General features: G+C 61.4%; 59 protein-coding genes, 1 tRNA gene and 1 pseudogene (2 of these 61 only partly in view). 12 read left to right on the top strand and 49 right to left on the bottom strand.

Annotated features, from left to right (window positions below; all coding sequences use genetic code 11):
• The 7 genes from AB8A38_RS12195 to AB8A38_RS12225 form a co-directional block, all read right to left on the bottom strand.
• Positions 1–394: the start of a branched-chain amino acid ABC transporter permease gene (locus AB8A38_RS12195; RefSeq protein ID WP_439086158.1), read on the bottom strand. The gene continues 557 nt to the left of window position 1, outside the view; 394 of the gene's 951 nt are visible here — the first part of the coding sequence; it begins with the start codon at positions 392–394; its stop codon lies off the left edge, out of view.
• Positions 394–1,260 (bottom strand): branched-chain amino acid ABC transporter permease, encoded by an 867-nt coding sequence (locus tag AB8A38_RS12200; protein ID WP_439057503.1) that lies wholly within the window; start codon positions 1,258–1,260, stop codon positions 394–396. Before AB8A38_RS12200 ends, AB8A38_RS12195 begins: the two co-directional genes overlap by 1 nt.
• A 64-nt stretch (positions 1,261–1,324) precedes the next feature.
• Positions 1,325–2,521: an amino acid ABC transporter substrate-binding protein gene (locus AB8A38_RS12205; protein ID WP_439086159.1), complete on the bottom strand. Its 1,197-nt coding sequence runs from the start codon at positions 2,519–2,521 to the stop codon at positions 1,325–1,327.
• A gap of 246 nt (positions 2,522–2,767) precedes the next feature.
• Entirely contained in the window at positions 2,768–4,030 is a 1,263-nt protein-coding gene (locus tag AB8A38_RS12210) for a YeeE/YedE family protein (RefSeq protein WP_439086160.1), read from the bottom strand.
• Positions 4,027–4,950: a sulfurtransferase gene (locus tag AB8A38_RS12215; RefSeq protein ID WP_439088509.1), complete on the bottom strand. Its 924-nt coding sequence runs from the start codon at positions 4,948–4,950 to the stop codon at positions 4,027–4,029. Before AB8A38_RS12215 ends, AB8A38_RS12210 begins: the two co-directional genes overlap by 4 nt.
• Positions 4,951–5,262: 312 nt before the next feature.
• Positions 5,263–6,579, bottom strand: a complete 1,317-nt coding sequence (locus AB8A38_RS12220) for a hypothetical protein (RefSeq protein WP_439062461.1) — start codon at positions 6,577–6,579, stop codon at positions 5,263–5,265.
• Between the two features lie 12 nt (positions 6,580–6,591).
• Positions 6,592–6,921, bottom strand: coding sequence for a YdhR family protein (locus tag AB8A38_RS12225; RefSeq protein WP_439086161.1), 330 nt, complete (start codon positions 6,919–6,921; stop codon positions 6,592–6,594).
• Positions 6,922–7,268: 347 nt separating this feature from the next.
• Here AB8A38_RS12225 and AB8A38_RS12230 point away from each other — a divergent pair, with 347 nt between their 5' ends.
• Complete coding sequence (locus tag AB8A38_RS12230; RefSeq protein ID WP_439062459.1) at positions 7,269–8,069, top strand: MetQ/NlpA family ABC transporter substrate-binding protein; 801 nt, start codon at positions 7,269–7,271, stop codon at positions 8,067–8,069.
• A gap of 63 nt (positions 8,070–8,132) precedes the next feature.
• Complete coding sequence (locus AB8A38_RS12235; RefSeq protein ID WP_439062458.1) at positions 8,133–9,500, top strand: LLM class flavin-dependent oxidoreductase; 1,368 nt, start codon at positions 8,133–8,135, stop codon at positions 9,498–9,500.
• A 74-nt stretch (positions 9,501–9,574) separates the two neighbouring features.
• Here AB8A38_RS12235 and AB8A38_RS12240 read toward each other — a convergent pair.
• The 7 genes and pseudogenes from AB8A38_RS12240 to AB8A38_RS12270 all read right to left on the bottom strand — a co-directional run bounded on the left by AB8A38_RS12240 (position 9,575) and on the right by AB8A38_RS12270 (position 17,669).
• A pseudogene (locus AB8A38_RS12240) lies at positions 9,575–10,374 on the bottom strand (MetQ/NlpA family ABC transporter substrate-binding protein).
• 263 nt (positions 10,375–10,637) lie between these two features.
• Positions 10,638–11,618, bottom strand: a complete 981-nt coding sequence (locus AB8A38_RS12245; RefSeq protein WP_439062457.1) for an ABC transporter ATP-binding protein — start codon at positions 11,616–11,618, stop codon at positions 10,638–10,640.
• Positions 11,578–12,597, bottom strand: a complete 1,020-nt coding sequence (locus tag AB8A38_RS12250; RefSeq protein ID WP_439062456.1) for an ABC transporter ATP-binding protein — start codon at positions 12,595–12,597, stop codon at positions 11,578–11,580. Before AB8A38_RS12250 ends, AB8A38_RS12245 begins: the two co-directional genes overlap by 41 nt.
• On the bottom strand, positions 12,597–13,478 hold the full coding sequence (locus tag AB8A38_RS12255) for an ABC transporter permease (RefSeq protein WP_439086162.1): 882 nt from the start codon (positions 13,476–13,478) through the stop codon (positions 12,597–12,599). The genes AB8A38_RS12250 and AB8A38_RS12255 overlap by 1 nt, the downstream gene beginning before the upstream one ends.
• 2 nt (positions 13,479–13,480) lie before the next feature.
• Positions 13,481–14,461: an ABC transporter permease gene (locus AB8A38_RS12260; RefSeq protein ID WP_439086163.1), complete on the bottom strand. Its 981-nt coding sequence runs from the start codon at positions 14,459–14,461 to the stop codon at positions 13,481–13,483.
• 10 nt (positions 14,462–14,471) lie between these two features.
• On the bottom strand, positions 14,472–16,106 hold the full coding sequence (locus AB8A38_RS12265; RefSeq protein ID WP_439062453.1) for an ABC transporter substrate-binding protein: 1,635 nt from the start codon (positions 16,104–16,106) through the stop codon (positions 14,472–14,474).
• A gap of 15 nt (positions 16,107–16,121) precedes the next feature.
• Entirely contained in the window at positions 16,122–17,669 is a 1,548-nt protein-coding gene (locus AB8A38_RS12270; RefSeq protein ID WP_439086164.1) for an ABC transporter substrate-binding protein, read from the bottom strand.
• Between the two features lie 167 nt (positions 17,670–17,836).
• Between AB8A38_RS12270 and AB8A38_RS12275 the strand changes: the two genes are divergently transcribed.
• The 3 genes from AB8A38_RS12275 (at position 17,837) to AB8A38_RS12285 (ending at position 19,685) form a co-directional block, all read left to right on the top strand.
• Positions 17,837–18,208: a hypothetical protein gene (locus tag AB8A38_RS12275; RefSeq protein WP_439062451.1), complete on the top strand. Its 372-nt coding sequence runs from the start codon at positions 17,837–17,839 to the stop codon at positions 18,206–18,208.
• 45 nt (positions 18,209–18,253) lie between these two features.
• Entirely contained in the window at positions 18,254–18,508 is a 255-nt protein-coding gene (locus AB8A38_RS12280) for a hypothetical protein (RefSeq protein WP_439062450.1), read from the top strand.
• A gap of 286 nt (positions 18,509–18,794) precedes the next feature.
• Positions 18,795–19,685 carry an alpha/beta fold hydrolase gene (locus AB8A38_RS12285; protein WP_439086165.1) on the top strand — a complete coding sequence of 297 codons (891 nt, stop codon included), beginning with the start codon at positions 18,795–18,797 and terminating at the stop codon, positions 19,683–19,685.
• Positions 19,686–19,962: 277 nt separating this feature from the next.
• Here AB8A38_RS12285 and AB8A38_RS12290 read toward each other — a convergent pair whose 3' ends face one another.
• The 17 genes from AB8A38_RS12290 to AB8A38_RS12370 all read right to left on the bottom strand — a co-directional run bounded on the left by AB8A38_RS12290 (position 19,963) and on the right by AB8A38_RS12370 (position 33,793).
• On the bottom strand, positions 19,963–21,090 hold the full coding sequence (locus tag AB8A38_RS12290) for an LLM class flavin-dependent oxidoreductase (RefSeq protein WP_439086166.1): 1,128 nt from the start codon (positions 21,088–21,090) through the stop codon (positions 19,963–19,965).
• Positions 21,091–21,120: 30 nt separating this feature from the next.
• Positions 21,121–21,990, bottom strand: a complete 870-nt coding sequence (locus AB8A38_RS12295) for an ABC transporter substrate-binding protein (RefSeq protein WP_439062447.1) — start codon at positions 21,988–21,990, stop codon at positions 21,121–21,123.
• 174 nt (positions 21,991–22,164) lie between these two features.
• Entirely contained in the window at positions 22,165–22,875 is a 711-nt protein-coding gene (locus AB8A38_RS12300) for an ABC transporter ATP-binding protein (RefSeq protein ID WP_439062446.1), read from the bottom strand.
• Complete coding sequence (locus tag AB8A38_RS12305; protein ID WP_439062445.1) at positions 22,868–23,632, bottom strand: ABC transporter ATP-binding protein; 765 nt, start codon at positions 23,630–23,632, stop codon at positions 22,868–22,870. Before AB8A38_RS12305 ends, AB8A38_RS12300 begins: the two co-directional genes overlap by 8 nt.
• Positions 23,629–24,468, bottom strand: coding sequence for a branched-chain amino acid ABC transporter permease (locus AB8A38_RS12310; RefSeq protein ID WP_439086167.1), 840 nt, complete (start codon positions 24,466–24,468; stop codon positions 23,629–23,631). Before AB8A38_RS12310 ends, AB8A38_RS12305 begins: the two co-directional genes overlap by 4 nt.
• A complete protein-coding gene (locus AB8A38_RS12315) occupies positions 24,465–25,346 on the bottom strand; it encodes a branched-chain amino acid ABC transporter permease (RefSeq protein ID WP_439062443.1) in 882 nt (293 codons plus the stop codon). Before AB8A38_RS12315 ends, AB8A38_RS12310 begins: the two co-directional genes overlap by 4 nt.
• Before the next feature lie 7 nt (positions 25,347–25,353).
• Positions 25,354–26,511: an ABC transporter substrate-binding protein gene (locus tag AB8A38_RS12320; RefSeq protein WP_439086168.1), complete on the bottom strand. Its 1,158-nt coding sequence runs from the start codon at positions 26,509–26,511 to the stop codon at positions 25,354–25,356.
• Positions 26,512–27,100: 589 nt separating this feature from the next.
• Positions 27,101–27,625, bottom strand: a complete 525-nt coding sequence (locus AB8A38_RS12325) for a carboxymuconolactone decarboxylase family protein (RefSeq protein WP_439086169.1) — start codon at positions 27,623–27,625, stop codon at positions 27,101–27,103.
• A 15-nt stretch (positions 27,626–27,640) separates the two neighbouring features.
• Positions 27,641–28,546, bottom strand: a complete 906-nt coding sequence (locus tag AB8A38_RS12330) for a branched-chain amino acid ABC transporter permease (RefSeq protein WP_439062440.1) — start codon at positions 28,544–28,546, stop codon at positions 27,641–27,643.
• The gene (locus tag AB8A38_RS12335; protein WP_439062439.1) at positions 28,543–29,403 is read right to left on the bottom strand and encodes a branched-chain amino acid ABC transporter permease; all 861 of its coding nucleotides are present in this window, start codon (positions 29,401–29,403) and stop codon (positions 28,543–28,545) included. Before AB8A38_RS12335 ends, AB8A38_RS12330 begins: the two co-directional genes overlap by 4 nt.
• Positions 29,403–30,134: an ABC transporter ATP-binding protein gene (locus AB8A38_RS12340; protein WP_439062438.1), complete on the bottom strand. Its 732-nt coding sequence runs from the start codon at positions 30,132–30,134 to the stop codon at positions 29,403–29,405. Before AB8A38_RS12340 ends, AB8A38_RS12335 begins: the two co-directional genes overlap by 1 nt.
• Entirely contained in the window at positions 30,131–30,889 is a 759-nt protein-coding gene (locus AB8A38_RS12345) for an ABC transporter ATP-binding protein (protein WP_439062437.1), read from the bottom strand. Before AB8A38_RS12345 ends, AB8A38_RS12340 begins: the two co-directional genes overlap by 4 nt.
• 4 nt (positions 30,890–30,893) lie before the next feature.
• A complete protein-coding gene (locus AB8A38_RS12350; protein WP_439062436.1) occupies positions 30,894–32,105 on the bottom strand; it encodes an ABC transporter substrate-binding protein in 1,212 nt (403 codons plus the stop codon).
• Between the two features lie 212 nt (positions 32,106–32,317).
• A complete protein-coding gene (locus AB8A38_RS12355; protein WP_439086170.1) occupies positions 32,318–32,479 on the bottom strand; it encodes a hypothetical protein in 162 nt (53 codons plus the stop codon).
• A complete protein-coding gene (locus tag AB8A38_RS12360) occupies positions 32,476–32,922 on the bottom strand; it encodes a phosphatase PAP2 family protein (protein WP_439086171.1) in 447 nt (148 codons plus the stop codon). The genes AB8A38_RS12355 and AB8A38_RS12360 overlap by 4 nt, the downstream gene beginning before the upstream one ends.
• A gap of 341 nt (positions 32,923–33,263) precedes the next feature.
• Positions 33,264–33,338 (bottom strand) — tRNA-Glu (locus AB8A38_RS12365).
• 113 nt (positions 33,339–33,451) lie between these two features.
• Positions 33,452–33,793, bottom strand: a complete 342-nt coding sequence (locus tag AB8A38_RS12370) for a hypothetical protein (protein ID WP_439086172.1) — start codon at positions 33,791–33,793, stop codon at positions 33,452–33,454.
• Between the two features lie 67 nt (positions 33,794–33,860).
• On the opposite strand from AB8A38_RS12370, the gene AB8A38_RS12375 reads away from it, so the two are divergent.
• Positions 33,861–34,871, top strand: a complete 1,011-nt coding sequence (locus tag AB8A38_RS12375) for an RluA family pseudouridine synthase (protein WP_439086173.1) — start codon at positions 33,861–33,863, stop codon at positions 34,869–34,871.
• Positions 34,872–35,084: 213 nt separating this feature from the next.
• On the top strand, positions 35,085–35,984 hold the full coding sequence (gene rpoH, locus AB8A38_RS12380) for an RNA polymerase sigma factor RpoH (protein WP_089261507.1): 900 nt from the start codon (positions 35,085–35,087) through the stop codon (positions 35,982–35,984).
• 64 nt (positions 35,985–36,048) lie between these two features.
• Here the strand turns inward: rpoH and AB8A38_RS12385 are convergent, their stop codons facing one another.
• From AB8A38_RS12385 to ureC, 6 genes are all read right to left on the bottom strand, one after another.
• On the bottom strand, positions 36,049–37,698 hold the full coding sequence (locus AB8A38_RS12385) for a CHASE domain-containing protein (protein WP_315840988.1): 1,650 nt from the start codon (positions 37,696–37,698) through the stop codon (positions 36,049–36,051).
• 259 nt (positions 37,699–37,957) lie between these two features.
• Positions 37,958–38,587 carry an urease accessory protein UreG gene (gene ureG / locus AB8A38_RS12390; protein ID WP_439086174.1) on the bottom strand — a complete coding sequence of 210 codons (630 nt, stop codon included), beginning with the start codon at positions 38,585–38,587 and terminating at the stop codon, positions 37,958–37,960.
• 36 nt (positions 38,588–38,623) lie between these two features.
• On the bottom strand, positions 38,624–39,370 hold the full coding sequence (locus AB8A38_RS12395) for an urease accessory protein UreF (protein ID WP_439088510.1): 747 nt from the start codon (positions 39,368–39,370) through the stop codon (positions 38,624–38,626).
• Positions 39,351–40,010 carry an urease accessory protein UreE gene (locus AB8A38_RS12400; RefSeq protein ID WP_439086175.1) on the bottom strand — a complete coding sequence of 220 codons (660 nt, stop codon included), beginning with the start codon at positions 40,008–40,010 and terminating at the stop codon, positions 39,351–39,353. Before AB8A38_RS12400 ends, AB8A38_RS12395 begins: the two co-directional genes overlap by 20 nt.
• A gap of 34 nt (positions 40,011–40,044) precedes the next feature.
• The gene (locus AB8A38_RS12405; RefSeq protein ID WP_068733944.1) at positions 40,045–40,344 is read right to left on the bottom strand and encodes a putative quinol monooxygenase; all 300 of its coding nucleotides are present in this window, start codon (positions 40,342–40,344) and stop codon (positions 40,045–40,047) included.
• A 140-nt stretch (positions 40,345–40,484) separates the two neighbouring features.
• Entirely contained in the window at positions 40,485–42,197 is a 1,713-nt protein-coding gene (ureC, locus tag AB8A38_RS12410) for an urease subunit alpha (protein WP_439086176.1), read from the bottom strand.
• Between the two features lie 20 nt (positions 42,198–42,217).
• Here ureC and AB8A38_RS12415 point away from each other — a divergent pair, with 20 nt between their 5' ends.
• Both AB8A38_RS12415 and AB8A38_RS12420 read left to right on the top strand, forming a co-directional pair.
• On the top strand, positions 42,218–42,373 hold the full coding sequence (locus AB8A38_RS12415; RefSeq protein ID WP_439086177.1) for a hypothetical protein: 156 nt from the start codon (positions 42,218–42,220) through the stop codon (positions 42,371–42,373).
• 16 nt (positions 42,374–42,389) lie between these two features.
• Positions 42,390–42,719 (top strand): hypothetical protein, encoded by a 330-nt coding sequence (locus AB8A38_RS12420; protein ID WP_439086178.1) that lies wholly within the window; start codon positions 42,390–42,392, stop codon positions 42,717–42,719.
• Between the two features lie 4 nt (positions 42,720–42,723).
• Here the strand turns inward: AB8A38_RS12420 and AB8A38_RS12425 are convergent, their stop codons facing one another.
• The 8 genes from AB8A38_RS12425 to urtA all read right to left on the bottom strand — a co-directional run bounded on the left by AB8A38_RS12425 (position 42,724) and on the right by urtA (position 49,984).
• Positions 42,724–43,029 carry an urease subunit beta gene (locus tag AB8A38_RS12425; RefSeq protein WP_439086179.1) on the bottom strand — a complete coding sequence of 102 codons (306 nt, stop codon included), beginning with the start codon at positions 43,027–43,029 and terminating at the stop codon, positions 42,724–42,726.
• Positions 43,030–43,037: 8 nt separating this feature from the next.
• Positions 43,038–43,340, bottom strand: a complete 303-nt coding sequence (locus AB8A38_RS12430; protein ID WP_068733936.1) for an urease subunit gamma — start codon at positions 43,338–43,340, stop codon at positions 43,038–43,040.
• Positions 43,341–43,358: 18 nt separating this feature from the next.
• Positions 43,359–44,195 (bottom strand): urease accessory protein UreD, encoded by an 837-nt coding sequence (locus AB8A38_RS12435; protein WP_439086180.1) that lies wholly within the window; start codon positions 44,193–44,195, stop codon positions 43,359–43,361.
• A 24-nt stretch (positions 44,196–44,219) separates the two neighbouring features.
• Positions 44,220–44,915 (bottom strand): urea ABC transporter ATP-binding subunit UrtE, encoded by a 696-nt coding sequence (gene urtE, locus AB8A38_RS12440; protein WP_068733931.1) that lies wholly within the window; start codon positions 44,913–44,915, stop codon positions 44,220–44,222.
• Positions 44,916–44,918: 3 nt separating this feature from the next.
• Positions 44,919–45,767, bottom strand: a complete 849-nt coding sequence (urtD, locus tag AB8A38_RS12445; protein ID WP_439086181.1) for an urea ABC transporter ATP-binding protein UrtD — start codon at positions 45,765–45,767, stop codon at positions 44,919–44,921.
• Positions 45,767–46,939, bottom strand: a complete 1,173-nt coding sequence (urtC, locus tag AB8A38_RS12450; RefSeq protein WP_315840982.1) for an urea ABC transporter permease subunit UrtC — start codon at positions 46,937–46,939, stop codon at positions 45,767–45,769. The genes urtD and urtC overlap by 1 nt, the downstream gene beginning before the upstream one ends.
• Complete coding sequence (gene urtB / locus AB8A38_RS12455; protein ID WP_439086182.1) at positions 46,936–48,546, bottom strand: urea ABC transporter permease subunit UrtB; 1,611 nt, start codon at positions 48,544–48,546, stop codon at positions 46,936–46,938. Before urtB ends, urtC begins: the two co-directional genes overlap by 4 nt.
• 151 nt (positions 48,547–48,697) lie before the next feature.
• Positions 48,698–49,984 carry an urea ABC transporter substrate-binding protein gene (gene urtA, locus AB8A38_RS12460; protein WP_439088511.1) on the bottom strand — a complete coding sequence of 429 codons (1,287 nt, stop codon included), beginning with the start codon at positions 49,982–49,984 and terminating at the stop codon, positions 48,698–48,700.
• Positions 49,985–50,510: 526 nt separating this feature from the next.
• Here urtA and AB8A38_RS12465 point away from each other — a divergent pair.
• The 3 genes from AB8A38_RS12465 (at position 50,511) to AB8A38_RS12475 (ending at position 52,850) form a co-directional block, all read left to right on the top strand.
• On the top strand, positions 50,511–52,028 hold the full coding sequence (locus AB8A38_RS12465; protein WP_089261529.1) for a DEAD/DEAH box helicase: 1,518 nt from the start codon (positions 50,511–50,513) through the stop codon (positions 52,026–52,028).
• 24 nt (positions 52,029–52,052) lie between these two features.
• Positions 52,053–52,331, top strand: a complete 279-nt coding sequence (gene infA / locus AB8A38_RS12470; protein ID WP_068733922.1) for a translation initiation factor IF-1 — start codon at positions 52,053–52,055, stop codon at positions 52,329–52,331.
• 306 nt (positions 52,332–52,637) lie between these two features.
• Positions 52,638–52,850: a cold-shock protein gene (locus tag AB8A38_RS12475; RefSeq protein WP_011474122.1), complete on the top strand. Its 213-nt coding sequence runs from the start codon at positions 52,638–52,640 to the stop codon at positions 52,848–52,850.
• Positions 52,851–53,002: 152 nt separating this feature from the next.
• Here AB8A38_RS12475 and AB8A38_RS12480 read toward each other — a convergent pair whose 3' ends face one another.
• The 4 genes from AB8A38_RS12480 to AB8A38_RS12495 form a co-directional block, all read right to left on the bottom strand.
• Positions 53,003–53,626, bottom strand: coding sequence for a TadE/TadG family type IV pilus assembly protein (locus tag AB8A38_RS12480; RefSeq protein ID WP_315840980.1), 624 nt, complete (start codon positions 53,624–53,626; stop codon positions 53,003–53,005).
• Positions 53,627–53,643: 17 nt separating this feature from the next.
• Positions 53,644–54,192: a TadE/TadG family type IV pilus assembly protein gene (locus AB8A38_RS12485; RefSeq protein ID WP_315840979.1), complete on the bottom strand. Its 549-nt coding sequence runs from the start codon at positions 54,190–54,192 to the stop codon at positions 53,644–53,646.
• 179 nt (positions 54,193–54,371) lie between these two features.
• A complete protein-coding gene (locus AB8A38_RS12490) occupies positions 54,372–54,878 on the bottom strand; it encodes a pilus assembly protein N-terminal domain-containing protein (RefSeq protein ID WP_315840978.1) in 507 nt (168 codons plus the stop codon).
• A gap of 1,129 nt (positions 54,879–56,007) precedes the next feature.
• Positions 56,008–56,278, bottom strand: partial view of a sterol desaturase family protein gene (locus AB8A38_RS12495; protein ID WP_315840977.1) — the 3' portion only. Its footprint extends 557 nt past the window's final position; only the last 271 of its 828 coding nucleotides appear in the window; the start codon falls outside the window, past its right edge — the gene reads right to left on this strand; the stop codon is at positions 56,008–56,010.

Consider the following 56,278-nt stretch of genomic DNA (forward strand, 5'->3'; position numbering starts at 1 on the left):
CACCGGTCAGCGACGTCCAGGAATTGGTTACCTCGCGAAGCACGTCAGCAACGACGAGGCTGCCGATCGCGAAATAGTGCCCGCGCAGATGCAGGATCGCGAACCCGAGCGCGGTCGCGAAGACGGCCGTGAACACACCGGCACCGATCCAGGCGGCAACTGCCGGCACACCCGCCGACGATGCAAGGCCGCCCGCATAGGCGCCAAGCCCGAAGAAGGCTGCTGTCGCGAATGACGGATAGCCGGAGAAACCACCGACGATGTTCCAGGCGACGGCCAGCGTCACATACATCGCGACCGTAGTGGCGAGGCGCAGCACATAGTTGTCGCCAAATGCCAACAACCCAATGAACAGCACCAGCCCGGCGGCGACCAAGAATATCCTCCAGCGCATCAGTTGAACCCCTTGCGGCCCAGCAGCCCGGTGGGCCTGACCACCAGCAACACCAGCAAAAGGAGGAAGGAGATCGTCAGCGCATTCTCAGGCCCGATGAACAGCGCGCCAAAACTCTCGATCACGCCCAGCGCAAAGCCGCCCGCAACGACGCCGGGGATGCTGCCAAGACCGCCGAGCACGCAGATCACGAACGCCTTGCCGAGATATCCGCCGGAGGACACCGGCGAGATCGGAAAGATGGCAGCGAGCAGCGCGCCGGCCGATCCCGCCATGAAGGTTCCGAGCGCGAACGCGATTGCATAGGTACGCTTGACGTCGATGCCCATCAGCGACGCGGCATCACGATCCATGCGCACCGCCACGATGGCGCGGCCGAGCTGGGTGAAACGCAGCAGCAGTCCCAAGGCGACGACGAGCACCAGCCCGACCGCTGTGGCATAGACGCGGTCGATGGGGAGGATGATGTCGCCGAACTCGAAAACACCAAGCGGCGGATTGAGATTGATCTTGCGGTAATCGGCCTTGAACCCGGCCAGCATGGCATTGTCGAGAAACAGGTTGAGTCCGAAGGTCAGCACCAGCGTCATCAGCACCGGTCGTCCCATCACCGGATTGATCGCGATGCGCTGGATGACATAGCCGAGCACGAAAATGATCGCTCCCGCCAGCGGCGCGAACAGGAACGGGCTGATGCCGAACGATTGATGGGCGAAGAAAGCCAGATATCCGCCGAGCACGATCAGCGACCCATGCAGGATGTTGATGATGTTGAGTACGCCCCAGACCAGCGAAAAGCCGGCGGCGATGCAGGCATAGAGCCCACCTAAAGCCAGTCCGTTGACCAGCACCTGTATCCAGAGCATGTCGATGCCTCAATGCAGAGGCCGTGGCAGAACGCACTGCCACGGCCTCGCAAGCGTCAGAAGATCAATTTCCCGGGGTCGCCCGGAAATCGCTGGTGGCGATGTCGGCGGGATAGACCACCTGCACCTTGCCCTGCTGGATCTGATAGACTGGCGGGATGTAGGAGTTGGCGATACCCGTCGGGCCGAACGAGATCAGTGCAAAGAAGGTCTTGAAGCCGCCCTTCGCGAGTTGCTCGCGGACAGCATTGCGATCCTTCGAGCCGGCGCGTTCGACGGCCAGCTGCAGAATGACACCGACCGCCGCGCCTGACGCCTGGGTGAAATCTGGCTCGGCACCATATTTGGTCTTGAATTGCGCAACGAAATTCTGCGTCGAGCCGAACACGTCTTCGCTCTTGTAATTCAGTATCGGATGAAACCAGCTCGCGGTCGTGACATTCTCCGACAGCGGGCCCACAGCATCGATCCACTCCTTGTAGGCCGGGCCATTGATCAGCGTGTAAGCCTGCCCGCCGACCTTCAGTTCTCCGGCCTGCTTGCGGGCCAGAATGAGGTCGTTGATGTAGCCGGTCACCACCACCCAATCGGGCTTGGCGGCACGTAACTGCGTCAACGCAGAAGAATGATCCAGCGTGCCGATCGGATATTTCTCGAAGAACACGACCTCGAAGCCGCGCTTCTTGGCGCTTTTCTCGAATTCATTGGCCAACGACAACGGATAGAGATCGTTGCGCGCCAGAATCGCGATACGCTTCACGTTCGGCAGCTTCGCCTTGATGAGATCCGCGATCGGTTCGCTCAGCGTGCTGTTGTCGGTATAGAGGCCGAACAGGTTCTTGTACCCCTGATCAAACACCTCGGCCGACGACGCACTCGATGCCAGCAGAGGTACGCCCGCTTTCTCGGCCACCGCGCTCACGGCCTTTGCCGCACCGGAGCCGAACGGTGAAAACAGGAAATCGACCTTGTCGTCGGTAATCAGCTTCTCGGCGAGCTGGACCGCCTTGGGCGTCGTCGACTGATAATCGTAATAGACCAGTTCGATCTTCAGCTTCTTCTCGCCCGCCTTGATGCCGCCGGCCGCGTTGACCTTCTCCTGCCAGAGCTCATAGCCCTGCTTCAGTTTTGCGCCTTCCGGAGCCAACGCACCCGTCAGCGGAAGCGGCGCGCCAATGCGCAGGGAATCTTGCGCGCTTGCGATGCCCGCCTGCAACACAATGGCCGCCGCGGCGGCCAGCAGCGAATGTCCCAACTTCATGATCATCTCCTTATGAGTTCCGCGGCATGTCTCCGAGCGCAAATGAGATGTCAATGTGCTGCGCGGAATAAGAAATTCCTACTTTCAACAACGACCGCGCCGCTTTCGATGATCTCACGCGAGATGGAATCTCAATGGATTTCGACTACAGTTGAGTAATCATAGCATGCACGCAATGCGCTCTCACCATTTTCGAATGCCGCCGATCAGGCATCGCGGCACGCCGGTATCCGGGCTTCACCGGCATCAACCGCGCGGCAACAGGCCGAGCCGGCGACCGCTCCAGAGCGTGACCGCCATGCCGGTGAACAGCGACGCGCCGAACACCCAGCCCGACAACGCACCGGCGGTGATGCCGGAGAACAGGGTGCCGACGGTGCAGCCGAGGCCGGTCATCGCGCCACATCCCAGCAAAACGCCACCCGTAAGACCGCGCAGGACGTGGTCGATCCGCGGACGTTGCGGCTTGAACTGCCCGGCCACCAGTGCCGCGGCCAGCGATGCGGCGACCAGTCCCAGCACGAACGCGCCGTTCGGCGACAGCAGCGCGTCGCGGACGACGGCAATACAGCCGCGCAGACTATCGAGGCCTTGCAGGCGCGTGGGTACAAGTTCCAATGCGCCTGCAAGCTGCCGTGCGCGGCTGCCGAGTTCGGCCGTGACCCCGAGTGGCGCGACGCGCAGATACGACATGGTCGCGAGCACACCGATGATGGCGCCGCCAATCCATGCCGGCCAGCGATCAACAAAGATCGCGGTCACCCGGTCGCGTGCGCGCGCATGCTCGGCCGGTTTCTGCGGAGTCGATCGCGTCACGGCATAGGCGATCAGGCCGAGCACTAGGCCCGCGACCAGAAGATGCCCGGCATAGCCAAGCGTCCGCGGCAGCCACACCACCGGCGCATCTGCAACGGCGGCAAGATAGACGGTGTTCCAGCTGACAAAGCCCAGCACGAAGCCGATAATTGTGCCGATGAGTGCGAATGGCGCTGTGGGCGATCCCTCGCTGAGCCGATAGAGATGCGCGCTGACGCAGGAACCGGAAATCGCCATACCCGCGCCGAACGCGATTCCGGCAGCCACGAGCGCGAAGCTGACAGGCCCGATGAACGCATCCGGCGGCAGCCGCCCGGTGCCGGCATCCGGCAACCATGCACCGAACACCAGCGTCGTGCCGATCAGGCCGACGGCGAGCGCCACGATGAGACCCAGCACGCCCTGCGGTGCGCGATCATCGAGCCATTCGCGAAACATGCAGAAGAAGCAGAACCTCGCGCGTTGCAGCACGATGCCGAACGCCGCGCCGAACAGCAGCGAGATGGCGAGTGCCGGACTGCCCTGCCCGTGCAGCACATAGGCGGAGACGCCGATTGCCAGCACGATAGCAAGAGCGACTGTGACGGAGACCTTGCGGTCTGCAAACGCAGCAGGCGCCGGGTCGATACCCGGCGCCTGTTCGTCACGACGTGAAGACCCTGTGAGGGTTTCCACGGATGTGCCGTCGGTCACTTGCCGCTCCAGACCGTACCCGCAAGGTTGACTACGGGGACGCCGACCGAATTGCCATATTCGGTCCACGAGCCGTCATAGTTCTTGACGTCATAGCCAAGGATCTTCGAGAGCAGGAACCAGGTGTGGCTCGATCGCTCGCCGATCCGGCAATAGACGATGATCGGCTTCGATCCGTCGATGCCAGCGGAGGCATACAGCTTTTTCAGCTCATCGGCGGATTTGAAGGTGCCGTCTTCGCTGACCGCGCGGCCCCATGGCACGTTAAGCGCGCCGGGGACGTGGCCGGCCCGCACCGTCAATTCCTGCGAACCGGGCGGCGCAAAGATCTTGCCGGAATACTCATCGGCAGAGCGGATATCGACAATTGCAGCATTCTTGCTGTCGGATGCCGCGCGAATATCGGCCAGGCGCGCACGCAGCTTCTGGTTCGGCTCGGAGACCGTCAGCTTGCCCGGCTGTACCGATGCATTGCGCGTATCCAGCGGACGCTTGTCGGCTTCCCACTTCTTGCGGCCGCCATCGAGCAGCTTGACGTTCTTGACGCCATAGACATCGAACACCCAGGCACCCCAGGCCGCGAACCAGTTGTTGTTGTCACCGTAGAGAACGACGGTGGTGTCCTGATCGACGCCCAGCTTGCGCGTCAGTTCCTGGAACTTCTCCTTTGAGGCGATGTCACGGGTCACCGTATCGACGAGGTCCGTGTGCCACACCACATTCTGGGCGCCGGGGATATGGCCGCGCTCATAGATGCCCGGCTCGACGCTAACTTCGACGACGCGAACCTTCGGATCGTTCAGATTCTTCTCGAGCCATTCACCGTTGACCAGCGGGCTGCTGCCTTGCGCGAATGACGCTGTCGCCAGTGCGACGGCGCCAAGGCCCACGGCCAGCGTGGTTGCGATAATCGATTTCAGTTTCACAATCATTCTCCATCAATGGGCAGAGCACAGGGCTGAATATCAGTTGCCGAACGTCGCCCCCGGCCGACAAATTTCCCGAATGCATCTCCTCACTGCACCAGCAGCGCGTCAATTGACCGTCTGACGCAGCCAAAAATGGCCTTCTCGCAAATGTCGGAATCGCCGAATGGATCGAATGTGCGAGCTCATTCACCCGGAATGTCCTTCCAGTCGTGGCAACCTGTCGCAGGTCGCTGCAAGCGGTGACAGCGCGGACGGTTCTTCGCTGCGCTCGCAATCACGCGTACGGCGATGGAACGGTCAGAACTACTTATCGTCGGGGGTCTTATCGACGCCATGCCACACGCGCTGGTGATCGGCATGGGTCTGCAGATAGGCACCGTCCTTGTAGTGCGTATCGTAGAATCCAAGGTCGATATGGTGCGCCTGGGTATAGGCCGCGACGCCGACACTCGGCTGGGTACCGGGGAATTTTCCGTAGGTATCGTAGATGTCCTGCGCCAGCGTTCCGAGATAGCGTACGAAGGCGGGACTATAGGCATCGGTCCGGGACTTGACGCCGCCATTGTCGAGATAGGGACCCGGGCGCTGCGGATTGTGGTTGCCGCGCGGGCCGAATTTACGCTCGGCAAAGCGCTGTGCTGCCACATGCATGTCCGGCACATAAGGCGGGATCAGCGGCTCAAAGAAACCATCGAGGCCGATCGGGTTGGGCTGCACCCAGCCGTCGCGGCGATCGAAACGGAAGCCGTAACCATCGATACCCTTGGGCGCGAAAGCGCCGAGGATCGCTTGCGTGTTGATGCCTGAAAACAACCAGCCGCCGAGTCCCATTGCCTGCATCACGAGGTGGACGTTGTACGCGGCAATGGACAATTCGGCCGTCGTGCTGGTTCTGGAATTGCCCTCGATCACAGACAACGGCACCGAACGGTCGCGCCGCAATATGCCCGCGTCGATCAGGTCGGCGGGGTTACCGAGCACCCGGCCGGATTTCGGATCGGTCACAACCGCACCCTCGCCGGTTCGAATCCAGAGTTGGTTGAACGTGGATTCCACCTGATCGCTGATCGGAATGATCAGCGTGCTGCCGGGCTTGTTGGCAACCCATCGGTTATGTGAGGCGACATACGGATATTCCGGCGGAAACTCGATGCGACGATCGCTGAGCTTGATGATATGCGGCCGCAGCCATTCGGCTAGGCGTGCCAGATCATCGACGCCGGCATATTCTTGGATGGCGGACGCATCGAGGTCGCGAAACCGGGTGATATAGGCGCCGCTGTCGTCGTTGATGAGGATCTCGGAGCCGTGCGTGGCCGCGCCGCTGGGAAAGGTGCGTCCGATCGGCCTCACAGTGTAATTACAGCCTGTATCGGGCTCACCCACCTCGGTATGGGGAATACCCAGATTCCAGCCGCTGATGCCGACGCCTACGGCGATCAGCACGGCGCGCTCGATTTCGCTCAACGGCTGCGGCGGCAGCTTCGATGTATAGGCAAGAGGCCCGTCCGGAATCGACATGCCGACGCCGAAACGGCGGGAGCGTCGTCCGAACAGCGCATCGAGCAGCGGAAAATTCGCCAGACCATTCAAGGCGGCGGAACGGTCTGGCGATGTCATGTGAAACTCAGATCAGGCAGCGATGGCGGATTTCGAGAATGCCGCACGCGTGATGGCGCTGAGCTTCTCGTTGGCTTCGAAATAGGTGATGGAGATGTTGGTTCCACCACCAGCAGCCAGTCGCTCGCGCAGATTGCCCTCGCCCCACGCCTTGGCGCTGTCGAGGTCGTCGAACAGATAGATGCCGCCACGCAGCTTTTCGGTCGTGTTCGAAATCCAGACCTTCCACTGCAGGCCAGCCACGTTTTTGGCAATGTTCTCGGCCGACTCGATGCGCGCGGCGTCGGATTGCTGATCCTGCTGAGCGCTGGGCGTGTAGTTCACCTGAAGAATGATGGCCATGTCGATGATCTCCATGTTGAGAGGCAACGGAGGAATGAGATCACAACCGGCGTAGACAATGCACTCATATTGCTCGCATGCTCGGCAATATTGTTCGATGGATCGCGTATCACTTGAAGTTTTCGCCTCTTCGCCATTTGTGAGATAGAGCGGATTTAGGTGCGAAAAACTCATCCACGAACTTCGCCCGAGCGGCGCACTTATTCTCCGCCGGCCGCTTTGATCTCCGTCAGCGGGTTGCGCGCTACACTTCGTCTCTCACACGCATCAACAAACCAATATCCGTCTCGTTATTTCGGGATAGCGCTCGCCTAGACTTCGAGCGCCATCAACGAGGAGCGAGCAATATGATCAAGCCATTACTACGGATCGCACGAGCAGCGGGTCTTCTGGCTGCCCTGACCGGCGCGGCATCCGCGGATCAGCCACTCAAGATCGCGACGAGCGCCGGACCGGTCGGCCAGTTGGTCTCCTTCGCCGCATCGCTGGCCAAGGATAAGGGCCTTGACGTCAAGGTGGTGGAACTGACCGACTGGATTGTCATCAACGAGTCCGTCCAGAGCGGCGATACCGACGCGAACCTGTTTCAGCACAGCACCTATCTTGCGATTCAGAACAAGCAGCGCGGCTTCACGCTGGCTCAGGTCGATAAGGTCGGCGTCATCGCCCCGGTCGGCCTGTTCTCGAAAAAAGTGAAGAGCCTGAGCGAGATCAAGTCCGGCGACAGCGTTGCCATTCCCAATGAGCCGTTGAACGGCGCGCGTGGCCTGATCCTGCTCGAGCGCGCCGGCCTGCTCAAACTCGCGCCGGGCAAGGGCTTTGCGGTCAGCAAGTTCGATATCGTTGAGAATCCAAAAAATCTGAAAATCGTCGAACTGGACCCGGCACAGACCTACCGGTCATTGGACGATGTCACGCTCGGGCTGGTCAACATCACCTATCTGATCCCTGCTGGCGGCGATCCGAAGTCCGCGCTCATCATCGACAAGACCATCGATGACGGGCTGGTGCTGCGCTTCACGGCGCGAACGGACAAGAAGGACGATCCACGGTTGGCCGCCTTCATCAAAGTCTTCAGGTCGCCGGAGGTCAAGCGCTATATCGAGGAGAAATTGCCAGCCTTTGTTCCGGCCGGTTTCGACAGCTAGTGTTGATCCCGCGAGGCGCAACGTTTAAGTCCGCGCCTCGCTTGCCTCCCAACCAGGAATCCCATGACCACCCGCCGACCGCTTCGCTTCAATGCCTTCAACATGACCGCGCCGAGCCATAACTGGGCCGGGCTCTGGTCTCATCCGCGCGATGCATCCATCGATTACAACAATCTGGATTACTGGATCGACTACGCGCGGATCGCCGAACGCGGGTTGTTCGACGGCATCTTTCTGGCTGACGTGTTCGGTGTCTATGACGTGTTCGGTGATAGTCCAGACACAGCCGTGTCGCACGGCGTGCAATTGCCGAATGCGGACCCCACGCTTCTGGTCTCGGCCATGGCGCTGGTCACCAAGCACCTCGGCTTCGGCATCACGTCCAATATGTCGCTGGAGCATCCCTACCAATTCGCGCGGCGATTTTCGACGCTAGACCACCTGACCCGCGGCCGGATCGGCTGGAATATCGTCACCGGCTATCTCGACAGCGGGGCGCGCGGCATGGGCTTTGCGGCCGGTCGTGCCCATGACGACCGTTATGATGTCGCCGAAGACTTCCTCACGGCGGCCTACAAATTATGGGAGGGCAGCTGGGAGCAGGACGCCGTGCGTCGCGATCGTGCCACCGGCACGTTCACCGATCCAACGAAGGTTCACACCATCCGCCACGACGGCCCGCATTACCGCGTCGATGGCATTCACCTCTCCGAGCCCTCCCCGCAACGCACGCCATTGCTGTATCAGGCTGGCGCCTCGAAGCGCGGGCGCGCCTTCGCCGCCAAGCATGCTGAAGCTATCTTCCTGAACGGCCAGACCAAGCCGATCCTCGCCAAGGCCGTGCGCGACATCCGGACGGCCACAAAAGACTTTGGCCGCGATCCCTACGACATCCGGCTGTTCGCCGGTCTGACCGTGATCGTTGCGCCAACCCGCGCGGAGGCGAACGATCTTCATGCGGAATACAGCCGCTATGTCGACCAGCAAGGGCAGCTCGCGCTGCTCTCGGGCTGGACCGGCATCGATTTCTCGACCTACAGCCCGGATCAGGCGCTGCAATATGTCAAGAGCAACGCGATCCAATCGATGGTCGAGAACCTCACGCTGCGCAGCGAAACGCCGCTGCGCGTCGGCGATCTCGCCAGCCTAAGCGCGATCGGTGCGCGAGCCCCCTTCGTCGTTGGCTCGCCGCAGGACGTCGCGGACGAGCTCGCCGACTGGGCCGAGCAGACCGATATCGATGGCTTCAATCTCGTCCGTCTGGTGGCTCCGGAATCGCTCGAGGCATTCGTCGATCTCGTGATGCCGGAGTTGCAGTCACGCGGGCTGTACAAGACCGAATACGGCGCGGGGACGTTACGCGAGAAGCTGTTTCCGGGTCGAGGCGCCCTGCTTCATGGCACGCACCCCGGCGCGCAGTTTCGCCGCTGAGGGCCAGCAGGCCTGTCGCACCTGAACAAATTGTCGCGAAGCCGCCACGCTGGCGTGGCGGCTCCAGACCTCCATCACCACGACGGCAGATAAGCGCCCTTGAATCGCGTCAGGATGAACTGTTTCACCGGTTCTGAGTGATAGGCATCGACCAGCTTCGCCACCCATGGCTTGCCTTTGTCCTCTTCCCGCACGGCGATAATATTGACCCACGGACTTTCCAGCGGCTCCTTGATCAGGCTGTCGCGCACGGGATCGAGGCCAGCCTGGACGGCATAGTTGTTGTTGATCGCCGCCACATCGACATCTGCCAGCGACCGCGACAGCTGCGCAGCATCGAGCTCGACAAATTTCAGCTTTTTGGGATTCTCCGCGATATCGACGATCCCCGCGGTGACGCTGGTGGGGTCTCGCAACTTGATCACGCCATTCGCTGCCAAAATCTGCAGCGAACGCGCGCCATTGGTCGGGTCGTTGGGAATCGCAACCGTCGCACCATTTGGGACATCGGCAACGCTCTTGTACTTCTTCGCGTAGAAGCCCATCGGAGAAACCGTGGTGTAGGCAACCTTCACGAGCTTCCAGCCGGTCTTGGAGATCTGGTTCTTCAGATAAGGCTCGTGCTGAACGAATTGGCCTCAAGATCCTTGTTGGCCAGGGCCTGGTTCGGAAACACATAATCCGTGAATTCAACGACCTTGATGTCGAGCCCGCGCTCCGCGGCCACCTTCTTGACGGCGTCGAGCACTTCCGCATGTGGGCCAGCCGTGACACCCACGCGAATGGTCGTTGGCTCTTGTGCATTTGCGACAGGTAGACCTGCTGCAATAGTGGCGAACAGGAATGCGGCCACCCCGCCGGTGCGAGCGACCATGGCCAGCCGCAATACGTGAGCCGATTTCATTGACGAGTCCCTTATGTAAGTGTGCGAGATGACGATGACGGCGGCGGGCAACTTTCGCTGCGCCGCCACGCCAATGATTATGAATTTCTCCCGAGCTGACGGAATTCTTTTGTTAGCCCGGTTTGGAAGAGACTTTGCTGCGATCAAGGGAAGAGGCAGCACAAACACGGTGGCAGGCAACCGCCCAGCGCCAGGATCGCACTAACAGCACCGACGGTGGCGCGCCCGCGCATTCAAGCGAAATGACACGCCGCTACGTGGCTGTCTGCCACGGTGCGAAGGACTGGACTTTCCACAGCACATAACTCTTCTGCGCGCGGACACCTGGTATGGAAGTGGCATCCTTCTGGCGGATTATAGGCACTCGGCAGATCGCCCTGCACCATATGCCGCCGCCGACCGAGACCGCCGGTATCGATGCGCGGGATCGAGTCAAACAGCGCTCGCGTGTAGGGATGCGCGGGGCTTGACCACAATTTCTCCCGGGTCGATGTCTCCACGATACGCCCGAGATACATCACCGCGACGCGATCACTGACATATTCAACCACGGACAGGTCGTGGCTGATGAAGAGATACGCCACGCCGAGTTTGGACTGCAGATCGACCAGCAGGTTCAGGATCTGAGCCTGCACGGACACATCGAGCGCAGACACCGGTTCATCCAGGATGATTAGTCGTGGATCAAGCGCCAGCGCGCGGGCAATGCCGATCCGTTGCCGCTGTCCACCCGAGAACTGATGCGGATAACGGTCGGCGGAATCCGCGGAAAGTCCCACTTTTGAAAGCAGATCGGCGATCCGGTCACGGCGCTGCCGCCGATCGCCGATGCCATGAATCCTGAGCGGTTCACCGATCAGCATTCCGACAGTACAATGCGGATCGAGCGAGGCCAGCGGATCCTGGAATACGACCTGGATATCGCGTCTATAGGGCCGCATGCCGCTCCGTGTCAGGCGCGTCAGATCGACGCCGCCCAGCCGAACGCTGCCGCTTTGCGGCTCGACCAGCCGCGCAATCGCCCGGCCGAGCGTGGATTTCCCACAGCCGGATTCACCGACGAGACCAAGCGTTTCACCGGGCTTGATCGACAACGAGACGCCGTCAACCGCCTGCACGGTTCCGCGCGAAGAAGCAAAGCGCACGACGAGATCGTTCACCGTGAGCAGTGGCTCAATATGCGTCGCAACGAGCGGCTGCGTGTTCTGATGCACGGGCTTCCTCAATTCTCAGACAGGCTACGGCGCCATCTGCGCCAACGGGTATCAGCGGCGGCCGCGCGATCCGGCAGGCGTCGACCACAAACGAGCATCGCGCGGCAAAGCCGCATCCATGCGGCATCTCGGCCAGCGAAGGCACCATGCCCGGGATTTCGCTCAGTCGGGTACGAAGGCCGTTGACGTGATGGCGCCCCGGCCGCGCTGCGATCAATCCGCGCGTATAGGGATGCAGCGGCGACTTCAGAAGATCACGGGTAGTGCGCTCCTCGACCTTGCGGCCCGCATACATCACCAGCACGCGATCGGAATATTCCGAGACAACACCGAGATCGTGCGTGATCAACAGAATGGCGGCGCCGGACTCGCGTTTGATCTGATCCAGCAACTCCAGGATCTGCGATTGAATGGTGACGTCGAGCGCCGTGGTCGGCTCGTCGGCCACCAGCAGCGCCGGATTGCAGGCGAGAGCGATGGCGATCATGACCCGCTGTCGCATGCCGCCGGAGAGATGATGCGGATAATCGTTCACGCGGCGACGTGGATCGGAAATCCGTACCCGATCAAGCAATGAGACTGTGCGACCCCAGGCCTTCTGGTGCGAAATGTCCTCATGTGCCGTGATGGCCTCGATGATCTGCTCGCCGATGGTCAGCACCGGATTGAGCGCCGTCATCGGTTCCTGGAAGATCATCGCGATCCGGTTGCCACGCAGCCGGCGCAGCGCCTCGCCTTCAAGGCCAAGAATGTCGCGCCCCTGCAGCTTCACAGAGCGGCCCTCGATGCGGCCGGGCGCCGCCACGAGGCCGAGCAAGGCAAGAGCGGTGAGCGACTTTCCGCAGCCGGATTCGCCCACGATGGCCAGCGTCTCTCCCGCAGAGATGTCGAAGCTGAGACTGTCCACGGCGGTCAGCGCGCCGCCCTTGCGGTCGAACCTGACATTCAGCCCATCGACCGACAGCACTGGCTCGCCCATCACCGACGCTCCTGTTTCGGGTCGACGGCGTCATTGAGGCCATCCCCCAGCAGATTGAGCGCGAGCACCGCAACGACGATCGCCACCCCCGGCAGTGTTGCGATGTACCAATCCGACCGCAGCACTTCGCGCCCGGCGCCGACCATGCCACCCCAACTCACCACGTTCGGATCGCCGAGACCGAGAAACGCCAGACTGGATTCGGTCAGGATGGCCGTCGCGACCATGACCGATGCCGAGACGATGATCGGCGCCAGCGTGTTGGGCAGCAGATGGCGGAAGATAATGCGCATGTCGGACGCACCGAGCGCGATCTCCGCCTGCACCATGTCGCCGTGACGCAGTTTAAGGAATTCGGCGCGCACCAGCCGTGCCAGGCTCGGCCACGCTGTGACGCCGATCGCTCCGACGATGGTCGCGATGGAGGGCTGCAGGATGGCGACGATGGTCAGCGCGAACAGAAACGGCGGAATCGTCTGGAAGAACTCCGTCAGCCGCATCAGCGACGCATCGATCTTGCCGCCGTAATATCCTGCGAAGGCGCCGACACCGACCCCAATCACCAGTGACATGGCGGTCGCCACCGCGCCGATCAGAAGCGAGATGCGCGCACCGTGAAATATCCCCGACGCCAGATCGCGCCCCAGCATATCGGTGCCGAGCGGAAAGCTGGGATCCTGGCCGGGACGCAGGAATGGCTGACCGGCAAAATCCAGGGGATCGCCAGGGAAAATCTGATGGGCAAGCAGTGCCATGGCCACGACGAACCCAAGCAACAATACGCCCACAACCGCCGACGGCTGTCTTGCCGTCCGGAAGAACGCGTTATCCTGCGCGATGCGCGCCGGCGGGATATGCGCAACGATATCGACGAGGGCCATGGTCAGCTGAGCTCGATGCGCGGGTCGAACACAGTGTACAGGAAGTCGATCGCCGCATTGGCCAAGACCACCACGACCGAACTGCACAGCAGTATGCCGAGAAGCAGGTTGAGGTCGCGCTGAAACAGCGCTTCGAAAGCGAGCCGACCCAGCCCGGGCCACGAAAACACGGTTTCAACCAGCACAGCGCCGCCGAGCACGGCCCCGACCTGCACGCCGAGCATGGTGAGAACAGGCAGCAACGCGTTTCGTACAACATGACGATAGGCGATCCGCCCCGGACGAAGGCCCTTGGCGACGGCAGTCCTGACAAAGTCCTGCCGCTGCACGTCAATCATCGCCGCGCGCATCAACCGCGTATAAACGGCCAGAAAGAACAGCCCAAGCGTGGTTGCAGGAAGTACCAGATGTGCCGCGACATCTTTCAGATAGGCCAGGCCGATATAGCCACGCTCGATGCTGGTCATGCCGCCGACCGGTAGCCAGTCAAGCCACACCGAGAAGACCACGATCAGCATGATCCCGGTCCAGAACACGGGCGTCGCATAGAACAACAGCGCAATGGTGGAGATCACGGTATCGGTCGCCCTGCCCGCGCGGCGCGCGGCGGCGATCCCCATCGCCGAACCGACCAGCAATGCGAACGTGATCGACGTACCCATCAGCAACAGCGTTGCCGGGAGCCGCTGGGCGATCAGTTCGAGCACAGGCAAGCCCTGACGGAACGAGAAGCCGAGATTGAGCGACAGAAGGTTGCGCAAATATAGGGCGAATTGCACCGGCAGCGGTTGATCGAGCCCGAACTGCTTGCGCAGCGCGGCCAGATATTCCGGCGTTGCCGAGCCAGCCTCACCTGCCAGCACTTGTGCTGCATCACCCGGCGCTAGCCGCAGCAGGAAGAAATTGGTGATGGCAATGCCCAGCACCACGATCACGAGTTGCAGGGCTCGCCGCCCGAGAAATCTGGCCGATACAGGGATCATGCGCGAGCGTTCAATTCTGCGCCGGCGCCTGATCGAACCATGCATTCTTCAGCGAGCCATAGGACTGGTCCGCCTGCAGGACGACGTCCTTCAGGGCGGAAGAGTGCAATGTGAAGAAGCGCAGTTCGAGCAGTGGCAAAGTCGGCAGATCGCGTTGAACAATCTGCTGGAAACGATTGAAATCTTCAGTACGCTTTTTCGGATTGCCTTCGACCGCAGCGGCCTGGATCAGACCATCGACCTCGGCATTGCGGTAGCCCGACCCGTTCGTCCACGGCGTCTTGCTGCCAAGCCAGCCCGACCAGTATTCACGAACGACGCCAATTTGCGGATCGGGGAAAGCGCCGTTGTAGGAGCTCGAAATGTCGAAGTCGCGGTCGGCATAGACGCGTTTAATGAAAGCTGCGGTGTCCTGGGCGCGGATGTTGATCTCGATACCCACACGCTTCAGCGCCTGCTTCAGATATTCGCCGGTTCGCTTATAGTCGTCACCGTAAGGCAGGAAGTCATGATTAAGCGTGAACCGCACCCCATCAGGCCCGCGCTTGAAGCCGGCTTCGTCGAGCAAGGCTTCGGCCTTTTTCAGGTCGAACGGATATTTAGGCACGCTGGCATCGTGGAATGCCGTCAGTGCCGTCGGAATCGGGCTGACAGCAGGCTTGCCGTAGCCATACCAGACGACCTTGCCCAGCGCTTCCTTGTCCAGAGCAAATGCGATGGCCTGACGGACGCGGACATCCTTGAGATACTGGTTCTCGACATTGAAATCGAGATACAGCACGGGCGACAGCCAGTCATAGCCGCGTGTATCGACCTTTAGCGACGGCAGCTTGGCAAGGCGCTCGACCTCGCGGAACGACACCGGATTGAATGTCGCATATTGCACCTCACCCTTCTCGATCGCCGCTGCGCGCGCCGCCGCGTCGGGAATGATCCTGAAGATGACTTTGTCGAGATAGGGTTTTGCGGGCTCCCAGTAATCCGGATTGCGTTCCAGCAGAATGTATTCGCCCTTCTTCCACTCCTTGAAGACGAATGCCCCCGTGCCGACCGGCTTGTTGTTGTACGCATTGTTCAGGATGTCGGTACCTTCATAAAGATGCTTCGGCAGAATCGGCGCACCGACGGCGTTGAGCACGCTCAGAATTGGCAGCGACGGCTTCGACAAATGAAGGATGATCGTATTATCGTCAGGCGTATCGACCGTAGCGACGTTCTCGAATATCGCCTTGTTGCGCGGATGGATGGTCTTCCAGACATTCTCCAGGCTCCATTTCACGTCCGCGGACGAGAACGGTTTGCCATCATGCCACTTGACGCCCTTGCGCAGGTTGAAACTGATGGTGAGGCCATCCTCCGCAACTTTCCACTCCGTCGCGAGCGATGGCTGCGGCTTCAGCGCCGGGTCGTAATAGACCAGGCCATCGAAGATATTTCCCGCAACGATCTGCGTCGGCGTTGCCGTATTGAATGCTGGCGTCAGGGTGACCGGCTCCGGCTGCACGATGGCCGTCAGCGCTCCACCGCGCTTCGGACCGCCGGCTGCGCATGCCGGCGTCGCCGGCATGACCGCCACGGCAGCCAGCAGGACCGATAGTCGTGCGACCAATGATGTTTGGAAAGAGATTGCCCGAAAAAATTTCATGATGATTGCCCCAGCTCAATTCTGCTTCGGAACGTCAAACCAGAAATCGCGGAAGCTGCCATAAACCTGATCGCCGCGAATGGCCGAGGTCTTGAGATTCGCCGCCTGAACGGTGAAGAACTTTAGCTCGACCAGCGGCAGCGTCGGCAGGTCGGTCAGAACGATCTTCTGAAAGTCCTTGAACAGCGCGATGCGTTTCTCGGCGCTGGCCTCGCCCTGGACCTTCGAGATGATGTCATCGACCTCGGCATTCTTGTAGCCGGAGCCATTAGTCCAAGGGATGTTCTTGCCGACGGATGCCGACCAGTAAGCGCGGGTCACGCCGATCTGCGGATCGGAAAACGCTGCAAACCATGCGATCGAAAGATCGAAGTCACGGTCGCCATAGACCCGCTTGGTAAATGCCGCGGTATCCTGCGTCCTGATCGTGACGTCGACGCCGACACGCTTCAACGCCTGTTTGATGTATTCCGCGGTCCGCTTGAAATCGTCGCCATAGGGTATGTAGTCGATGAACAGGGAGAAGCGGGTGCCGTCCGCGTTGCGCTTGAATCCGGCCTCATCCAATAGCGCATCCGCCGATTTGACGTCGAACGCATCCTTGTCGGCGCTCGCGTCGTGAAACGCCGCAAGCGTTGAAGGAACGGGGCTGGTCGCGGGCTTGGCAAAGCCGTACCAGACCACGTTGGAAATCGCCTTGCGATCGGTTGCACGTGCCAACGCATGTCGAACGCGTGCATCCTTCAGCGGTCCACGTTCGACATTGAAATCGAGAAACAGGAACGGCGACAGCCATTCATAGCCGCTGGTTTCAATCTTGAGGCCGGGCAGCTTGCCGAGCCGTTCGGCGTCCTTGAGCGGCACCGGGCTGAGCGAGCCATACTGGATTTCGCCCTTCTCGAAGCCAGCCGATCGGGCCGCCGCATCCGGAACGACCTTGTAGATCACTTTGTCGAGATACGGCTTTCCCTTGGCCCAGTAATTCGGATTCCGTTCCAGCACGATGTACTCACCGCGCTTCCATTCCTTGAACACGAACGGCCCCGTGCCGACCGGCTTGTTGTTGTTCGGATTGTTGAGAATATCGGTGCCATCGTAAAGATGCTTCGGCAGCACTTGGGCGCCGTTGCTGTTCAGTGAACTGAGGATCGCGGGGGAAGGTTCGCTCAGCCTCAAGACGACGGTGTTGTCGTCGGGGGTATCGACCTGCTTCACCTTGGCGAAGGTCGCCTGATTGCGCGGATGGATCGTCTTCCAGACATTTTCCAAGGTCCACTTCACATCCGCCGACGTGAACGGCTTGCCGTCATGCCAGAGCACGCCCTTGCGCAGGCGAAGGGTGAGCGACAATCCATTCGCCGCAGTCTCCCAGCTCTCCGCCAGCGCCGGCTGAGGGTTTAGGCTGGTGTCGTAGTCGACAAGTCCATCAAAAATATTGCCGCTGACCGTTCCGGTCGGCGCGGCGGTGTTGATGGCGGCCGTGAGGATGACCGGCTCGGGTTGAATGATCGCCGTTAGCGTTCCGCCGGGCTGCGGCGTTTGAGCAAAGCTCACTGCTGGCATCGCCGCACCAACTGCGAAAAACAGACCGACTACTGCGCGACATGATCTATCGGCGATCAAGCGAGGGAGAGCCATCCAACGACGATCATTCTGTGGCGTAGCGGCAACCATTCTTCCCCCTGCTTGATATCGATCTGCAATGTATTGCCTGACGAACGGCGTTTTCTTTGACATCGCGATATATCGACGCCACCGCGATCAATCGTCAATTTCGAATTGCACACGATACCAAGGACAATCGCGCCGCCAACACGGCCGATAGCAGAAGCTTTCTCTTTCACAAGCAGGAACGCCTTTTGGCAGGTCAACATGCGCCGCGATCCACGGCCGCCGACGATGTACCAGCCGTCGCCGAAATCTTCGGCTTCGCACCTTGGGAATACCATTGCCCCGCGTTTGAGATTGCTCAGCGCAGGCTTTTCTTCATCGAACTTGCGTCGAGGAGAATGATTGAACTCTCGATCGTCAATCTTTGGACTTCAAAAATCTTGTTCTCTGACCGAGAGTCGATGCTTGTCGTTACACAAAGGAGCGACTGAAGGCGCGGAGAAAAACGACGGCCTGAAAATATTGGGAGCAGCTGCTTGAGCATCGACAATGACAATATTCGAACCCAGCGGCGGCGCGGCCCGACTTCGGCCATCACGTTCAGTATGCGACAAATAGGCTATCGCGAATGGACGGCTGTGGAGAAACACAAGCTAAAGGGATTGGCCGAGCGAGGCTTGTCCGTTCAGAAGATTGCCAGATCGCTCAAGCGGTCCGTTTGCATTACCCAAGCGATGGCATCGAAATTGGGTATCCGCTTCGGGGATGAATTGGAACTGCGATCAAGTTAGGCATATGCGTTCCAGGATTCATCCATATGATTACCATTTCTCCGACAGCCTCAAAGAGGCCATGCGCATCAATGTTGGCCACGATGAAATTGCGCCCGCGATGTGATTGGACGTCAGTCCGGCAACGCAGGTTGCGCAAACAACCATCCCGGGCGTGCAATTCGTGGAAGGCGCGCAGGGCGATCTCGCACCGTGTTGCCAAAGACCCAGTTACATGAATCGGCATTGCCACTGAAGCGCAGCGCTTTTACTTACTTTCCGAAGCGAAACGACAGAGAACAGAACAATGGCTGTCTATCTGGATCATACCGGCCGCCCCCTTCAGCAGAAGCTGACGAAATCGGACGGTATTCGTTTTCATTATATCCGCGGTGGCAAGGGACCTACCGTCGTTTTGATCGCCGGCTTTCCGCAAAGCGTCTACGCATGGCGGCGCGTCATTCCTCTGCTCACCGATGCCTATGACGTGATCGCGCTCGACCTTCCGGGCCAGGGCGATAGCGACAAGCCGCTGGATGGCTACGACACAGCGACAGCGGCGAAACGAATCAACAGCTTCCTCAAGACCATAGGTGTTGGACGCCATTATTTCGTCGGGCACGATATCGGATCCTGGATCGGATATCCTTATGCGCACGAATTTGCGAGCGAACTGGACGGCGTCGTGTATCTCGACGCCAACATTCCCGGCGTCACGTTGAAGCCTTCCATCGATGTCGCTGATCCGGACTACTGGAAGAGCTGGCACTTTCTCTTTAACATGGTCGACGATCTGCCCGAGGCGCTCTTGCGGGACCGCGAGCGTATTCTCATCGAATGGTTCTTCAACAAGAAGACCGCAAACGCGATCGCAACCTTCTCGAAGGATGACATCGACGAATATGTTCGCGTCTATAGCTCGTTGGGTGGCCTGCGCGGAATGCTGGGTTATTATCGCGCCGTCATCCGCGACATGGATTACAATCGCGGCTTGTTTCAAAAGAAAATAGCTGTGCCTGTGCTGGCGCTGGGAGGCGATGCCGGTAGTGCACCGGGAATTTTCGAAGCTATGCGACCCTTGGCTGAAAATATTCGAGGCGGCGTCATCCGGGATAGTGGTCACTATATCCCCGAGGAACAGCCCGCAGCTCTTGTCGCCGAGCTGAGGGCATTTTTCGAAATTACATCCGCTTCATGAGCGTGAGGCTCCAGCCAAGCTGCGCAGATCCCGAACGGTGACATGCCCGGCCAGCTCCGGTATTCGCTCTGATTTCGAGCGTGCTGTTCCTCGGCGACCGTGTAGCCCCCAAATTGATAGTCGGTGGACCGCTTGCGATCTCTGGTGTCGCCATTACACAAACAAGACCGCGCGCTCAATCAATCTAAACCCGTGTTGGTGTTGGCGGCATCGTGCTCGGACACCAAGGAGTTCAGATCTGCGCGCGAAGACGTTCGATATGTTCAGTCGAAGGCCGTCAAAGCTTTTTCTGCCAGGCGGCGTCACGATCCTTCGTCCAGGCCGAGGTGACGCCGTCATCATCAGCGACGCGATCTACCGGCAGACGGGGCAGAACCAGTTCAGCAAATCGGTACGCCTCTTCCAGCAGCGGCATCCCGGAGACGATCAGCACCTCGATGCCAGCGTCGCGATAATCCTGAATGCGTTTGACGACCTGGTCGGCGCTGCCGATCAGCGCGGTGCCCGGCCCGTGCCTGACGAGGCCTATGCCGGCCCAGAGATTAGGTTCGATTTCCAGTTCACGTAGATCCTTTGGCTTACGTCCACCGTGCAGCGCCGACATCCGCTGTTGGCCCACCGAGTCGATATTCGCGACGTAGGCCTGCGCGCCGGCGATCGCGGCATCGTCCATGTGGTCGTACAGATCCTGCGCGGCAGCCCACGCCTCCGCCTCGGTCTCACGCACAATGACGTAGAGCCGGATACCGAAACTGATCTTGTCGGCGCGGCCGTGGCGCGCAGCGAGATGTTTTACTTCGCGGATCTTGGTCTCGGCCTGCGAGGGCGTTTCGCCCCACGACAGATAGGTGTCGATATGTTTGGCCGCGACTTCATGCGCCGCCGGCGACGAGCCGCCGAACCACAGTGGCACGCGGCGCTGATACGGCGGTAGCGGTAGCCCGGCATCGACTACATGGATGTGGCGGCCCTTGAAATTGACGGTCTCGCCGCGCAGCAGCCCGGTCAGCACCGTCAGATATTCGTCGGTGTAGGCATAGCGTTCGTCATGACTGAGGTGCACGCCGCTCTGCGCCATCAGTTTGGCATCGCCATTGACGATGTTGACGCGAAGCCGACCTTTCGAGAACTGATCGAAGGTCGTGATCATTTTGGCTAGCAGTGTCGGCGACAGCAGCGGCGGATGCGCCGCGACCAGATGCTGGAAGTTGTCGGTGAAGGGGATCAGCGAGGCGCCCTGCACCCAGGCGTCGTGCGAGCCTGTCGCCAACAGCGCGCCGGTGAAGCCGAGATGGTCGACCGCGCGCGCCAGTTGCTGGAAATACGGGTAGCTGAGTTTTCGCGCGCCGTCCGCCCGCCAGGGATAGCGACCATCGGGGCCGGTCAAATACCAAAGAACTTCCATGATGAACCTCGTTGTTTGCAGATGGGCCGGTCAGGCAATCGCGAAGTGGCGGGAATCGACGGTATCGGTGACATCAATCGCGCGCGGGATCAGGCCGAAGCGGGTGAATATGTCGGCGTGCTGCTGCTGCTCGTGCAGGAACGCATCGTCCGGCGCCTCGACACCCCAAGGGCGCGACGTCAAAGCCGGCAGCCATTGCGCCGCGGTGTTGCCGTTCAGCCCGTCGAGCAGCGCTGCGGCTTGCTGCGGATCGGCGGCGACGGCGCGGTCGGAGTCGATCAGCGCGTCGAGCAGCCAGCGCACCGGGCCATTGCGATCCTGTACCAGTTCGCTGAGGCCCCAGTAGACAGAGCGGTTGGAAAAGATCGTGCCCGGCGACGCCAGCACGCGCGTCTCGACGCGGCTGGCGATCTGCGAATAAAGCGGATCGGTCGCGACGATGGCGGGAAGCAGGCCATCGATGAAGGCGTCCTTTGCCGTGATCGGCAGGATTTCCGCGGCGCGCACGTCGCGCCAGGCGAGACCGGCGGCGTTGAGTTCGGTGGCGACAAACTGGGTATGCCAGGAGATCGGCATCAACCCGATGCCTTTGCCAATCAGACCGCGCAGATCGCTAATGCCGCTGTCGGCACGCACCAGCAAGCCACCGCGCTCCGGGCGCGAACCGGACATCCCGAATACGGCGGCCGAAAGCCCTTCCGCCTTGGCGAGAATCGGCGGCGTGGCGCCGGTGCCGGCCAGATGCAGCACGCCGGCCTTGATCAGCGGAATGGTTTGCGCCCCCGCGGCATAGACGAAGAATTGCAGCCCCTTCTCGCGCAAGGACGCTACGGCCTGCGGCCGCCGTGCCAGAATCGACAGCGAGAGGTTTTGCGGGTGGGCTCCGACGACATAGGTCATCGCATACTCCTGATGATGAAGGGAAAGCGGGCCGCTACAGCCGCCATACCCGCGCCGCCCGCCCCGATAACCAGGACGTCGGTTTCGCGATGTGTCGGCGCTTCCGCGCTATCGTCTGATTGAGTCATTCCTACTTCACTATTGCCGACGCACGTCGCAGCGCACTCATAGTTGTCAGGCCGGCGTAGCCATGCCGAGATAGGCATCGACGATGGCCGGAGAATTCGACAGTTCCGACGACGGTCCCTCCAGCACGATACGGCCGCCTTCCAGCACGTAGCCGCGCGCGGCCAGCGCCAGCGCCTTGCGGGCGTTCTGCTCGACCAGCAGGATCGCCATGCCCTGCCCGTTGAGATCGCCCAGCAGCGCAAAGATTTCCGACACGATCAGCGGCGCCAGCCCCATCGACGGCTCATCCAGCAGCAGCACGGAGGGTCCCGCCATCATGGCGCGGCCGATCGCCAGCATCTGCTGTTCGCCGCCGGACAGCAGCCCGGCCGGCTGGCGGCGTCGTTCCTTCAGGCGCGGAAAGCGATCGTAGATCGCCGCCAGCGTGTCGGCGGCACTGCCCTTGCGACCGTAGGCGCCAACCTGCAGATTCTCCTCGACGCTGAGCGGCGCGATCACCTGCCGCCCCTCCGGCACCAGCGACAGCCCGGCCCGCACGATGCGCTCCGGCGCCAGTCCGCCGATAGTACTGCCGCTCAGCCGGATCGTGCCAGCGGACGGGCGCAGCAGCCCGGCAATCGTATTGAGCAGCGTCGTCTTGCCGGCGCCGTTGGCGCCGACCACCGCGACGATCTCGTTGGCGTTGACGCGCAGCGACACGTCATGCAGCACATCGGGGCCGCCATAGCCCGCAGCGAGTCCGTTGATCTCAAGCATCATCGACTCCCAGATAGGCTTCGATCACTTTCGGATCGGCGCGTACCGCTGCAGGTTTTCCGGAAGCGATGGGACGGCCGAGATTGAGCACATGGATCTCGTCGCAGACGCCCATGACCAGATCCATGTCGTGTTCGACCAGCACCACGGTGATCCCCTGCCCCGGCAACGATGCAATCAGGTCACGCAACGCGTTGCGCTCCTGATGAGTCATTCCTGCGGCAGGCTCGTCGAGCAACAGCAGCCGTGGCTGGAGCGCCAGCGCGCGCGCGATTTCGATACGACGGCGGTCGCCATAGGACAGGTCGCCGGCCAGAGTCCTGGCATGCCGGCCGGCCCCCACCTGCTCCAGCAGAGCGATTGCGCGGGCGTCGCCTTCGGCCTCGACGCGGCGCAGCCGCGGCAATCGCAGCAGGATATCGAGCGGGCCTGCGGTCGGCGCATGCAGCGCCAGCACGACGTTCTGCAGCCCCGTCAGATCCGGGATCAGGCGGATATGCTGGAAGGTGCGCGCGACGCCGAGCCGCGCCAGCCGGTTCGCCGGCTTGCCCTGCACCGCCGTGCCATCGAGCAGGATGGCGCCCGAGGTCGGCGCATCGACACCGCTGATGACGTTCATCAGCGTGGTCTTGCCGGAGCCGTTGGGGCCGATCAGCCCGACAATGGCGCCGGCCGGCACCGACAGCGAGACGCCGTTCAGCGCCGCGACGCCGCCGAAATGCCGTGTGACGTCTTGCAATTCCAGCAGCGCGCTCATGCCAGCCTCCGCCGCAGGATGGTGGGCAGCGAGGCCACGCCGGTCGGCAGGTACAGCACGGCGATCAGCATTGCCGCCCCCACCAGGATCTCGCGCATCTGCGCCGAGAACCGCAGCACTTCCGGCAGCACCGTGATGATGGTGGCGCCGATCACCGGGCCGAGCACGTTCCAGGCGCCACCGAGCACTGGCGCGATGGCGGTGTCGACGCTGCGCAAGAATCCGAAATCGCCGGGCGCGACGAACATGTTGAGATGCGCCGCCAGTGCGCCGCCCAGCCCCGCAATCGCACCGGACACCGTGAAGATCGCCAGCTTGAATTGCGCCACGTCATAGCCAGCCGTGGTGACGGCCAATTCGTCGGATGCCACCGCGCGCATCCGCTCGCCGATCCGCGACCGCCGGACGGCCCAAGCAAAGTACACCACCACCACCAGCAGCAGCGCGAGCTGCCACGTCTCGGTCAACTTCGGAATGCCGAACACGCCCAGCGCACCGCCGGTGGCCGCATCCCAGTTCAATGCGATGACGCGCACCACCTCGGTGAAAGCCAGCGTCGCCATGGTGAAATAGTCACCGCGCAGCCGCAGCACCAGCGAGCCCAGCGCGAAGGCCGCGATAGACCCGATCACCAACGATGCCACCAGCGCCGGAGCGAACGCCCAGCCCTGCTGCATTGTCAGCCAGATCGACAGATAGGCGCCCAGCGCCATCAGCCCGCCGGTGGCCAGCGAGAACAGGTTGACGCCGAGCAGCAGGAAGCAGCCAAAAGCCAGCGCCGAGTTCAGCAGGCAGAGATCGATGACGTTGTGATAGGCTTCGAAGAGATCGATCATGCCCGCTTGGTTTCCTGTGTGGCGAACAGGCCGGTGGGCCTGCCGATCAGGATCAGCAGCACGAGTCCAAAACCCACCGCGTCGCGATAGCCCGAGCCGACCGCGACGATAGAGCCGACCTCGACGAGGCCGAGCAGCAGGCCGCCGACCAAGGCGCCCGCGACATTGCCGAGCCCGCCGAGGATCAGCACCGTCAGGCCCTTCAGCAGAATACTGTCGCCCATGAACGGCGACACCGACTGGAACAGCAGCGACCACAGCACGCCGGCGCCGCCGGCCAGCGCGCCCGACACGAAGAACGTCGCGATCCGCACGCGGTCGACGGGGATGCCGACCAGCCGCCCGACGGTCTCGCTGAACGCGATGGTGCGAATGGCGCGGCCGAGATTGGTCAGCCGCAGCAGCAGCGCCAGCGCCAGCACCATCGCCAGAGCCGACCCGATCGAGACGATCTGAAGAAGCTGCAATCGCGCGCCAAACAGGTCCAGCGAGGCGCCGACCAGCGCGTTGTCGGGATAGCGCACCACCTGGGTGCCGAACACTTCCTGCGCCAGGCCGATCAGGATGCGCGCCAGCGCCAGGCTGCCGACCATGCCCATCCAGCGATGCGCGCCGCGCCGCTGCAACGGGCGAAACACGATCAGCTCGCTCAACACGCCGAGCAAGCCTGCCGCGACCGCCGCAGCGAGGATCGCCAGCGGCAACGGCAGTGCGAGCCGCCCGACCACTTCGAGCCCGACATAGGCGCCCCACATGAAGACGGCACCCTGCGCCAGGTTGAGCACGTTCATGACGCCGAACACCAGCGTGAAGCCGATCGCAAATACGGCGTAAACGGCCCCGAGCGAGAGGCCGTTTACCAGTTGTTGTAACAGCATGCCGACCTCAAGCGCCCGGCGCGGCGACGAAGGTCTTGCTGTTGCCGTCGCCGATCAGCACCTTAGGCTGGGCGGTGATGTCGCGATCCGCGGTCCAGCCGAACTTGCCCAGCACGCCGTCGAAACCGGTGATCTCCGCCAGCTTGGCGCGGATCAACTTTCCGTCGGTGACGCTGTCGGCGCGGCGGATCGCTTCGGCGATCAGATAGGCGGCGTCGTAGCCCTGCGCGGCATAGATATCTGGCGTCGAGCCATAGCGCTTCTGGTAGGCTGCTACAAAGGCCTTGCTGCGCGGGCTGTCGTAGCCGGAGAACCAGGTTGCGCCGACAATGATGCCATTGGCGGCGGGGCCTGCCAGTTCGAACAGTTTTGCGGAAATGTTGGCGTTGCAGCCGATGAACACGATCTTGCTGTCGATCCCGAGCTGCCTGGCCTGGCGCAGGATGGCGGCGGCCTCTTCGGCCAGCGTGCCAAGAATGACGGCGTCCGGATTCTGCGCGCGGATTTTGGTGAGCTGCGCCGAGAAATCCACATCGCCGCGCTGGTAGCTTTCGATGCCGACCGGCTCGAGCTTGAGATCGGCCACCGCCTTCTTCTGCACGTCGTGCGCGCCGCGGGTCAGCGCGTCGTCCAGCCCGTAGATCAGCGCGACGCGCTTGATGCCGTGCTTTTTCACGGCATAGCCCAGCACCGTCGGAAACACCTGATCTTCGGGCACGCTGGTGCGGAAGATGAAATCGCCGATCTTGGTCACGCCCGGCGCGGTGTTGGAGCTGGCGATCACGGGAATGCCGGCCTGCTGCGCCAGCGGATCGGCGGCGAAGGCGGAGTTCGACAGCGTCGGCCCGAGAATGGCGACGACCTTGTCCTGCCGGATCAGCCGCTGGAAGATGTTGACGGTCTGGCCGCGATCAGCGCCATCGTCGGAATGCAGCGCATGCAGCCGGATGCCGTTCAGCGTCTTGCTTGCGTTCAATTCGTCAAAGGCCAGTTCAATGGCCTGCTTTTGTTCCGTACCGTAGAGCGCCGCCGATCCGCCGGTGGTCGATTGCACCAGACCAATTTTCGCGACGCGCTCGCTCTGCGCGAAGGCCGATGAACTCGCGATGGCGGCAGCGCCGCCGAGAGCCAGGATGCGACGACGTGATATCAAACCCAACGACATGTCTTCCCTCAATCAAACGAAACGGTAATCGATGATTTGTTGAAGACGGAGCGCGCGGCGGGTGTCAATGCATCGAAAAACTTTGCGCGATTATTCCAGAGATGACGAAGCGTTGAGAAAATTGGCCTGACGATCGGGTGTTTTGCAAAATCGAACTCGACCGCCGTTTTCGGGAAATGATCTCACTATGCTACTCGTGCCCTGACATGCGAGGCAGACCAATCGTGGATATTCTTTATCTCGGCTAGTCCTGATTCACCGCTATTTATCGGCGCAGCATTGAATGCACCCATTGCCGGTTTTGCCGGTCATCTCGGAAATACTGAAAAGAACAGACGTAAGAGCGAGCCCATTTCGTTTCCCAAGCCGCAGCTTGGCGTTGGCGCCGGGTTAATCTCACTCATGTAAACGGCGAACTCATACTGAGCTAGCTGATTACCCACGGCGTGCAGCGTCCCAATGCCAACGCGTTCGTTTCGGCGATGGCGCAAGTTACCAGACATATGGCTTCGGCATCACCGCCAACCTGACGCTCGATCATCCCTATGATTTCGCTCGCCGGTCCTCGACGCTGGACAGCAGAATTAGGTCACACGTCCACTTCCACCTGCAGCACGTCGTTGAAGCGATTGAACGCGCCGCATAGCGCGATGCGCCAAGTCAGCTCTACGATCTGCGGTTCGCTGAAATGCGCGCGCAGACGCTCGAACATGGCATCGCGGATGCGGCTCCAGTTCGATGTAACCGCGATGGCATATTCCACGACCAGACGATCGACCTCGTCCAGTTCCGGATGCTTCTCCCAGTCGAGCAGATTGGCGGCGCCGTCCGGCGTGATGCCTTCCACTGCCAGCTTGGGCGAATGCTGGGCGACGCAGAACTCGCACTGATTGACCAGCGAGGTCGCGACAATGCCGAGTTCGAGATAGCGCTTCTTCAACACGCCTTCGTCGGACAATTCTGTGAGCAGGCGCCACATGTGCTCAAAAATCGGCAGCCGTTGGGCCATCGCACCGGCCTGTTCTGCGAACGGGCCATAGGTGGTCATACGATCCCACAGCGGCTTGAGATGGTCGGGCAGATCGTCGCGGCGCTTGAGGGTGACGCGGGCCATGGGAAACTCCTGGGATCAGTTGATTTTGTTTGCGAGCGCCGAGCGCGGCTCGCGGCCAAAACCGTCGGGTTTGAAGATCAGTAGAACAACCAGCCCCACGCCGACAAGGAACAGCCGGATCGCGGCAAGTTCCGACGCGCCGAGACCGGGCACGAGATCGATCAGGAAGCGGCTGCCTTCGAGCAGGAAGATCAGCGTGAAGGCGGCGACGAGCACACCGCGATTGCTGCCGCGACCGCCGACCACGACCGCCATGAAAGCGTAGGCCGTGATGATCGGACCGAACTGGGTCGGATCGATATAGGTGTAATAAAACGCATGCAGGCTGCCGGCGATGCCGAGAATGGCGCCGCCCAATGCGAAGACACGAACGCGGACCGACAGCACCGATTTGCCGAGCGCCTCGACAACGCCGGGATCGTCGCGCGTGGCGCGCACAAGGCGGCCGAATGGCGAGCGTGCGAGGCCCTGCAGCACGGCATAGACGACGACCACCGCAAGCTGCGCCAGCACGAGGAAGCCGATATCGCCGAACCCGCGCGGCCACTGGTTCTGGAACGGCCGCTCGATGCCGGCCACGCCGAGCATACCCTTGGTCAACCAGCCTTCATAGCTGATGACGAGGCGCAGACATTCGGCAAAGCCGAGCGTAACGATGGCCAGATAGTCTTCCGACAGCCGCACCGAGATCAGCGCACTCACCGCACTCAGCGCAGCGACGCCGATCATCGCAGCAGCAAGCGCAAGCAGCGGCGGCACGCCTTGAACTGTGAGCAGTCCCGCAATGTAAGCACCTAGCATGTAGAGGCCGAACAGGCCGAAATTCACCAGCCCGCCCATGCCCCATTGCAGATTCAACGCGAGACCGGCCAGCGCAGCGATGGCAACCACCGTGAGCGTTGCGATGAGATAGACCGTCATTTCGTCACCCACCGCGTTCCGAACAGGCCCCAGGGGCGAAGCAGCAGCAGCGCCACCATCACCAGGAAGGTGACGATCATCCGGTAGTGTACCGGCATCACCAGTGTCGCCAGTTCCTCCGCGATACCGAGCGTGAGCGCGCCGGCAACCGCCGCCATCGGATTGGCGATGCCGCCAAGAATGGCGGCGGTGAACACCGGCAACAGATAAGTCCAGCCCATCTGCGGCTCGACATTGGCATCGAGCCCGACCAGCACGCCGGACAACGACGCCAGCGTGCCCGAAATCAGCCAGACGCAGGCAACCACGCGCCCACGCGAGATGCCGCGCACGGCGGCGAGATCGGGATTGTCGGCGACCGCGCGCATTATGCGCCCGAGCCGCGTGAAGCGGAACACGATCCAGACCACGGCAAGCGCCGTAACGACCGTCATCAATATGGTGAGCTGCTCGTGATTGAGACGGATGTCGCCAAAGCGGATCGGTCGCGCGACGGCTACGTCATAGGCGCGCGGCGAATTGCCGGCGAAGAAGCGGATCACGTTCTCCAGCGCGATGGCGACGCCCATGGAGGCCACGAGCAGCGTCACGCCGGAGCGATTGCGCAGCGGGCGGAAGGCGAGCCAGTCGATGCCGACGGCGATGACCGCGAACAGGATCGCGCCGACGCTTGCCGCGAGCCAAAGCGGCCAGCCGAGCAGCACATTGCCGACATAAACGAGATAGGCGCCGCAAGTGATGTAGGAGCCGATGGCATAGTTGGCGAAGCGCAGCACGCTGAAGGTCAGCGACAGTGCCAGCGCCGGCAAAGCCAGCAACAAGCCGGTGACGAGGCCATTGATGAGAAGCTGACCCATCACGCGCCTCCGAGATAAAGGCTGCGGATTTCGGGATCGGCCAGCACCGTCGCGGCAGGTGCGGCAAGGCGCACATGGCCGCTGACCAGCACGACTCCACGATCGGCAGCGCCGAGACCGAGGCGCGTGTTCTGTTCGACGATCAGCATGGTGACGCCGGAGGCGGCGACACGTCCGATGATCTCGAACAGCAATTCGGCATTGCGCGGCGACAGCCCCGCCGACGGCTCGTCGAGCGCCAGCACCGATGGATTCGGCATCAAGGCCGCGGCCATTGCCACCATCTGCCGCTGGCCGCCGCTGAGATGACCCGCGGCCGTGCGCAGCTTGGCGCGAATTTCGGGAAACAGATCGAGCACAGCGTCGAGCCGCCCGGCAAAGGTTGGCCCCTTGGGCGCCGCAACGAATTCATGCCCGACCTGCAGGTTCTCCAGCACGGTCATGTTGCGAAACACATTGGCTTCCTGCGGCACGTAAGCGAGACCACGCGCGGCTCGCGCGGGGGCGCCGAGCGCGGACACATCGGCATCGCCCAGTTGCACGGTGCCGGACATCGGCTTGATTAGCCCGACGACGGTCTTCATCAGCGTGGATTTGCCGGAGCCGTTCGGGCCGACCACCACCAGCGTCTCGCCTGCCGCCACCTTGAGGCTGACACCATGCAGGATCGGCTGACCGCCATAGCCCGCGACCACGTCGCGCAATTCCAGTCCGGACGCCAGCGATGTCATGGCTGCGTGCCCAGATAGGCGGAGGCAACCTGCGCATCCGCAATAACATGTTCGAAGCTGCCTTCGGTCAGCACGCGCCCTTCGGCGAGGACATAGACATGATCGCACAGAGCGCGGACCATCCCCATATTGTGCTCGACGAGGCCGAAGGTCGTGCCCTCCTGCCGCAGCGCTTTGACGAATTCGACGATCTCGCCGATCCGCGTCGGGTTCACGCCGGCGCTCGGCTCGTCCATCAGCACGATGCGCGGATCGAGCATCAAGGCCCGGCAGATTTCGAGCAGCTTCTTCTGCCCGCCTGACAGCGCGCCGGCCGGCGCATCGGCGAGCTTCCAGAGATCGACACGTTGAAGCAGAGCGCGCGCCTTCTCAAAGGCGGCATCCTCCTCACGGCGTGCAGCACCGCGGGCGAAGACGAGCGACAGTAGTCGCTCGCCGGACATCGCGGGCTTGGCGACGAGAACGTTTTCGAGCACGGAGAGGCTGGCCAGTTCGCGCGACAGCTGGAACGTGCGCGCGAGACCACGGCGCGCACGCCAGACCGGGCCGTGACGGGTCACGGCCTCCCCGGCCAGACGCACCTCGCCCTTCACTGGGCGCACGGCGCCAGCCAGCACGCCGAACAATGTGGACTTTCCGGCACCGTTCGGGCCGATCAGGCCCGTAACGGCGCCTGCGGCAAGCGTCACCGATGCGCCGGCAAGCGCTGTGAAGCCGCCTTCATAGACCACACTGACATCGTTCGCCTCGAGCATTGCCTCAGCGGATCTCGCCGAGCAGCTTGCTCTCGCCGGACTTGATGACGAAGTGGCCATAGCTGAGATTGGTCTGGTCGCCATTCTTCGCGAACTTGAAGTCCGACGCCGCGCCAGCGTAGCGGAACGGCTTGCCTTCACGCAGCGCCTTCAGGGCCTCGGCGGGATCACCGAGCGACGGTGCATCGGCGTTCACCAGCGCTGCAAATTCGGGACCGAACTTGGTGGCATCCGTGCTCTTGGCCTTTTCGATGGCCAGCGCAGTGAGCACGATCTGGTCGAACACCTGCGCACCGAAGGTCATGATGGTGCCTTCCGGCCTGCCGATCTCCTTCAGATAACGGCTATAGGCAGCCGACTTTCCGACTGGCACCTGCTGGGTCCAGACAATGCCCTCGGCGACATTGGCGCCGACATTCTTGACGAATTGCGGACCGGTCGCATTGCCGAATGCATAGACCTTGCTCTCGTAACCCGAGCGGAAGGCTTCCTTCACGATGGCGCCAAGCTCGTTGATGTAAGCCGCGACGAACACCGCCTCGGGCTTCTTCGCAAAAATGCGCTCGACTTCGGTGCGATAGGAGGGCTGGCCGGCGTTGAACGAGACTTCATCCAGCACCTTGCCGCCGGCATCGGTGAACGCCTTGCGGAACGGCGCGATGGTGCTCTGGGTGAACGGCGTCTGCAGCACCAGGATCGAGGCGCTCTTGATGCCGTCCTTGATCATGGCCTTGGCAAAGCCTTCGCCCCAGCTCTTGCCATTAGTCTGGAAACGCCAGACCAGATTCTTGTTATCGCCGTCGGTGATCTCGTCCGCCGAGCCGTTGACGGTGAGCAGCACATTCTTTTCCAACGTAATCGGCTTGATCGCCAGCGCCACGGCGCTGCTCCACACGCCGCCGATGGAGACGACCTTGTCGATATCGATCAGCTTTCGCGTAGCGGCAACTCCTGCGGTCGGCTGGGTTTCGTCGTCGGCCACGAGAAGCTCGAGCTTGCGGCCGAGCACGCCGCCGGCATCATTGATAATTTTTACCGCCGCGCGAGCAGCCTGCTCTTCCTCCTGCCCGTAAGGACCACCTGTGCCGGTCAAGGGAGCTAGCAAGCCAACGCGGACCGGGCCATCCTGTGCTGAAGCTATGGCAGGCACGGCTAAGGTCGCAACCACGGCCACGGCAGCTAGCAGCGAACGGCGCGGGTAAGAATGGATCAGCACAGCTATTCTCCAGGACTTATAGGCAGGCAGGCGAAAAGCATCTGCGTATAGCAGGCGACTGTCCATGCCTCATTTTTGATGGAAGGCTCATCGATGGCGCCCATCTAGAAGCGCGCAGATTTGCGTCCCCCGATCTTAGACCCGTGTCAATATAGCTTTTCCGAAAAGATAATCTGTTGCGTTATTTTCGCTGCAAAGGAATACAATCGGCGTCAGACGCGGTCGAATAGAAATTCCTTGCCGAGCCATGGACGGGTTTCTTGCGCGAGTACGGGTGCGGCAGAGGCAGTCGCTGCGATGCTCAAGCTCGCGACGCCCACGACATCTCTTCGGGTCACCGATGGGCGTGCAAGAAGCCTGTCGTTCGTGGTCATCTGCAATCCTCTGTGAGAGGAAAAGAAACTCCCCGCAAATGCGATCTTTCCCGTTGGAATATCTTCAGCCCGCTCACAGCGCATGACCTGCAGGCTCCGATCAAAAAGCCGCTCGCGAAGCCTGCTACGACGTCGCTCGTCCAGTGAGCCAGCACATAGATCCTCGTCAGCGAAACACCGACCGACGCTGTCCAGGTGAATTCTCGATAAGGTCTATCGAACGACGATGCCGCGCTCGCAAGAGCGCCCATATGCATCGCATGCCCCGAAGGAAACCCATCATTCGCGCGGCCCGAAATCGGGACACCTAGATATGGCCAATTGCCGTGAGCCTGTCCGGACGGCGCTGGTTGAAGACGTGCTTCAGCACATGCGGAAGGACGCCCGTGACGACCGAGATCGACAGAAAATGATTCCGACCGTACGTGCCCGCTGCGAACCACGCCGGGAAAAAACCAATAGGTGGGAGCTGGCCCTCAATGTCCGCAATGCACCAGAAGCTGCCATTCGAACTCAGCCGGCGGACTGTATAAGAAATTCATGTTTCTTTACAGTCGGCGAACTCTTGAAGCTCGTACGCAGCTGGGCGGCGACCCAACTGGTATTTTAGAGGCGGGTTGATGGCTTCGAGCAGCGTCTATTTCCCCGCATTGCTAATATGCGATTATTGATCGATGCGACTACACTAGAGAGGCTTTGCGCGCTGACGTGTAGGACGACTACCCGAAAATGGGAATCGAACACAATCTAAGTCTTTGATTTCATTCTATTTTTTGTAAAATTATGGCGCTCCGTAAGGGAATCGAACCCTTATTTTAGCCTTGAGAGGGCCATGTCCTAACCGTTAGACGAACGGAGCGTGCGCGGGAGGGGATAGCCGGGAATGGCGATGGCTGCAAGATGCTGCCGCCCCCTCGCCCACTTATATGGTTATGGTTCGCAGGCGAACCCTTGGGTTCGTTTTGGCGAACCTCAGGGCTCGCTGGCGAATTTCAGCGTGCCGGCGGGTTTCAGGCTCTTGGCGTCGAAAGTGCGGATTTCGGTGCTGCCGCCGACGTCCAGCGTCAGCACGATCCGGTCGCCAGCTACCCCCGTGGAGAGGATTTTGGCGCCTTTCGGCAGGGTCGCGGTCGTCGCCGACGTCACAATGCTTCCATCCGTGCGGAAAAGGCGGTAGCCGATCACGACGAGCAGCGCGCCGACGCCCAGGGCGGTGGTCAGGCCCGCGATCAGCATCATGCGGCGGACGCGCGCGATCATGGCGGCCTGTTCAAGGGTCGGTTCGGGCGCGCTATCGGCGGCGGGCTGGGTCATGCAAACACTCGTCTCTTAATTCACGGCTCTCGAAGCAACACGCTTCTGTCAGGTAAGGCTTTACGGAATGAACGATCAACGGCTGGATGTCACGGTGCAGGGCGACGAAGGCTCGACCCGGCTCGATCGCGTGCTCGCCGTGCGCAGCCCGGCTTTGTCGCGGTCGCGGCTGAAGGCGCTGATCCTCGCCGGCCAGGTGACGATCACCCGGTCTGCGCAAGACCCCACCCCCGTGCGCGACCCCGCTTATCATGTCGCTGCCGGCGATACGATCACAATCGACGTCCCGCCGGCCATCGCGCCGGAGCCCGAAGGCGAGGATATCGCCCTCGATATCGTGTTCGAGGACGAGGACATCATCGTCATCAACAAGCCCAAGGGCCTCGTCGTGCATCCCGCCGCCGGCCACGAGACCGGCACGCTGGTGAATGCGCTGATCGCCCATTGCGGCGCGTCTTTGTCGGGGATCGGCGGCGTCAAGCGGCCGGGCATCGTGCACCGGCTGGACAAGGACACTACCGGCCTGATGGTGGTCGCCAAGAACGACGCCGCCCATGCGTCGCTGACGGCGCAATTCGCCGATCACGGCCGCACCAACGAAATGCGGCGCGGCTATATGGCCTTTGCCTGGGGCATTCCGAACCGGCCGCGCGGTACCGTGGAAGCGCCGATCGACCGGCACCCCCATGCCCGCGAGAAAATGGCGGTCCGCGAAGGCGGGCGCGATGCCGTCACCCATTGGGAAGTGCTGCAGGAATTCCCGGATCGCCACGGCAAGCCGATCGCCACCCTGCTGGCCTGCCAACTCGAGACCGGGCGGACGCACCAGATCCGCGTGCATCTGGCGCATATCCAGCATCCGCTGATGGGGGATTCGGTCTATGGCTCGCATTTCAAGACCAAGGCGTCGTCGCTGGGCGTAAAGAGCCGCGCGGCGCTGGAAGCGCTCGACCGGCAGGCGCTTCACGCCTATTTGCTCGCTCTGGAGCACCCTCGCACGGGCGAGATTCTGGAGTGGACCAGCGATCTTCCTCACGATCTGGCGGTTTTACGGGCCCATATGGCCGTGCCAGAATGACGCAGATGCATATAAAAAAGTAAGCCTTTCCAAACGCTTATATGAGCCCCACGGGAACGTGACAGGGAATTCACTTTCAATACGCTTGTAGTAGGGTGTATGTTGCACCTGCGTCAAATGAGACGCGGAACATCGCAGCCAGGGCGGCTTTAACAAAGCGCTCGCTGCCTGGCCCGCCGCTATCGGGGGTCTGAACCACTGGAGGGCATCATAATGGCCCGTACAGCTACCCTTCCGGTTCTCAATGGAGAATCCGGCCTCTCGCATTACCTCGCCGAGATCCGCAAGTTTCCGATGTTGGAACCTCAGCAGGAATATATGTTTGCCAAGCGTTGGCGCGAGCACGACGATCGCGACGCGGCACATCACCTTGTGACCAGCCATCTGCGACTCGTCGCCAAGATCGCCATGGGCTATCGCGGCTACGGTCTGCCGATCTCCGAAGTTGTCTCGGAAGGCAACGTCGGTCTGATGCAGGCTGTGAAACGCTTCGAGCCGGAGAAAGGCTTCCGCCTGGCCACCTACGCCATGTGGTGGATCAAGGCCTCGATTCAAGAGTACATCCTGCGTTCGTGGTCGCTCGTGAAGATGGGCACCACCGCGAACCAGAAGAAGCTGTTCTTCAACCTGCGTAAGGCGAAGAGCAAGATTTCCGCCCTGGACGAAGGCGATCTTCGCCCCGACCAGGTCAAGCTGATCGCCACGCGTCTCGGCGTGACGGAACAGGACGTGATCGACATGAACCGCCGCCTCGGTGGCGACGCGTCGCTCAACGCACCGATCCGTGACGACGGCGAAGCCGGCGAATGGCAGGACTGGCTGGTCGATAACTCGCCCAATCAGGAAACCATCATGGCGGAGCACGAGGAATTCGATCATCGCCGTCAGGCGCTGAACGGCGCCATCGGTGTCCTCAACCCGCGCGAACGGCGCATCTTCGAGGCGCGTCGCCTCGCCGATGAACCGATGACGCTGGAAGATCTCGCCTCGGAGTTCGGCGTCTCGCGCGAGCGTGTCCGACAGATCGAAGTCCGCGCCTTTGAAAAGGTGCAGACCGCGGTCAAGGGCACCATCGCCAAGGCGGAAGCTGCCGCTCTGGAAGCTGCGCACTAACAGGCGCAGCGGATACAACGAATACGAAAGCCGGCGGAAACGACGGCTTTTTTGTTGGGATCGATTATCTGATCGGCTTCGCCAGCGCCTCAGTCCGGTCGCGCTCGGTCATGTCGATCACCGTTTCGACGGGTGCCGTTAATTCATAGACGTAGGACACATCGGTGAAGTAGCGCTTCGCCGTGCCACCCAGCGCTTCCGGCGCCACGCGATCGAGCAGCACCAGACCGAAATCGCTGTCCGGCCGCCGCGTTGCTTCACTGGTATTGAACTCTTCCCAGCGGAAATTGAATAGCCCATCCGGCTCACTGCCCGTAATCTCCCAATGCGCAACGATATGCGGATGTTTGCCCACCAGCGACAGGCCCTCGTCGGAATGCGAGGCCAGCTCAAAGAACAGCAGCGACAGGCTCTGCGCAGCGCGCGCGCTGACAATGATGTCCGGACCTTCCAGTGCGATACGGTCGGCATGCGGGATCGCACGCGCCTCGAACAGGCCCTTGAGCTGCACGCCCTGCCACTGGCTCTCGCTCAACAGCGAGACGACATTCGACATCGCGTGAATGCGGCCGATCAGGAGATCGCGCGCGCTGTCCACGTCGGAGCCGTGACGCAGCGTGCGGGTCACGATGGACTGGATCACCGCCAAAATGTTCTTCACGCGATGATTGAGCTCGTCGATAACGGCGGTCAGGCGACGTTCAAAGCCGATGCGGATCTCTACCTCGCGCCGCAGCCGCAGATTGGCGTAAGAGACATAGCCAAATAGCCCGCAAACAATGGCCGTCAGCGCGAGGCCGAACCCGCCGACGATGATCGCGGTGCGCTGCGCGCGCAGCTCGGTATTGATCTTCGGATAATAGCCCAGCGACCAGTCACGCCCTCCGAACGAAACCGTGCGCAGGACTGCCAGCGCAGGACCATTCCCCACCAACGGGCGCGCCGTTACCCTGCCGTCGTCGTCGGCGACGATTTCGCCATCAGCGACACGCGGATCTTTCAGCGCCACCGAGAACAATGACATCTCGTCATTGGCCAGCATCAACGGTCCGAGTTCATAGGAGAACGACACGAAGCCGGCCGGCGCGGGATTGCCCTCGGACACCACTGGCGTCACCAGTACCAATCCCAGCTGTCCATCGGGCTGCTGCAGCGGCGTGGGATTGGAGGCAACCGGCTTGCCTTCGTTCAGGGCGCGAGCCAGCGTTGGCCCTGTGATGGGGGAGAAGTTCAGGACGCGACCGGCAAAGCCGTCGGTGACGGAATTGCGTGGCTCCACATCCATCAGCACGTCCAGCGGCTGCTCCAGCGCCTTGGCATCGAGGCGATCGTCGTTGTAGTTGCGGATCGTGGGATTGCGGTAGCCGGCACTGGCGAGCTCCGCGCTGGCGGCCGCCAATTCATTCGGCTGCAGGCGAGCGATCCATCCGGCGATGGCGAAATCGGTCTTGAAGGCGTAGATCGAAGACCGCAACGGCTGCAGCATATTGGCCTTCATGACCGTGGGGGCACGAAACAGCCCGGCTGCAACCCGGGCCAGCAATTCGCGCTCGGTCAGACGCTCCTGCACCAGGCTGGCATGGATATCCACGGCCCGGCCCAGCGCGATATTCTCGATCGCCAGCTCCTGGTCATGCACGCGATAGGCCGCAAGGCCGGAGAGCAGAGCTCCGACCAGTGCCAGTAATGCGATGATGAAGCCAAGCCGGACCACACGGATACTCGGGAAATTAGGAGACGTTGCTGCCGGGTCAGCGGCTCAGGAGTATGCCAATCATGCCGGAACAATTTGGTTCCAGCCCGATGGAAATTATTTCCGGACCGGACAAATCTTGAAAAACAGGCTTAACGCAATATCACACGACAGACTGGCCGACGGGCATCGACCAGCCCGTCGTTATAGCCAACTCGATATGAACGCCTCAAGTCGAAGCCCGCTCGTGAGACTACGGCAGAGGCCTTATTCACAAGTCTCAGGCGACTGCCTTGGCCCTAAGACCGCCCTTGCTCTCAATGAATGAGATAATCCGGTCGAGACCTTCCCGCGTCTTCATATTGGTCATCACGAAGGGCCTGACCCCGCGCATCCGTTTGGCATCGACGTCCATCTTCTCGAGCGAAGCCCCGACATAGGGCGCAAGGTCGATCTTGTTGATCACCAGCAGGTCCGAGCGCGTGATGCCCGGCCCCCCCTTGGAGGGGATCTTGTCGCCGGCCGCGACGTCGATGACGTAGATGGTGATATCGGCCAGTTCCGGCGAGAAGGTCGCCGCGAGGTTGTCGCCGCCGGATTCGATCAGCACCATGTCGAGATCGGGAAACTTGACGCGCATGTCGGCGACGGCGGCGAGGTTCATCGAGGCGTCCTCGCGGATCGCCGTATGCGGACAGCCGCCAGTTTCGACGCCAGCAATGCGATCCGCTGTCAGCGAGCCCGAGCGCACCAGATATTCGGCGTCCCACTTCGTGTAGATGTCATTGGTGATCGCCGCGATGTCGTAGCGCTCGCGCATGGTCTTGCACAGCAGGTCCATCAGCGCGGTCTTGCCGGAGCCGACGGGACCGCCAATGCCGACGCGGAGCGGACCGTGAAAACTGGACATGTCAAATGCTCTCCGGGTTGAGGGTATCGTTGCAAATCATGACCTGAACAGCCGCGTATACTGCGTCTCGTGACGCATGCCGGCGATATCAGAGCGGAATGTCGCGCCGCCGAGATCGTCGAGGGATGCGGCCATGGCGCGATGGCCTGTGGTCACGACGACGGGCTCCAGCGCTGCAAGTACGCGCTGGCTGTCGGTCTGACCGAGCGGCACCAGCCGCGCGCCAGCGGAAATCCAGTTCGAGACCACCGCGTGGAAAAAGCCATGCATCGTTGCGGAGAGCGGCACACCATGGGCGGCACTCACAAGCCCGACGGCAACGGGATAGACGATCGGGCTGTCGCATATCGCGATCAGCCGCTCCATACCCTCATGCGACCAGGCATTACGTGCGATCTCAATGAAGGCCTTGCCTTGCGTGGTGGTCTCCAGCTGACGTTCCCTTGATGGCGCGAAGGCGCTGGCGAGTTCGGCAACCTCACGCAATGCCTTGTCGTCGCCGTCAGATGCCGCGCGGTGCACATGAGCGAGAAACACGCCATCGCAAAACCCTGCGCCATCGGACAGCATCGCCGACAACCAGTCCTGCAGGCTGGCGGCATTGGTGATGTCCCCTGCTTCCACCGCCCATTCGATACCGCTGGAATAGGAAAACGCGCCGACAGGAAAAGCCGGCGACAGCCAGGTCATCAGCCGGTACAGCGCAGCGCCTTCGTCGGCAGACAAGGCGGGAGAGTCGTTCAGCGAACTATTGTCCGCCGGTCTATTTGTGGTCATGAGCATGAGAGTGACGATGGTGGTCGTGCTTGCTGTCGTGATCATGGTGATGATCGTGATCGTGACCGCAATGCTCGTCATGGACATGCTCGGCATGACCATGCGCCTGGTGACGATGGTCATGTTCGCCGTGATCGTGGCCATGATGATCATGTCCATGATCGTGATGAGCATGATCGTGATGACCGTGATGCCCATGTGCGGCCGGCTCAGGCGCAGCGGCATAGGCGCCGCCTTCGGGATCGAACGGGGCCTCGATCTCGATCACGCGCGCGCCGAGGCCCTTGACCATTTCCTCGATCACATGGTCGCTGCGGATGCGCAGTCCCTTGGCCATGATCTGCGTCGGCAGATGGCGGTTGCCGAGATGCCAGGCGAGCCGCACCAGATGGCCGGGATCGGTACCACGGATCTCGATCAACGGCTCCGGCGCTGCGACCACCTCGATCAGGCGGCCGTCTTCCAGCACCAAGGCATCGCCGCCGCGCAAGGCGACGGCGTTTTCGAGATCGAGCAGGAATTCCAGTCCGCGCGTCCCCGTCATCGCCATACGGCGACGATGACGATCGTCGAAGTCGAGAACGACGGTGTCCACCGCCGCCTCTTTCCAGTTGTATTGGCCTTTGACCTCAGTCGCGCGGATCATGGAATCTCTCGTTCAGCTTTTTTTTGAGCACGCTCTAGCGCACCACGACGTCAGCCGGGGTGATGATTTCGATCTTCGGAGGCGCGCTGAAGCATTTCACCGCAACGCGGCCGAAGGTCTTCATGTGCTCCTGCGTCCGGTGCGGCACCAGCGCCTCGGCATTCTCCCACTGCTCGACGAATACCATGCGGGTCGGATCGGTGACACTCTCGTGCAGATCATAGGCAATGTTACCCGCTTCCTTGCGGGTCTCGGCGATACAAGCCTTGGCAGCTTCGATCAGTTCGGCGCGGGCTTCGGGTTTCACGGACAAAGTGGCAACGACGTAGATCAAGGGGGAGTCCTCCCGGTTTGTTATTGTGGCTAAGAATGCCGGGACGGACATTAGGGGGGAATGCGAGGGGGAGGAAGGGGGCTTTCGAAGACCCCTCGGTTGTCGTCCCCGCGAAGGCGGGGACGACAACCGAGGTTGCATCAATACATAAAGTACCTCTGCGCCATAGGCAGCACTTCCGCCGGCTCGCAGGTCAGAAGCTCGCCATCCGCCCTCACCTCATAGGTCTCCGAATCCACCTCGATCTTCGGCGTCGCGCCGTTGTGGATCATGCTTTTCTTCGAGATGCCGTCGCGGACGTTCTCCACCGCATAGAGCGACTTCTGGATACCGAGCTTCTTGGCGAGACCGCCGGCCACGGCTGCCCCCGATGTGAACACAACCGACGACTGCGTCAGCGCGCGGCCGAAGGCGCCGAACATCGGCTGATAATGCACGGGCTGCGGCGTGGGAATGGACGCGTTGGGATCGCCCATCGGCGCCGCGACAATCGAGCCGCCCTTGATGACGAGGTCAGGCTTCACACCGAAGAACGCCGGCGACCACAGCACCAGATCCGCCATCTTGCCCTTCTCCACCGAGCCGATCAGCTTCGACACACCATGCGCAATCGCCGGATTGATCGTGTATTTCGCGATGTAGCGCTTGACGCGGAAATTGTCGTTGTTGCCCTTGTCTTCCTTCAGCGAGCCGCGCTGCTTCTTCATCTTGTCGGCGGTCTGCCACGTCCGGATGATCACTTCGCCGAGCCGGCCCATGGCCTGACTGTCCGACGACATCATCGAGAGCGCGCCGAGATCGTGCAGGATGTCTTCGGCGGCGATCGTCTCCTTGCGGATGCGGCTTTCGGCAAAGGCAAGATCTTCCGCAATCGAAGGATCCAGATGGTGGCACACCATCAGCATGTCCAGATGCTCATCGATGGTGTTGCGCGTGAACGGCCGGGTCGGGTTGGTCGACGACGGCAACACGTTCTTGAGGCCTGCGACCTTGATGATATCGGGCGCATGGCCGCCGCCGGCACCTTCAGTGTGGAAGGCGTGGATGGTGCGGCCCTTGAAGGCCTTGATGGTGTCCTCGACAAAACCCGACTCGTTCAGCGTGTCGGAGTGCAGCATCACCTGCACGTCGTAGTCGTCGGCGACGCTGAGGCAGTTATCGATCGCGGCAGGCGTGGTGCCCCAGTCCTCGTGCAGCTTCAGCGCACAGGCGCCGGCATTGATCATTTCCACCAGCGGCGCGGGCTTCGAGGCATTGCCCTTGCCGGAAATGCCGAGATTGACCGGGAACGCATCGAAGGACTGGATCATCCGCGCGATGTGCCACGGACCGGGCGTACAGGTCGTCGCGAAGGTGCCGTGCGACGGGCCGGTGCCGCCGCCCAGCATCGAGGTGACACCCGACATCAGCGCGTGTTCGATCTGCTGCGGGCAGATGAAATGGATATGGCTGTCGAAGCCGCCGGCAGTGAGGATCTTTCCTTCACCCGCGATGACATCGGTGCCCGGACCGACATTGATGGTCACGCCCGGCTGGATATCCGGATTGCCGGCCTTGCCGATGGCATGGACCATGCCGCCCTTGAGGGCCACGTCGGCCTTCACGATGCCCCAGTGATCGACGATCAGCACGTTGGTGATGACGGTATCGACGGCGCCCTGCGACCGTGTTGCCTGCGACTGCCCCATGCCGTCGCGGATCACCTTGCCGCCGCCGAACTTCACCTCCTCGCCGTAGATGGTGAAGTCCTTCTCCACCTCGATGATCAGATCGGTGTCGGCGAGCCGTACGCGATCGCCGGTGGTCGGGCCGAACATGTCGGCATAGACGGAGCGTTTGATTTTCACGGGCATCAGATCAGGCCTTCCCAACGATGGAAGATGAGGAGAGTGGGTTCGAACGCAGCGATGCCGCCGGGGGCGCAGACATCCCGATCAGTGCGCAGCCTGCGCCTTCGTTCATTGACGGCGTGACCCGCGACTTCCATAGCTTCGCGCACCCCAAAAAGGCGCGCGGCGTCGGGATCTGAGACGGAGACCGATATCGTGAGATGGAAGAACGTCTATCCATTTGTTGCGGCATGCCTGCTGTTCGCGCTGACGTCCTGGCTATACATGACCCGCGTCATGTGGCTCGGATTTCCGGATGGCTTCATTGCCGAACTGGACGCTGCCGAGGCGATCCTTGTCACCTGGTTCAACTGGTTCAGCATCGCTCTGGGCATCTGGTTTGTGATCCTTGGCATCCGATCGTTCCGCAGCGATATCGGACGTTGGTCATTGTACAGCTGTCTTCTGTTCGTCTCGGTCGTCCTGATATCGCTGGCCATCGATCGATACTTCCGCTCGTTCATGATGGACAGCGCCGGCGGCTAGGCGTTCAGAGCTTCCCCATCACATCGCCGCGGAAACCATAGATCGTGCGTTTGCCGGCCAGTTCGACCAGTTGCACGTCGCGGCTCTGGCCAGGCTCGAAGCGCACCGCCGTGCCGGCGGCGATGTCGAGGCGCATGCCGCGGGCTTTCTTGCGGTCGAATTTCAGCGCCGGGTTGGTCTCGAAGAAATGATAGTGCGAGCCGACTTGGATCGGCCGGTCGCCGGAATTCGCCACAGTCAATGTCACGGTCTTGCGGCCGGCATTGAGTTCGATCTCGCCGTTCTGGATGAAGCGTTCGCCGGGGATCATGTGGGGCCTCAACGAATGGGTTCGTGAACGGTGACGAGCTTCGTCCCGTCGGGGAACGTCGCTTCCACCTGAATGTCGTGGATCATCTCGGCGATGCCGTCCATGCATTGCGCGCGGGTGATGACCTCGGCGCCGGATTTCATCAGCTCGGCAACGGTACGGCCGTCGCGCGCGCCCTCGACAATGAAATCGGAGATGATGGCGATAGCCTCGGGATGGTTGAGCTTGACGCCGCGCTCCAGCCGGCGGCGCGCCACGATGGCGGCCATCGAGATCAGGAGCTTGTCTTTTTCGCGGGGGGAGAGATTCATGCGAACACTCTGATAGGTTTAGTTGAGCCACATGCGCGGCAGCATCGCGCCTGATCGCCCGAGCACCGCCATCATGTCGGCGCGCAGCTTGGCCGCATCTTGTGCACAGAAGCGGGCCATTGCAAAGCCGTTCCAGCAGGAGATACCGACTTCGCCGCCGGCGCCATCCGTGGCTTCGCGTAGCCGCTCAATGAGCGCCTCGTCACCGGGCACGATGAGCGCCGTGCCAATCGCCACGGCGCCATGTCCGATGGCCGGTCGCGCCAGTTTCGCGGCGATATCACCATCCAGCCGCACGTTTTCCGCGAACACCAGCCTGCCGCCGCGGCGCAGGCGCCAGCGGTCGACGAAAGACCCCGTCTGCATCACCTCGCCCATGGCCGCACGACCGAACACCACGATCTCGCAAAGAAAAAGCGTCGCGCGATCGGCCAGATCGATATCGATGCGCCTGATGGTGCGGGCTTGGTCGAACAGGATGGTTTCCTGCGGCAGCCAGGACAGATGCGCGCCGGCTTCGGCCTTCAGCGCGATATTGATTTCGGCCGCGGGACCATGCGAGCGATAGACCTTCTCGGCGGCCGCCGTGGTCACTGTCAGGCGCGCGCCCTCGCCGGCCGCGATATCGATATTGAAGCGGTCGCCGCCGGCCGCACCGCCGGCGGTGTTGACGAACATCGCCGACAGGCCGTGATCTTCAGGGGACGGAAAGCGCACGCGCAGCGAGCCGGATTCATGTAGCTGGCGGCGGCGAGTCTTGCCCTCCACCAGATGCACGTCGAACCTCACCGCGCCGCGGGCACGGTTGGCGGCGAAGATCGCCGAGGGCGACAGCGTGGTGTTGTCAGCCTGCATGCACTCTCCGGCTTTGAGCCCGCGTTACAGCGCCATCTGGCGGCTGATCTCGGCGGGATCGAGCGTGCTGCGGTCACAGGTGTATTTCACCGCGCCGCGATCCATCACGGCGAAGTTGTCGCCGAGTTCGCAGGCAAAGTCGAGATACTGTTCCACGAGGACGATAGCGATATTGCCGAGCGAGCGCAGATAGGAAATGGCGCGGCCGATATCCTTGATGATCGAGGGCTGGATGCCTTCAGTCGGCTCATCCAGCAGCAGGAGCTTCGGTCGCATCACCAGCGCACGGCCGATGGCAAGCTGCTGCTGCTGGCCGCCGGAGAGATCGCCGCCGCGCCGACCGAGCATCGAGTTCAGCACCGGAAACAGCGAGAACACGTCGTCGGGAATATTGCGGTCGGCGCGCTTCAGCGGCGCATAACCGGTCTTGAGGTTCTCCTCCACCGTGAGCAGCGGGAAGATCTCGCGCCCCTGCGGCACGAAGGAAATACCACGCCGCGCCCGCTCGAACGGCTTCAGCGTCGAGATATCCTGGCCGTCGAAGGTGATCGAACCTGACGAAATCGCCTGCTGGCCGACCATGGCGCGCAGCAGCGATGTCTTGCCGACACCGTTGCGGCCGAGGACACAGGTGACCTTACCCGGCTCCGCCGAAACGGTGACGCCGCGCAGGGCCTGCGCTGCGCCGTAATAGAGGCTGATATTGTCGACTTTGAGCATACTCTATCGCCCCAGATACACTTCGACCACGCGGTCATTGGTCGACACATCGTCGATGGCGCCTTCGGCCAGCACCGTGCCTTCATGCAGACATGTCACCTTGACGCCGAGTTCGCGCACGAAGGTCATGTCGTGCTCGACCACCATGACGGTCTTGTTGTCGCGGTTGATTGCTTTCAGCAGTTCGGCGGTCTGATGCGTCTCGACGTCGGTCATGCCCGCGACGGGCTCGTCCACCAGCAGCAGCTTCGGATCCTGCGCCAGCAGCATGCCGATTTCGAGCCACTGCTTCTGGCCATGCGAGAGATTGCCGGCGAGCCGATCGCGCGAGTCCGTGAGACGGATTGTCTCCAGCACCTTGTCGATGCGTTCGGCTTCGCCCCGGCTGCCGCGCCAGAACAGCGTGCCGCGCACGGAGTGATCGACATTCAGCGCCAGCAGCAGATTGTCGTAAATCGTCTGGCTCTCGAACACTGTCGGCTTCTGAAATTTCCGGCCGATGCCGAGCTCGGCGATCTTGGTCTCGTCGAGCAGCGTGAGATCATGGGTGCCGTCGAAATAGACGTCGCCCTCGTCCGGCTTGGTCTTGCCGGTGATGATGTCCATCATCGTGGTCTTGCCGGCGCCGTTGGGGCCGATGATGGCGCGCATCTCACCGGGTGCCAGCACCATCGACAGGTTATTGATAGCATGGAAGCCGTCGAACGAGACATGGACGCCATCGAGATAGAGCTGCGCCGAGGTGATGCGCTTCTGCCGGGCTTCCGCCTCGCGTGCCGCGACGACGGGATCAATGATAGCAGGCGCGTGGGAGGCCGGCGTTGCGGGGGCTGGCGTTTCAATCACGGTCATCACGCCTTCTCCGCCAGATGAGGTTTGGTGACGCCATCTTCCGCTGCGGCGCTGTCGGCATTCGCGCTATTGCTGGCTTTGCGGCTTTCCGACCACGCATTGAAGGTGCCGATGATGCCCTTAGGCAGCAACAGCGTCACGAGAATGAACAGCGCGCCCAGCATGAACAGCCAGTAGGGAGCAAGGGCGCCGGACGTGAACACCGTCTTGGCGTAGTTGACCACGACCGCGCCGAGCGCCGCGCCGACCAGCGTGCCACGGCCGCCGACCGCGACCCAGATGACTGCTTCGATGGAGTTGGCTGGGGCGAATTCACCGGGATTGATGATGCCGACCTGCGGCACATAGAGCGCACCCGCGACACCGGCCATGCAGGCCGACAGCGTGAACACGAACAGCTTGTAGGATTCGACGCGATAGCCCAAAAATCGTGTGCGGGATTCCGCGTCACGTATGGCGATCAGCACCTTGCCGAGCTTCGAGGTCACGATGGCGCGGCAGACGAGGAAGCCGACGATCAGCGCCAGACAGCTCAGCGCGAACAGCGCCGCACGCGTGCCGTCGGCCTGCACGTTGAATCCGAGGATGTCCTTGAAATCGGTCAGGCCGTTATTGCCGCCGAAACCGAAATCGTTGCGGAAGAAGGCCAGCAGCAGCGCGTAGGTCATCGCCTGGGTGATGATCGACAGATACACGCCAGACACGCGCGAGCGGAAGGTGAGCCAGCCGAACACGAAAGCGAGGATGCCCGGTGCGATCAGCACCATCGCCGCTGCGAACCAGAACATGTCGAAGCCATACCAATACCATGGCAGCGCCTTGTAGTTCAGGAACACCATGAAGTCCGGCAGCAGCGGATTGCCGTAAACGCCGCGCGAGCCGATCTGGCGCATCAGATACATGCCCATGGCATAGCCGCCGAGCGCGAAGAAGGCGCCGTGTCCGAGCGAGAGAATGCCGCAATAGCCCCAGATCAGATCGATGGAGAGCGCGAGGATGGCGTAGCAGACATATTTGCCGAACAGTGCCATCAGATAGGTCGGCACCTGCAGCGGCGAGTCCGCCGGCAGCAGCAGGTTCGACAGCGGAATGAGGATGCCGACAGCGGCGACGATCAGCAGGAAGATCGTGGCGCTGCGATCCAGCGTGCGGGTGAGGAAATGCGGCGTCATGCTTCGATCGCCCTGCCCTTGAGCGCGAACAGGCCGCGCGGCCGTTTCTGGATGAACAGGATGATCAGCACCAGGATGGCGATCTTGCCAAGCACGGCGCCTGCCACCGGCTCGAGAAATTTATTCGCGATGCCGAGCGAGAACGCACCGACCAGCGTGCCCCATAGATTGCCGACGCCGCCGAACACCACGACCATGAAACTGTCGATAATGTAGCTCTGGCCCAGATTGGGCGACACGTTGTCGATCTGCGACAGCGCCACGCCGGCAATGCCCGCAATGCCGGAGCCGAGGCCGAAAGTCAGCGCGTCGACACGCGAGGTCGCGATACCCATCGAGGCCGCCATGCGGCGGTTCTGGGTCACCGCGCGCATCTCAAGTCCAATTGAGGTGTAACGCAGCATCGCCAGCAGGATCGCGAACACGGCAAGCGTGAAGCACAGGATCCAGAGCCGGTTGTATGTGATCGTGAGCTGACCCAGCTCGAATGCGCCGGACATCCAGGAGGGATTGCCGACCTCACGATTGGTCGGGCCGAACATGGTGCGCACCGCCTGTTGCAGCACCAACGACAGGCCCCAGGTCGCCAGCAGGGTTTCCAGCGGACGGCCATAGAGGAAGCGGATGATGGTGCGCTCGATGACGATGCCGAGGAGACCAGCGACGATGAAGGCCAGCGGCACCGCCATCAGCAGCGAGTAATCGAACAGGCCGGGATAGCTGGTGCGGATGACGTCCTGCACCACGAAGGTGACATAGGCGCCGATCATCACCATCTCGCCATGCGCCATGTTGATGACGCCCATCACGCCGAAGGTGATGGCGAGACCGATGGCGGCGAGCAGGAGAACCGAGCCGAGCGACAATCCGTACCAGGCGTTCTGACCGATCGACCACAGTGTCTGCCGGCTGTTGATCGCCGTGACGGCGCTGGCCGCGCTGCGCGCAACGCCGATGGTCTGGTCGCCAGGCAGGCTGGTGAGTAGCGCCAGCGCGTCCTGATCGCCGCGCCCCTTGATGATGGCGATGGATTCGATCTTCTCGGCCTCGGTCGCATCTTCCTTGTAGAGCAGGATCGCGGCGCGGGCCTCGGTGAAGGCCTGCTTGGCGGATTTGTTGGTCTCCTTTTCCAGCGCGGTCTCGATCACCGGCAGCATCGCAGTCTCGTGGCTCTTGAACACCGACTGCGCCGAGGCGATGCGCTTGGCGGGATCCGGCGACATCAGCGTGAGCCCGCCCAGTGCGGATTCGATGTTGCGGCGAAGACGATTGTTGAGGCGCACCGCTGCGGCGCTGGCCGGCACTTCAGCGACGGCCTCGCCGGTGGCAGCGTCAGTCACCTTGCCGTCGGTGCCGGTGAGATAAACCTTCTTGCTGTCGGGATCGGCGGAGAGCCGGCCTTCCTGTAGCGCGGTGATCACAGCGAAAGCCCGCGGATTGCCTGAGGTCGCGATGATGCCCACGGCTTCGTCGCTGTCAGAGAAATCGTCATTGGCGAATTTGGCGACGGCATCCTCGAAAGGACCCGCAAAGGCCGGAATGGCGGTCGCGACGATCAGCAGAAATGCAACAGCGATCGCGCGGAAACGATAAAGGAGATCAGTCACTGGAAAACCCCGGCCGAAGAAAAAAGAGAAGGCGACGGATTCACCGCCTTCTCCAGTTTTGGGAGTCTCGTGTCAGAAGAGTCTCGGGAGGATCATCATTGCGGGCGGAAAATGCCCGCAATGATGGAGAACACAGAACCTCAGAGCGAGATCAGGACCCCTGACCGCCGCACTTGTTGGTCTTGGTGTTGAAGTTGCCGCACTTCTTGCCAACCCAGTCGCCAATCAGGTCCTTGGAGCCGTCGAGCTCCTTCGACCATGCATCGCCAGCCACCAGGGCCGGGGTCTTCCAGACCACGTCGAACTGGCCATTGGCCTTGATCTCGCCAATGAACACCGGCTTGGTGATGTGGTGGTTCGGCAGCATCTTCGAGGTACCGCCGGTCAGGTTCTTGGCTTCGATGCCGGGCAGTGCATCGATGACCTTGTCGGCTTCGATCGACTTGGCCTTCTCGACCGCCTTCACCCACATGTTGAAGCCGATCACGGTGGCTTCCATCGGGTCGTTGGTCACGCGCTTCGGATTCTTGGTGAAGGCCTGCCATTCCTTGATGAACTTCTCGTTCTCAGGGCTCTTGATCGACTGGAAGTAGTTCCAGGCCGCGAGATGGCCGAGCAGCGGCTTGGTGTCGATGCCGGCGAGTTCTTCTTCACCCACCGAGAACGCAACAACCGGAATGTCGGTCGCCTTGATGCCCTGGTTGCCGAGTTCCTTGTAGAACGGAACGTTGGCATCGCCGTTGATGGTCGAGACCACGGCGGTCTTCTTGCCGGCCGAGCCGAACTTCTTGATGTCGGCCACGATCGTCTGCCAGTCACTATGACCAAACGGCGTGTAGTTGATCATGATGTCTTCCTGCTTGACGCCCTTCGACTTCAAGTAGGCTTCGAGAATCTTGTTCGTGGTGCGCGGATAGACGTAGTCGGTGCCGGCCAGCACCCAGCGCTTCACCTTCTCGTCCTTCATCAGGTAGTCGACCGCCGGGATCGCCTGCTGGTTCGGAGCAGCACCCGTGTAGAACACGTTACGCTCGGACTCTTCGCCCTCGTACTGCACGGGATAGAACAGGATGTTGTTCAGTTCCTTGAACACCGGGAGAACCGACTTGCGCGACACCGAGGTCCAGCAGCCGAACACGACGGCAACCTTGTCCTTGGTGATCAGCTCGCGCGCCTTTTCGGCGAACAGCGGCCAGTTCGATGCGGGATCGACCACCACGGCTTCGAGCTTCTTGCCGTTCACGCCGCCTTTCTTGTTCTGCTGATCGATCATGAACAGCACGGTATCTTTCAGCGTGGTCTCGGAAATCGCCATGGTGCCCGACAGCGAATGCAGAACGCCGACCTTGATGGTGTCGTCTGCCGCTTTGGCCGGCGAAAATGCCGACAGGCCCAGAGCCAGACCCGTCGCGGCAGCCATCAGGCTCCGGCGCGACATCGGCTTGGCTATAGCGTGAGTCAAATTGGTAATCATGTGCGGTCTCTCCCTGACGCAGACGAAATCAATGCGGAACGGCCCCACGGCCGGCGCGTTAAGGAGATCGCAAGAAGTGTGCCAGCCCCGGAACACACGTTAAGTGCTTGGGATTGTTCGCTGGTTTCCGATTTTCGCAAAACGCTGAGGCTGGCCTGTTTATTTTTTGTGCAGAAAAATTGATCATGCACACGGCAATCAGCTTAAATAATCACCAAAAATTGCCTCATGTCTAAATTTCATGCAGCGGTATTTTGTCGCTGGTTTTAACCCTCACGCCGATTGACCTTGAATCCGCCGCCTTGCTGTTCCATATCAATCGAACGACCTAGAGAATCATCAGGTCCTTGCGAGCCGCGTGTTCTGATCCCGTCTTTACTCTGATCTCCTCAGGGCAGTTCGACGGTTTCTGGCTTGCCCCTTCAGCTAACCAGAACTGACGCCCCAAACACGCGGGTGTCCCAGACACACTCGCGCGCTCCCTGGCCCCATGGTCTTTGAATCATGGCCGGGCGCCTGCTTTCACTTTGGAAAGATTAATCTTTTGACCACCTTTCAGGAATTCGGCCTCGCCGATCCCATCACCCGTGCGCTTAAAGAAGAAAACTACACCACCCCAACCCCGATCCAGGCGCAGACCATCCCGATTGCCATCACCGGCAAGGACGTGATCGGCATCGCCCAGACCGGCACCGGCAAGACCGCTTCCTTCGCGCTTCCTATCCTTCACCGTCTGCTTGAGAACCGCATCAAGCCGCAGCCGAAAACCTGCCGCGTGCTGGTGCTGAGCCCGACCCGCGAACTCTCCGGCCAGATCCTCGACTCGTTCAACGCCTATGGCCGCCATATGCACCTCGCATCGGCGCTGGCCATTGGCGGCGTGCCGATGGGCCGTCAGGTCCGTTCGCTGATGCAGGGCGTTGACGTCCTCGTCGCCACCCCGGGCCGCTTGCTCGACCTCGTGCAGAGCAACGGCCTCAAGCTCAACATGGTTGAGTTCCTGGTGCTCGACGAAGCCGACCGCATGCTCGATATGGGCTTCATCAACGACATTCGCAAAGTCGTTGCCAAGCTCCCGATCAAGCGCCAGACGCTGTTCTTCTCGGCCACCATGCCGAAGGATATCGCCGATCTTGCCGAAGCAATGCTCAAGGATCCGGCCCGCGTCGCGGTGACCCCGGTTGCCTCCACCGTGGAGCGCATCAGCCAGCGGATCATGCTGGTCGATCACTCCGCCAAGCCGACGATCCTCGCCCAGATCCTCAAGACCGAGACGGTCGATCGCGCACTGGTGTTCACCCGCACCAAGCACGGCGCCGACAAGGTCGTGAAGGGCCTCGAGCGCGCCGGCATCGCCGCCGCCGCGATCCACGGAAACAAGTCGCAGAACCATCGCGAGCGTACGCTGGCCCAGTTCCGCACCGGCGAAATCCGCACCCTAGTGGCCACCGACATCGCCGCCCGCGGCATCGACGTCGACGGCATCACCCATGTGGTGAACTTCGACCTGCCGAATATCCCGGAAACCTATGTCCACCGAATCGGCCGTACGGCCCGTGCCGGACGCGAAGGCATCGCAATCTCGCTTTGCGCGGGCGAGGAAATGGCGTATCTGCGCGATATTGAAAAGCTGATCCGCATTTCGCTTCCGAAGGAAGACCGCCGCACCCCAGGCCGCAACGACGTGGGGCCGTCGCCTTCCCAGAACCGTGGCGGTCAGCGCAACGGTCGCTCCGCCCCGCACGCACCACGCAGCAATGACGGAGCGCCCGGCAAGAACGCGCGCAATCGTCGTCGCCCTCATGGCGGCAACGGCGGCGCATCGCAGCCGAACCGCGATCATGGTCGGAACGAGAATGCGAGACACGAGAATGCACGGCATGAGCCGATCTCACGTCCGGCCAACCAGGCTGGAACCGCGACTAAAGAAGGGATGCAGGGCGTTGCCTTCCTGCACCGCGAAAGCCGACCGAATACAACCCCGAACCGCACCCAGCGGCCACGCTAACAGCCGATCGATCTGGAGCTAACAATGGCCAAAGAAGAGCTGATCCAGTTCGAAGGACTGGTGACCGAAATCCTCCCCGATGCACGCTATCGCGTGCAATTGGACGCAGGACACGAAATCGTCGCCTACACCGCCGGCAAGATGAAGAAGAACCGCATCAAGACGCTGGCCGGCGACCGCGTGACCATCGAGATGTCGCCTTACGATCTCGAAAAGGGTCGTCTGATTTTCCGCCACAAGGACGAGCGTCCCGGCGGTCCTCCGCGTGGCGCACCGCCGCGCGGTCAGTTCCGTCGCCGCTAAGCGCATCCAGCGTTTAAACTGTCGACAGTTTAAAGCGCAACGACAACCCATCCGCGCATCGGATCACTCGCGATGCGCGGATGGGTAAGCGTTCCTGACCGTTCGTGCGCAATCAAAAAATCGTGCGCGTCAGGATTGTTTTGAGGGGGCGCTTCCCCTAATATGAGTTAATCGATTTTCGGCCGGACGACATTATCTATCCCCCGGTGCAGCCGGTCTAGACTGACGACCCTTCCAAAAATTCGATGTCACCAGCCCACATTTGTTGCGTGGGCTACACTATATCTTTGAGAAGGGACTACCCCCATGAGCATGGGAACAGTGAAGTGGTTTAACGCGACCAAGGGCTTCGGCTTCATTCAGCCGGACGATGGTGGTAACGACGTGTTCGTTCACATCAGCGCCGTTGAGCGTGCCGGTCTCGGCACCCTGCGTGAAGGCCAGAAGATCAGCTACGAAATCGTTGCTGACCGTCGTTCCGGCAAGTCGTCGGCCGACAATCTCCGCGCTGCAGGCTAAACGATCACTCGCAAGCTTGATGCTTGCGAACTGATCGACTGAATACGAAAAGGCCGCGCTCTCGAGCGCGGCCTTTTTGCTGAAGCATGATCCGGAACAGTGGATCGACGATCGTTCGCTGCAGCTACAAATACGCAGCGCATGATCGCAAATTACGGCGTGCAGCTCGTCACCATCACGACGCATGACGTTTGCCTTGGTCGCGTGTACATCGCATCGGACAGCGTGAGTCCGCCCTTCGGCACGACCCAGCCGATCGTCGGCACGTATGTATAGTTGGCCTCGCCGAGGATCAGATACTGGTTCGGCAGATAGTTCCCATTGGCGTCCTTGACGATCAGATTGGTGGGAACCGATACGATATCGTTCACTTTCCTGACCACATCATTGCCATTCACTTTCCCGGTGGGAAAATCGCCGCGCGTCCACACCACCTTGGCGATCTTGGTCGACGGATCGATATAGACCTGACTGATCGACGCCTTGAGCTGCGTCTTGTCATAAGGCGTCAGCATCGCATCGGCGATGATGAAGAAATTCGAGACATCGGTTTCCGCCAGCGTCGTGTAGCGCGACGCAAGATCGGCCAGCCCCTGTGAGATCTGGCTGACCTTGCGATCGACGGCAAAACCGTTGGAAACATCCAGCATGCCGAAGAACATCAGGAACATCAGCGGAATGATCATCGCGAACTCGACCGCGGAGACGCCTCTCGTATCGTCTCGCAACAGCAAGGCCTGTCGCCAGGCTGCCAGTGCTGCCATACGCACGCGCATTGTCCCGATCCCTGCCATCACTGCGGCCCGGTAGCCGCCGTCGCGGCCAGCAGGCGCTTGCTGCTCGTCGTTCCACGACTGATATTGGCGATATTGTAGCCCAGGCCAGTCACATAAAGCGGCCACTGATAGAAGCCGCGCACGACCACCGTCTTGCTGGTCGGACAGGCCGGCGGCTGGTAGACGAGATTCGTCGACACATAGTTGCCGCTGGCGTCGATCGGATCCGAAATCGTGATCGCGGTGCCGGGATCGTATGACCGCACATCGATGTCGAGCTTGGTGCAATCCATCAATGCCGATGCGCGCGCGCAGATCGACGTCTTGAAATCGACGGCTGTAGCTGCAGCGGAACACGTATAAACCGACCGCGCAGCATCCTGGACGCCGGTTTCAAGGACCTGCCCCGCCAGAAACACCATGCCGGTTTCCATGATGGCGAAAATCAGCGCGAAAAAGATCGGCGCGATCATCGCGAATTCGACTGCGGCCGAGCCGCCGCTGTCGTGGCCGAAGCGGCGCAGCCGCCTGGCGAGCATCGCCATCGAGATCAGCGGTAACAGCATCTGCAAGTGCCTCGGTGATAGGAAATAGCTACCACCGAGATGTATCGGAAACAGATTGTTGAAGTGTTTCGCCGGATCGAGACAAGACGGCTCGATGGGTTAACCCGCTGTTGACCATGTCTCCGCTGAACGATACCGCATGGGATGCGGCACCATTTGCGCGTTTACGAGATCACAGGTCAGTTGTTGAGCCTGGCGGCATTTCCTGCCGTTATGGCCTGAGTACTGAGAGTCCCGGCCTGCCCAATCGCGGATCTGAAGAAGGTCTCACCGTCACCCAGCCTCACGCGTCGCTGACATTCCGGCGTACAGGTATAAGTCTCACGCTCGACACCACGATAGACGGTGACGAGTTTGTCGGTCGGACCTTCGACCTGAACCAGCCGATCCATCAGGACAGCGCCCGTACGATCCATTGCGATCACATTGGTGGCGCCATAGCCCTTGCCGGTCACCACGACCATGCCGCCGGGCTGTAGCGTCACATCTGCAATCAGGGGGTTGCCGACCACAATGGTGGCGATCTTCTCAGGAAATTTGACGAGCTTGGCCTGATCGACGCTGACCGCGATCAGATCGTCCGCAGGGGCCGCAAGACCGCCCACCGGCAACAGCATGGTCCCTGCCACCAAGGCACGGGCCACAAACACCGCACGCATCCGCGCGCGCTTCGACTGAAACGACATCCTGTACTCCGGGACGATACAAGCCGACAAAAGCAGATACGCAGCGGTGCCGGCGCCCGACATGGCAAATGTGCCGTTAATTGATGAAGGAACTGGAAACGGCGGTGGCGGGGTGCATGATGGACGCTGTCCCGGCTTAGGAAGCCTAGATTGACGGGCCATTGCCCGGCAAACCAATTGGTTTGCCTGAGGGCGCACGAAGGCGGCGAAGCCACTGCAGTTCGAACCTCAGCACTCCAATTGGAGTGGCAGAGAATCCTGATCCAAGCTCGTCATTCCGGGGCGCTGCCCGCACTTGCCGGACGCGAACCCGGAATCTCGGTGTGTTTTGCGCTGAACAGGTCGAGATTCCCAACCACACCAATTGGAGTGGCTGAGGTTCGTCTGCGCGAAGGCGCCCCGGAATGACAGTGTGGGGCGGCAAGCAGCACCCGAACATTTTTTCCTATTTTCCGTTGACAACATCCCCAAAAGGTTTATATTCCCCTTTGTCCTGCCCCACCGAGAGGGGCGATCGCGATCGTCACGTTCGCGGGGTGGGATGCGGTGGACGCCGGAGATGCGGCGTCACGCGGTTCATGGGGTGACGTCTGTCTTCGGGCAGGACGGATCTGCGCCAGCACTGCCACTGGCAAGGAGACGGCCGACCTTGGGATGGAAAGACCCCTGGACAGTGTGACGGACGACCAACTCAAAACGCGTCCGGCTTACTCGCTTGAGGCTCCCTGTCCCTCCGCCGTGGGACCATCATTTTGGTGATCGGACCGTTCGCCAAGGCAAAGTGCAAGCAGGCTGAAAAAACACCGTATGCGGAACGTCGGGCACTTGCTCGGCGCCTCCGAAAGTCCTGATGCACTCACAATTGCGGAAGACCGCATTCGGCATCAGGCCCAAGGGTGCAACGGGCACCCGGCGTTCCGCACGCCCTCTCAAGGGAGGGTGGGAATGCTAAACACGACGGCGCCCCCGCGCCGCAAACAATGGGGGTGACGACGCATGTCTGAGGCGCAGTGGCTGTTTGACTTTGAATGCGCAACGACGCACAGGCGCCAGATGCATCCCTCCCTCAAGCATTGTTTAGCAATGCGCCGTGGCTCCGCCGCTTGGGGGAGAGAGAAGGAAGAGCGCCCTACTGCTTGAACGGATAGACCAGCTGGCCGGTGAATTCAGTGGGCAACGGCTCGCCATCAACACCGTAATTGTCCGGCAGTTCGCCCTTCGGCATGCGGAAGGTCCCGAACATGATGTCCCAGATCGGAAACGTGCCGGCGAAATTGGTGTTGCCGCCGCGCTCCTGCGAGGTGTGGTGCCAACGATGAAACACCGGCGTCGCCAGCACATATTTGAACGGCCCGAGGGTCCAGTTCAGATTGGCGTGCACGAAAGCCGAGTGGAAGGTC

The organism is Tardiphaga sp. 839_C3_N1_4, assembly GCF_051811045.1.
GTDB lineage: Bacteria > Pseudomonadota > Alphaproteobacteria > Rhizobiales > Xanthobacteraceae > Tardiphaga.

Coding starts and splice junctions, on each gene's coding strand:
- AB8A38_RS12200 (WP_439057503.1), bottom strand. CDS start 1,260: ATGCTCTGGATACAGGTGCTGGTCAACGGACTGGCTTTAGGTGGGCTC.
- AB8A38_RS12205 (WP_439086159.1), bottom strand. CDS start 2,521: ATGAAGTTGGGACATTCGCTGCTGGCCGCCGCGGCGGCCATTGTGTTG.
- AB8A38_RS12220 (WP_439062461.1), bottom strand. CDS start 6,579: ATGACATCGCCAGACCGTTCCGCCGCCTTGAATGGTCTGGCGAATTTT.
- AB8A38_RS12225 (WP_439086161.1), bottom strand. CDS start 6,921: ATGGCCATCATTCTTCAGGTGAACTACACGCCCAGCGCTCAGCAGGAT.
- AB8A38_RS12230 (WP_439062459.1), top strand. CDS start 7,269: ATGATCAAGCCATTACTACGGATCGCACGAGCAGCGGGTCTTCTGGCT.
- AB8A38_RS12235 (WP_439062458.1), top strand. CDS start 8,133: ATGACCACCCGCCGACCGCTTCGCTTCAATGCCTTCAACATGACCGCG.
- AB8A38_RS12250 (WP_439062456.1), bottom strand. CDS start 12,597: ATGGGCGAGCCAGTGCTGTCGGTCGATGGGCTGAATGTCAGGTTCGAC.
- AB8A38_RS12255 (WP_439086162.1), bottom strand. CDS start 13,478: ATGGCCCTCGTCGATATCGTTGCGCATATCCCGCCGGCGCGCATCGCG.
- AB8A38_RS12260 (WP_439086163.1), bottom strand. CDS start 14,461: ATGATCCCTGTATCGGCCAGATTTCTCGGGCGGCGAGCCCTGCAACTC.
- AB8A38_RS12265 (WP_439062453.1), bottom strand. CDS start 16,106: ATGAAATTTTTTCGGGCAATCTCTTTCCAAACATCATTGGTCGCACGA.
- AB8A38_RS12270 (WP_439086164.1), bottom strand. CDS start 17,669: ATGCCAGCAGTGAGCTTTGCTCAAACGCCGCAGCCCGGCGGAACGCTA.
- AB8A38_RS12285 (WP_439086165.1), top strand. CDS start 18,795: ATGGCTGTCTATCTGGATCATACCGGCCGCCCCCTTCAGCAGAAGCTG.
- AB8A38_RS12290 (WP_439086166.1), bottom strand. CDS start 21,090: ATGGAAGTTCTTTGGTATTTGACCGGCCCCGATGGTCGCTATCCCTGG.
- AB8A38_RS12295 (WP_439062447.1), bottom strand. CDS start 21,990: ATGACCTATGTCGTCGGAGCCCACCCGCAAAACCTCTCGCTGTCGATT.
- AB8A38_RS12300 (WP_439062446.1), bottom strand. CDS start 22,875: ATGCTTGAGATCAACGGACTCGCTGCGGGCTATGGCGGCCCCGATGTG.
- AB8A38_RS12305 (WP_439062445.1), bottom strand. CDS start 23,632: ATGAGCGCGCTGCTGGAATTGCAAGACGTCACACGGCATTTCGGCGGC.
- AB8A38_RS12310 (WP_439086167.1), bottom strand. CDS start 24,468: ATGATCGATCTCTTCGAAGCCTATCACAACGTCATCGATCTCTGCCTG.
- AB8A38_RS12315 (WP_439062443.1), bottom strand. CDS start 25,346: ATGCTGTTACAACAACTGGTAAACGGCCTCTCGCTCGGGGCCGTTTAC.
- AB8A38_RS12320 (WP_439086168.1), bottom strand. CDS start 26,511: ATGTCGTTGGGTTTGATATCACGTCGTCGCATCCTGGCTCTCGGCGGC.
- AB8A38_RS12325 (WP_439086169.1), bottom strand. CDS start 27,625: ATGGCCCGCGTCACCCTCAAGCGCCGCGACGATCTGCCCGACCATCTC.
- AB8A38_RS12330 (WP_439062440.1), bottom strand. CDS start 28,546: ATGACGGTCTATCTCATCGCAACGCTCACGGTGGTTGCCATCGCTGCG.
- AB8A38_RS12335 (WP_439062439.1), bottom strand. CDS start 29,403: ATGGGTCAGCTTCTCATCAATGGCCTCGTCACCGGCTTGTTGCTGGCT.
- AB8A38_RS12340 (WP_439062438.1), bottom strand. CDS start 30,134: ATGACATCGCTGGCGTCCGGACTGGAATTGCGCGACGTGGTCGCGGGC.
- AB8A38_RS12345 (WP_439062437.1), bottom strand. CDS start 30,889: ATGCTCGAGGCGAACGATGTCAGTGTGGTCTATGAAGGCGGCTTCACA.
- AB8A38_RS12355 (WP_439086170.1), bottom strand. CDS start 32,479: ATGACCACGAACGACAGGCTTCTTGCACGCCCATCGGTGACCCGAAGA.
- AB8A38_RS12370 (WP_439086172.1), bottom strand. CDS start 33,793: ATGACCCAGCCCGCCGCCGATAGCGCGCCCGAACCGACCCTTGAACAG.
- AB8A38_RS12375 (WP_439086173.1), top strand. CDS start 33,861: ATGAACGATCAACGGCTGGATGTCACGGTGCAGGGCGACGAAGGCTCG.
- rpoH (WP_089261507.1), top strand. CDS start 35,085: ATGGCCCGTACAGCTACCCTTCCGGTTCTCAATGGAGAATCCGGCCTC.
- ureG (WP_439086174.1), bottom strand. CDS start 38,587: ATGTCCAGTTTTCACGGTCCGCTCCGCGTCGGCATTGGCGGTCCCGTC.
- AB8A38_RS12395 (WP_439088510.1), bottom strand. CDS start 39,370: ATGCTCATGACCACAAATAGACCGGCGGACAATAGTTCGCTGAACGAC.
- AB8A38_RS12400 (WP_439086175.1), bottom strand. CDS start 40,010: ATGATCCGCGCGACTGAGGTCAAAGGCCAATACAACTGGAAAGAGGCG.
- ureC (WP_439086176.1), bottom strand. CDS start 42,197: ATGCCCGTGAAAATCAAACGCTCCGTCTATGCCGACATGTTCGGCCCG.
- AB8A38_RS12415 (WP_439086177.1), top strand. CDS start 42,218: ATGGAAGATGAGGAGAGTGGGTTCGAACGCAGCGATGCCGCCGGGGGC.
- AB8A38_RS12425 (WP_439086179.1), bottom strand. CDS start 43,029: ATGATCCCCGGCGAACGCTTCATCCAGAACGGCGAGATCGAACTCAAT.
- AB8A38_RS12430 (WP_068733936.1), bottom strand. CDS start 43,340: ATGAATCTCTCCCCCCGCGAAAAAGACAAGCTCCTGATCTCGATGGCC.
- AB8A38_RS12435 (WP_439086180.1), bottom strand. CDS start 44,195: ATGCAGGCTGACAACACCACGCTGTCGCCCTCGGCGATCTTCGCCGCC.
- urtE (WP_068733931.1), bottom strand. CDS start 44,915: ATGCTCAAAGTCGACAATATCAGCCTCTATTACGGCGCAGCGCAGGCC.
- urtD (WP_439086181.1), bottom strand. CDS start 45,767: ATGACCGTGATTGAAACGCCAGCCCCCGCAACGCCGGCCTCCCACGCG.
- urtC (WP_315840982.1), bottom strand. CDS start 46,939: ATGACGCCGCATTTCCTCACCCGCACGCTGGATCGCAGCGCCACGATC.
- urtA (WP_439088511.1), bottom strand. CDS start 49,984: ATGTCGCGCCGGAGCCTGATGGCTGCCGCGACGGGTCTGGCTCTGGGC.
- AB8A38_RS12465 (WP_089261529.1), top strand. CDS start 50,511: ATGGTCTTTGAATCATGGCCGGGCGCCTGCTTTCACTTTGGAAAGATT.
- infA (WP_068733922.1), top strand. CDS start 52,053: ATGGCCAAAGAAGAGCTGATCCAGTTCGAAGGACTGGTGACCGAAATC.
- AB8A38_RS12475 (WP_011474122.1), top strand. CDS start 52,638: ATGAGCATGGGAACAGTGAAGTGGTTTAACGCGACCAAGGGCTTCGGC.
- AB8A38_RS12480 (WP_315840980.1), bottom strand. CDS start 53,626: ATGCGCGTGCGTATGGCAGCACTGGCAGCCTGGCGACAGGCCTTGCTG.
- AB8A38_RS12485 (WP_315840979.1), bottom strand. CDS start 54,192: ATGCTGTTACCGCTGATCTCGATGGCGATGCTCGCCAGGCGGCTGCGC.
- AB8A38_RS12490 (WP_315840978.1), bottom strand. CDS start 54,878: ATGTCGTTTCAGTCGAAGCGCGCGCGGATGCGTGCGGTGTTTGTGGCC.